Origin of the sequence: Aquabacterium sp. A7-Y (genome assembly GCF_026153205.1) — a bacterium.
In the GTDB taxonomy this organism is placed as follows: Bacteria; Pseudomonadota; Gammaproteobacteria; order Burkholderiales; family Burkholderiaceae_C; genus Caldimonas.
In genome coordinates this window covers 1-56,099 of record NZ_JAPFBW010000016.1, presented here as the reverse complement: position 1 = coordinate 56,099, position 56,099 = coordinate 1, and the positions used below count along the sequence as shown (strand labels likewise).

Genomic DNA, 56,099 nt, shown 5'->3' with positions numbered 1-56,099 from the left:
CTTGACCCGGCTGAGGAGCGAGAAGCCCCACGTCGCGACCGCATGCCATCGCCGCAAAGACGGATCCTCCTTTGTCGTGCGGGCGAGTGCCCATGCGATCGAGTTCGACGGCCACTCCGCGGTGATGATGCTGGCCCAGGACATCAGCTCCGAGGTGGCGCTGCGCGACGCGGTCGAGCGCAGCGAGGCACGCTTCCACCAGCTGCTCGACAGCCTCGACGAAGTGCTGTGGATGGCGGACCTGGACGGGCGATCGCTCTATCGCAGCAGGGCCCATGAGGTGGTCTATGGCCGGACTGTGGCGGAGTTCCAGGCCGATCGCGGGCTGTGGCTGCGCTGCGTGCATCCGCAGGACCGCGACCTCGCCGCTGCATCGATCTCGCAGCTGCACGCGCAGGGCCATGCGGAAAGCGAGTACCGCATCGTGCGCCCGGACGGCGCGGTGCGCTGGCTGCGCGACCGCAAGCGATTGATCTACGAGCAAGACCGGCCGGTCTTGATGGGCGGCATCTCCTATGACGTCACCGAACGCAGGGCTGCCCGTGCAGCGCTGAAGCAGATGAACGAAACGCTGGAGGCCCGGGTCCGGGAGCGCACCGCTGAGCTGGAGGTGGCCAACCGGGACCTGGAGGCGTTCAGCTTCTCCGCGGCGCACGACTTGAAGACGCCGCTGGCGGCCATCCGGGGCGTGAGCCAGCTTCTGGAGCTGCAGTGCGGGTACCTTCTGGACGAAAAGGGCAGGACGCTGCTGGGCTATCTCGACAGGAGCGCCCGGGACATGGAGGGCTTGATCGATGCGCTGCTGGGCCTTTGCAAGGTGAGCCGCACCGAGGTGCAGTGCCGGCTGCTGGATCTGTCATCGCTCGCCGTCGGCGTGCTTGCCGACATCAATGCGAAACACCCGCTGCAGCGCGCCCGCATCGAGGTGCAGCCGGACTTGCACGCCCGGGGCGATCCGGAGCTGGTGCGATCGCTGCTGATGAACTTGCTCGGTAACGCTGTCAAATACTCATCGCGGGTGGAGGCTCCGCTGATCGAGTTCGGCAAGATGACCGAGCCGCCTTTCGCGTTTTTTGTGCGCGACAACGGCGCCGGCTTTGAAGTCAAGGATCCGGAACGCTTGTTCACCCCCTTCCAGCGTTTCCATTCGGACCGCGAGTTTCAAGGCAGCGGCGTGGGTCTTGCCACCTGCCGACGCATCGTGCTGCGCCACGGCGGCGACATCTGGCTGACCTCGGCACCCGGCCGGGGAACCACGGTCTTCTTCTTCCTCGAGGCTTGCAAGCCGTCGGAGTAGCTCTGGGCCGGGCGAGGACCGGCGGCCCCGCTCCTCCCGGCGACGGTTGTCGTTCAGGCCAGGCAGGAGTGGCGAGCCGGCACGACGGCGCGCCGCAACTCGGCGTCGAGTCGTTCGATGCTCAGGGGTTTCGCCAGGAAGCCGTCCATTCCGGCGTCGACACATCGTTCGATCGCGCCGGCTTCCAGCTGAGCCGTCAAGGCGATGATGGAAAAGGGCGGCAGTTCCCCGAGGCTTTGCAGGCGGCGTATCCGCCTGGTCGTCTCCAGCCCGTCGAGACGGGGCATGTCCAGGTCCATGAGCACGACCTGGGGGGGGTGCTGCGAGCACCGCTCCAGGGCCTCCAGGCCATCGTCGGCCGTCGCGGCGGCATAGCCGAGCACGCCTGCCATCTCGCTGCCGAGGATGCGGTTCACCTCGTTGTCGTCGACGACGAGCAGCACCGGTCGGTCCTGCTCGAACAAGGGGGCCGGGACGGTCAGCCCCGAACGCGCGACGGCCCCGCAAGCCGCGGCGGCGGTTCGCGCATACAGCTCCGTTGGGCTGAGGGGAAACATCTGCACCTCGAAGGCGCCCAGCTGCGCCGCCGCTTGCAAGCCGGCGGATCCGGGCGGGACGGCCAGGGTTCGGACAGTCGAAGCAGGCAGCAGACAATCCAGTGCGAGCAGCGACTCCGATGGCACCTCGCCAGACTCGACCACCACGACCCAGGCCGGGCGCGTGGCGGTGGGATGCAGGCCGATCAGGCTTGCGGCGGCTTCAGCGCATGACGAGAAACGCGTGACGCCCCACCTCAGGCGTTGCAACTGCCTGACGAGGGACTGCGCCATGGCACCGTCCGGGCCGATCAACCAGCCGCAGGCGCCGGCTCCGTCGGGTGGCATCGCGACGGCGGTTCTGCAGCGACGCGACAGGCTGGCGTGGATCAGAACGCCCTCGTTCGGCAGGCAGGTGAGGACGACGCTGGCACCCGTGTTGGGGCAGATCCCGGAGGCAGAGCGCCGGCCGTCCGTCTGTGCGGCGCCTGACGGGATCTCTTGCAGATGCAGCCGTTCGAGCACCTCGGACACGGTGGGGGCGGCTGCCAGGGGCCCGCTGCCACCCGTTCCAATGCGGATGTCGCAGCACCCGGACGAAGTCAGCGCGACTTTGACGTTCAAGAAAACGAAGCCCGCCTTCAGCAGGTCAGCGACGCCGCACTGCAGGCGATGGATGCCGCACTGCATCTGCACCGCGTCGCCCTCCAGCCAGAGCAGCGGGCCCTGGTAGTCGAAGGAAAACGCCTGTCCTCGCGCGAGGACCGTCGACAGGATATGCCGGGCACCTGCGGTGACCACCTCGGGGAAGTCGAAGGACTGCATGAAACGCACCGCCTTGTACCGGGCCGGGAGGGCTTCAGTGTGCGGGCCTTCTGGGCTTACACCTCCACCGCAGCGATGCAAAAAAGTCTACTGCAAGGACGCCGACAGCGAGCGTTGCCCCGCCTTGCCAGGCGCACGCGGGCAGCAGGTTTGTGGAACCCTGCACGCCCGGACGGCGTGTGCACAAGTCGCCTGCGACACCGATCGGCTGCCGCTGGCGGTCACCGCCCCATCGCATGCCGCGGGGCGGTGACGAGACGGAGTTCGCAGCGCGTTATACCGCCGTCAAGCCGCCGTCGACGGCCAGCTGGTGCCCGGTCACGAAACTGGCCGCGTCAGAAGCAAGCCACAGCACCGCGGCGGCGATCTCGCCCGGTTCGCCGACGCGCCCCATCGGCTGCGCCCGCTCGATGGCCGGCGCGCGTTGCGGCGCCCGCTCCAGGGCGCGCTCCAGCATGGCGGTGCGGGTGATGCCGGGGCACACGCTGTTGATGCGGATACCGCGGCGTGCGTACTCGGCCGCGGCGCTGCGCGTCATGCCCACCACGGCATGCTTGCTGCCGGCATAGACGCTTTGCAGCGGCGCGCCGACCAGGCCGGCTACCGAGGCGATGTTGACGATGCTGCCGCCGCGCTCCTGCTTGAGCATCTGCTGCAGCTGGTGTTTCATGCAGAGCCAGGTGCCCTTGACGTTGACCCGCATGATGCGGTCGAACAGTGCTTCGTCGCCGTCGGCCAGCTTGGTGTGTTCCTCCTCGATGCCAGCGTTGTTGACGGCAATGTCCAGCCGGCCGTGCTCCGTCACGATGCGGCGCACCGCGGCTTCCACCGCGGCGGCATCGCCGACGTCGGCCTCCAGCGTCACGATGGACAGGCCTTCGGCCTGCAGGGCCTCGGCGCTGCTTTGCAGCGCCTGGCGTGAAAGGTCGACCGCCACCACGGTGGCGCCCGCCGCGGCCAGGGCGCGTGCGATCTCGCGGCCGATGCCGCCGCCGGCACCGGTGACCATGGCGACCCGGCCGGCAAGGGCAACAGAAGGCGTCTGCATGAAAGCTTCTCCTAACAAGGACAGGGCTGCCGGCCGGGAGCGGCTCGGAAAAGGTGCGACCCGCGGCGGCGGCCAAAGTGCCATCATGAAGTGGCTGGCCCGGCCTGGCAGTCACCCGCGTGACGTCACCACGCCACCGGCCAGCCGCTGCAGCACGGCGTTGTCATCGGGAGCCGGCCGGCTTGAAGGCGTTCAGCCCGGCTACCCGGATCGCCGTTCGGGCTTCGACGTCACAAGGTACATTGCGGCATGCTGAACGCATCCCCGGGCGGCGCCGGCCTTGCGCCGAAGCCGCCTTTCTTCGATCCCTTCCCCACGTACCTGACGCCATGAAGATCCTGGTGCTCGGCTCGGGAGCCGGCGGCGGCTACCCGCAATGGAATTGCAACTGCCAGATGTGTCGAGGACTGCGAACCGGCCGCTTGCGGGCCCGGGCGCGCACCCAGAGCTCCATCGCGGTCTCCGACGATGGCGAACACTGGGTGTTGATCAATGCCTCACCCGACCTCGGCCAGCAGCTGCGCGAGCAGCCGGCCCTGCATCCACGCCATGGGCAACGCCACACCCCGATCCGGGCGGTGGTCCTCATGGATGCCCAGGTCGACCATGTGACCGGGCTGCTGAGTCTGCGTGAGGGCCCGCCCATCGAACTGCACTGCACGCCTTGTGTGCTCGACGACCTGCGCGCCGGCCTGCCGCTGCTGCCGATGCTCGAGCACTACTGCGGCGTGCGGGTCCACGTGCTGCCGGTGTCCGGCGATACACATTCCGCGGACTTCACCCTGGAGGCGCTGCCCGGCCTGCGCTTCACTGCCCTTGCGATCCCCGGCAAGGCGCCGCCCTACTCGCCGCACCGCCACGCGCCGGCGACCGGCGACAACATCGCGCTGCGCGTCGTGGACACGCGCAGCGGCGCGGCCCTCTTCTACGCGCCCGGCCTGGCCGAAGTCGGCCCCGGCGAGCGGCGCTGGATGCAGGAGGCCGACTGCCTGATGGTGGACGGCACCTTCTGGCGCGAGGACGAGATGCCCGCGGCGGGCCTGGGCCGCAAACACGCCGCGGAGATGGGGCACTTGCCGCAGTCGCGCCACGCCGGGCGCCCCGGCATGGTGGACGCGCTCGCCGGACTGCCGGCCCGCCGCAAGATCCTTATCCACATCAACAACAGCAACCCCATCCTCGACGAAGACGGCCCCGAGCGTGCGCTGCTCACGCAGCAGGGCATCGAGGTGGCTTTCGACGGCATGGAGATCGAACTCTGAGGCTTTCTTGCGCCGGGCTTGCCCGTCGGGCAGGGCGCCGTCATCCAGGGCGCTTGCCCACGTCCTGCATATCCATCAGGTAGCTCCACGAACGGTTTGCTCATGTTTCCGTATTCCTTCCCGGAGAATGCAGGAACTTGCACATCACCAGACGGAGCGAGCGCGATGAGCATCCACATTGTTCGGCTCGGAACGCCCAGGGGCAGCAACGAGGGATTGCGCCTTGGCACGGTGCGCAGGCCGCCTCGAGGCGTTCCGAAGGCCGAGTACGCCAGCCGGGACTTCTTCGACGTCTGGCTGCCTACTCTCGCACCCAGCGCGGAGTTGATGGCACAGGCCAAGGCGGCCGGGGACGAGAAGGCGTGGAACCAGTTCAAACGCAAGTTCCGCGTGGAGATGGGCGCCCCGGACCCGGGCAAAGTCCTCGACCTGCTGGCCGCGCTGTCGCACCGGACGCAGCTGGCGCTCGGCTGCTACTGCGAGTCGGAAGCGCACTGCCACCGCTCGGTGCTTCGCGAACTGCTGCTGGAGCGAGGCGCCGCCGTGGTTTGATGCCCGACTGGCCGAGGCGACAGCCGGGGGGGGGCGTGCGGCGATGGGCGCTGCATGAGGGAGATCACAACTCCTCCAACGCAAGGACCTCGACCTTCAAGCGGTCGGGATCCTCGAAGAATACGGCGTCGTGGTCCTCGCCACCGGCGAACGGATACCGGTCCTGATGGGGGATGGGTATACGACACTGCGTCCACTTCCCCAGCAGAACGTCCACGTCCTGGCGCGTGATGGGCCATGGCGTGTGAGACCCTCAACCCGATCTGACGCTGGCCACCGCGCTGCCCGTCGCAATCAGCTGCTCGTTTTGATACAGCTCCCCGCTCAGATAGCAGGTCCTTCCGCGGCGCTGCACCACTCGGCCGATGCCCCGGATTGAGCCGACAGCGGCGGCTTGCATGTAGTTGACGGTCAAGCTCAGCGTCGGAGCGAACTCGCCTGCCTTCAAGGTAGCCGCCAAGGCCGGCCCCATCGTGTCGTCCAGCATCGCCGCCAGAAATCCCCCTTGAACACTGCCTGCCGGGTTGGTGAAGGCCCGTGTCGCCTCGAACTCCGTTTCGATATGGCCGTCCTCGGAAGAGACGCTCAGGATCTTGCCCTGCAAGGTTTTCACTGCTTCGGGGGGCGCGATCGCGCCTTCGTACACCTGCCAAAAGTATGCGGACCTATCCACCGTATTCCCTCCCCGAAAGATGTGACACGTGATTGTGCGGACTCTGCCGCTCTGAGGAGGCGGAGCCTCCGGAATCGATGACCAGCTTGCGCCGCGCACCGGCGCAAAGGGCAGAAGAACGCCATTCCAGCGTACAGGGCAGACATCCAATGGGCAAGCCCATCCGGGATGCTGAACCGGCAGCTTGCTGCTGGTTCCCGGATCCCTATGATCCCCACCGTTTGCCACTGATTGGAAAGACGCCATGACCGACCTGTCCCGCTTCCCCATCACCGAGAAATGGCCCGCGCAGCACCCGGACCGGATACAGCTCTATTCATTGCCGACGCCCAACGGCGTCAAGGTTTCCATCATGCTGGAAGAGACTGGCTTGCCCTACGAGCCGCACCTGGTCCGCTTCGATAGCAACGACCAGCTGTCGCCGGCCTTCCTGTCGCTCAATCCGAACAACAAGATCCCGGCCATCCTCGATCCTGCAGGTCCGGACGGCGAGCCGCTGGCCTTGTTCGAATCAGGCGCGATCCTGCTGTATCTCGCCGAGAAGGCGAAACAGTATTTGCCGCAGCAGTCTGCGCGCCGCTACGAGACGATCCAATGGCTGATGTTCCAGATGGGCGGCATCGGGCCGATGTTCGGTCAGCTGGGTTTTTTCAACAAGTTCGCCGGCAAGGACTATGAAGACAAGCGGCCCCGGGACCGCTATGTGGCCGAGTCGAAGCGCCTGCTCGCCGTGCTGGAGCAGCGGCTGACCGGCCGCGCCTGGATGATGGGCGACGAGTACACCATTGCCGACATGGCGATCTTTCCGTGGATCAACAACCTGATCGGGTTCTATGAAGCGGGCGAACTCGTCGGCATCGCCAGCTTCCCGAATGTCACCCGGGTACTCCAGGCCTTTCTGGCACGCCCGGCGGTGACGCGAGGACTGCGCATTCCCGCCCCGCCCAGCGCCAGCTGAGCTTTGCCTGCGCGACCGGTTCGCGCGGTAAAAGGGGCGTCGCTGCAAGCCTCTTGCGGCAGTGCCACGCAGTGCCGTGGCTGTCGCACCTACTGACATTTTTTACAGCCAATAGTTAGGGGTGCCACTCCTCGGTCGGCTTGCCTAGGATGTCGATCCAGAGGTGGCCGGGCCGCCATGTGCCCGGCGTCGCGGCGGCGGTCCGTCCGACGCGCCGCGACCGACGCCCGCTCTCCAGACCCGACCGCTGCCCCCGGCCTGCCGGGAGTCGGCAGCCTGTCCAGAACACCGGAACCATGACGACAAGAACCTTCCAGCTGATCACGCCGCTTGCCCCCGATGCCCTGCAATTCCACCGCATGAACGGCAGGGAAGAGGTGGCGCGTCTGAGCGAGTTCGAGATCGACGCGCTGAGCGAGCGGGAAGACCTCGACCCCGACCAGGTGCTCGGCAAGAAAATCGCGGTCAAGGTCGAGCTGCCGACGGGCGCGTACCGCTACTTCAGCGGCCATGCGACGCGCTTCTCTCAGGTCGGGGTGCACGGGCGCTTGAATCTCTACCGATTGACGATGAGGCCGTGGCTGTGGTTCCTGACCCGCACTGCCAATTGCCGCATCTTCCAGCAGAAGAAGGTGCCTGACATCCTCAAGCAGGTGTTCGACGCACATGCCGATGTGGCCAGCACCAGTTTCGAGCTGAGCGGCAGCTATCGGGCCTGGGACTACTGCGTGCAGTACCGCGAGAGCGACTTCGACTTCGTCAGCCGCCTGATGGAGCAGGAGGGCATCTACTACTACTTCCGCCACGAGGAGGGCCGGCACGTGATGGTGCTGACCGACTCGGTGAGTGCCCATGCACCCTATGCCGGGTTCGAGCAGATTCCCTATTTGCCCCACGACCGCTCGGCACGAGCCGAGACCGAGCACATCTCCGGCTGGAGCTTCGGTCGTGAGATCCAGCCGGTGCGCTACGTGCACGACAACTACGACCCGGAGAAGCCGCGCGTCGAGCTGGAGGGCGCGGCGGCGATTGCGCGACAGCACGCGCAGGCCCAGTACGAGGTCTACGACTACCCTGACAAGCACCTGACCGCCGCCGACGGCGAGCAGTACGCGCGTGTGCGTATCGAGGAACTGCAGTCGCGTTACGAGCGAGCCCAGGCCGAGAGCAACTCGCGCGGCCTGTGTGTCGGCTACCTGTTCAACCTCAGCGGGCAGCCGCGCGAGGACCAGAACCGCGAGTACCTGGTGCTCTCGGCCGACTACCAGCTCGACGGCGAAGACTACGAGTCGGCCGACGGCGAGGGCGCGCGCTTTGCCTGCCGCTTCACGGCGCTGCCCAGCAGCCAGCCTTTCCGTGCTGCGCGGCTGACCCCCAAGCCCATCGTGCAGGGGCCGCAGACGGCTGTGGTGGTGGGGCCGTCGGGCGAGGAGATCTACACCGACGAACAGGGACGCGTGAAAGTGCGCTTCCACTGGGACCGCTACAGCAGCGGCGACGAGAACAGCTCCTGCTGGATCCGCGTCTCGCACCCCTGGGCGGGCAAGGGCTGGGGCGCGGTCAGCATCCCGCGCATCGGGCAGGAGGTGGTGGTCGACTTCCTCGAAGGCGACCCGGACTGCCCCCTGATCACCGGCCGGGTCTACAACGCCGAGCTGATGCCGCCTTTCGCGGCTCCCGGCGTGGTCAGCGGGTTGAAGTCGCAGACCCACAAGGGCGCCGGCTTCAACGAGATCTCCATGGACGACACCGCCGGCCAGGAGAAGATGAACCTGCACGCTCAGTACGACCAGACCACCACGGTCCAGCACGACCAGACCAACACCATCAACAACAACCGCCGCACCACGGTGGTGGTCGACGACACGTTGGACGTCAACGCCAACCGCACGATGACCGTCGTCGGCAAGCTGGTCGAGACCGTGAACACCGGGCACGAGATGACGGTGACCTCGGGCGGCTACACGCAGACCATCACGGGCATCACGGCGCGCACCGTGCACGGCGACCTGACGAACACCGTCAATGGCAAGCGCGAGAACAAGGTCAACGGCCATTTCGTCGAGACCGTCACCTCCGGCGAGGAGAAGACCGTGCACTCGGGCAAGCTGCTCACCGTGACCGGCGGCGGCTACACCGAGAACGTCACGGGCCTGTTCAAGAGCACGGCCACCGGGGCGATGGAGCAGGGCGCCACCGAAACCATGAGCCTGCACGCGAACGGGGCCGGGACCTACACCTCGAACAGCTCGCTGACCTTCGGTGTCGGGCAGGCCTCGGCCATCGAGGTCACCGGTGGCAGCATCACCATCAGCTCGGGCGGCTCGACGATCAAGGTGGACGCCACGGGCGTGAAGGTCAACGGAATCAAGATCGATCTCAACTGCTGACCCGGAGCTGCCATGGCCCTGAACCCTGTGGAGCGGCGGCTCGTCGAGCTGCTGCAATGGTGGGAGGCTTTCCGTGAGCATCCCGACAAGCGGCTGTTGCTGTGGCAGGCGCCGGACAACGGCAAACGTCTGCTCGAATGTTTTTTTGAGGTGCAGCGCCATCCCGTCCCCTATGCCAGCGGCGACACCTTCATCGTCTTCGATGCCGCCTTCGAGCAGTCCGTCGGCTATTCCCGCGCGCTGAAGCAGGCGCTGGCCGGCCAGTACGCCGCGAGCCGCGAGGACTTCGAGCGAGAGGGGCAGACACCCGACTGGCACTTCGATCCGGAAAGCGACGCGGACAGTGCGACGAACTTCGTGCAGGCGCTGGGCTCGCTGGCGGCCCACCATCCGGCGTTGGGCCATGTGGTCGCGGTCCTGCTGCCCGTCAGCGTCGTGAACGACGACGCCTGGGCCACCTGGGTGCGCCGTGCGCTCGACAGCGGCTTGTCCGACCGCGTGCGCCTGGTGGTGCCGGACTTCCTCGAAGCGCCCCGGCTCGCAGGGCTGGCGGCGGCCGGACATCCGCAGGTGCTCGTGCAGGCTCCGCCGCTGGACGCCTGGTCCACAGCGCAGGAGACCTTCGCCCAGGAACCGGCGGTCGGCGCTCCCGGCGTGTTCCGCAACCTGCTGACGGCGCTGTTCGCGCTGGCGGAAAAGGGCACGGCCGACCAAGTGCTGGTCAAGGCGCGCGACGTGCTGGGCTTCGCCCACCAGCAGGGCTGGGCCGACCAGGAGGTGGCGGTGCGTCTGCTGACGGCCGGCGTGATGCTCAAGGACAAGCGCATCGACGAGGCGCTCAACCACTACCGCCACGCCCGCACCTCGGCGGAAGCGACCCAGGCCGCCAACCACCCGGCGGGCGGGCAGCTGGTGCTGCAGACCTGGTTCGGCGAAGCCGCCGCTCACCTGGCCGGTGGCGAGCCTCGTCAGGCAGCGCCCTGCTACGAGGAGGCCGCGAAGCTGGCCGCAGCCCTGCCGAATGCTCCCATGCTGATCGAGGCGCTGCGCATGGGCTCCTTCTGCCACGCCCGCGGCGGCGATCACGAGGCCGCGCTGGCGCTGGGGCGGCAGGCGCTCACGGTCGGCGAACGGCTCAAGCCCGAGACCCGGCCGATGACAACCTTGCCCTTGCTCGGCTTCGAACTGCTCAGGCTCGTCGAGCCCGAGCGCACGGCCGAGATCGAGACGCTCAAGCACGGCCTGGACCGGGAGCAGGCCCGGCTCTACGCCGACACCGAGCAGCGGGCCGCGGCGCTGGAGAAGGGCGATGACGCGGCCGCGCTGAAGCAGCTGGAGGCAGAGCACGCGCAAGGCAGCCGGCAGCTGACTCAACAGGCGCAAGAGCAGGTCGACCTCCTCGCGGCGGCAGGCAGTCCGGCCTTCCTGGAGGTGTTCGAGCAAGCGCGCAGCCTGTTGGGCCCTGACTGGCCGATCGCACTGCCCGGTGCCATCGCCAAGGCGCCGGCAGAGGGCGTCGCGGAAGCCGGGGGTGCAGCCGCATGATGCCGTCGTCCAAACACGGCGACCCGCAACTGGGCATCGACATTCATCTGTGTATCGTGCCGCCGTCGCCCTCGCCGGTGCCGTTGCCGACGCCGCACATGTCGGTCGTGTTCGACCCGTTCGACTACGTGCCGATCATCGGCGCGACGGTGTCGGTGTTCGGCATGAAGCGGGCGACCGCGGGCACCGGCGCCATCGTCGTGCACATTCCGCCCGGCTTCCCGTTCGCGCCGATGCTGCCCGACAAGGACGATGAGCTGTTCATGGGCAGCGCCAGCGTGTTGGCCGACGGGGACCCGTTGTCCTACCTGGCCTTGCCGGTGCTGGGCTGCCAGGTGGCCGGCATGCCGAGTCCGCCGCGGCCCAAGAAAAAGCGCATCCCGCTGCCCAACCTGCTGCCGACCACCTTCAACCTCGCGATCCCGACCACGGTGAGAGTGGGCGGACCGCCGACGATCTCGATGATGGGGATGGCGGCCAAAGGGGCCTTTGCGGGCTTGGGCAAGCTGGGGAAGTCGAAGTTCGCGAAAAACCTGGGCGACCGCTTCAAGCAGTTCCGGCAGAAGCTGTTCAAGAACATGGACCCCGGCTTTCTGAAGTGCAAGGTGCTCAGGGCGGAGCCGGTGAACATACTGACCGGGGAGGTGGTGGTCGAGCAGGTGGACTTCAGCTTGCAGGGACGGATTCCGATCCATTGGCTACGCACCTACAGTTCGAACCGGCAGCGCCGGGGCGCGTGCGGCTATGGCTGGGAGAGCCCGGCCGATGCCCGGTTGGAATTCGACCCAACGGAAGGCTGCGTGGTGTTCCATCACCCGATCGACGGGCCGGCGCTGTTCCCGCACCGTCCGGCGGCTCAAGGCAGCGAAGCCTCCGTGCTCGAGCTGATGGATGGCGCGTTGCTGACCGAAAGCGTCGATGAATATCGGGTTCGCAGCAAATCGAACCTGACCTACCATTTTCCCAAGCAACTTCTGAGAGCGGGCGAAAGCGGCACGGTGGAGTACCCTTTGGGCCGTACCACCGATTTGTGTGGAAACTGGCTTGAGTACGTCTGGGTCGACGGGCAACTGGATTGCATCAGGGAGTCGAGCGGGCGCCAGATCATGGTGGATCAACGCGATGGGTTGATCCGTCGACTCTGGCTGTCAGCCCCCGCCAGGGAGACATCGTACTCATTCGTCGAGTACGACTACGATGAAGAAAATCTAGCAGCGGCTCGCGACGCACTCGGAAATCCTTATCGCTTCGTTTATGAGCAGCACCATTTGGTCCGGCATACGAATCGCGCCGGTTTGTCGTTCTACTATGAGTACGAGACGGTCGACAACGGGCGCAGAGTCGTGCATGCCTGGGGCGATGGCCAGCTCTATGACTATCGCTTTGTTTATTGGCCTGAAATCCGGGAGACGCGGGTCACTGATTCGCTGGGGCATGTTTGCGTCGTTAAGTGTGACGAGCGAGGTTTGCCTGTCCTTGAAATCGATCCTTTAGGCCGGCGAACTATTTTTGAGTACGACGAGGTGGGGCGCACGGTGGCGGTGGTCAATCCCGCCAACCGCCGCACTGAGTACAGTTACGACGAACGGGGGAATCTTCACAAGTTGAGGCGACCCGACGGGGCGGTAATTTCCATCGAGTGTGATCGCAACAATAGACCTACACGGATCACGGATCCTATGGGCGCCGTATGGCTTCAGCACTGGGACGAACGAGGCCTGCTCTCCGAGCAGCGCAGTCCGCTCGGCGCAGTCACCCGCTTCCAGTATGGCGACACAGGCCTTCCGGTGGCCCGCATCCACGCCGAAGGGGCATCTACACGCTTCGCTTTTGACGTAAATGGGTACCTGATCACGGTGATCGACGCTGCGAACAACGTGACCCGGCTGAAGCGTGACGAATTAGGGAACGTGCTTGCCCGCACGGATGCTCTCGGTCGCACTACATGCTACGACTACGATGCCAAATCCCGTCTCGTCGAAGTCAGACTCCCTTTGGGTCATTCCGTGCGCTACGACTATGACGCCGAGGATCGGCTCATTCAGCACCAGGACGAAAACGGAGCATGCACGCGGTATGAATACGTCGGCTTGGGCCTGGTGAGCCGCAAGGTGCTCCCGAATGGCGGCTCGGTGGAGTATCTCTACGACACCGAGGAGCAGTTGGTCGGTCTCACCGATCAGCGCGGAGAGACATACCAGCTTGAGCGAGACGCTCTCGGGCGAGTGATCAACGAGATTGACTACTGGGGCCAACGTTGGTCGTATGAATTCGATGCCGCAGGTTGGCTGTGTCGAAGCACCGATCCCGCGGGACGTGTCATTTCGATCGAGAGCGACCTCCTTGGTCGTGTCCGTCGCAGAACGTTCACGTCTCAGGAGCCGGGTATCCCTGGGTTCTCTGAGACGTTTGATTTCGACGCGAACGGAAACTTGATCCGCTGTGGTAACCAACATGCAGAGGTGGTGCGCCGCTTCGATGCCGAAGGGCGCATGGTGGAAGAGTGGCAGGGTGAGTTCAAAGTCAGCAATGCCTTTGATGCTGCAGGCAACCGGCTTAGTCGGTTCAGCAGTACCGGCAACATGGTTCGTTATAGCTACGACGCGCTGGGTCGGCCGGCGACGGTGCGGATGAATGATGAGGCGCCGTTGACGATCGACCGGGACGCTTCGGGGCAAATCGTCAAGGAATCCTTTGGCGAGTCACTGGAGCGTCGCTACCGCCACGATCTGCATGGACGCCTAGTGGCAAACGGCGTGATGAGGGGGCAAGACCGGCTGTTCGCGACGCAGTACGAGTACGACGGCCTCGGCAATATCACGTGTCGCCAGGACACCTTGGATGGAGTGAGCACCTACCGCTACGATCCGCTGAGTCAGATCTACGAGCATGTGGATCCTCAAGACAAATTGAGGCGCTTCCTCTATGACCCTGCCGGTGCCCGACTGTCGACTCGTGTCACGACGCAGCCGATGTCACCAACTGCAGACTCGCAGCAAGGAGCGGGGGAATGGAAGCGCGAAGGCGAATGCGAGGGCAGCTACTATCAGTTCGATCGTGCCGGGAACTTGCGCTTGCGACGAGACGCAGACGGTGCTGCGCCGCAGCACGAGCTGGCGGGCTACAGTCGGTATGAATGGGATGCGAATCAGCGGCTTGTCCGTAGCGAGGTCAACGGTGTCGAGACCATTTACGCGTACGACCCGCTGGGTCGAAGGGTCTGGAAACAGACAGGCGATCAGCGGGTGCGTTTCTATTGGGACGGAGACACCCTGCTGGGTGAAGATCGCACCAGCCCGGGCAGAAACACGGGTGTCGTCGGGTCACAAGACACGAAAGAGTCGTCTCGCTCCGAGCTGAACAAAAAAGGGCCGGACCAATGGGCGGGGACGGAATACGTTCACTATCCTCGTTCGTTTGTTCCCCTGGCGATGGTGCGAGCTCAGGGCAGCTCCCGTCAGGTCTTTTACTACCATGTCGATCCAAACGGATGCCCGGTGAAGCTGATGACCAGCGGGGGCGATGTCGTCTGGGCAGCACGGTACGACGCCTGGGGTGGGGTGGACCGATTGATCGTCGGGGATGTTCCGAATCCCATTCGACTTCAGGGGCAGTATCACGATGACGAGACCGGTCTGCACTACAACAGGTATCGGTACTATGACTCCCACCTGGGCCAGTTCTGCTCTCGTGATCCGATCGGTCTCCTGGGCGGCAGCAACTTGTACAGGTACGGCCCTAATACGCTTGCGTGGGTCGATGTACTGGGATTGGCGGGATGCCGACCAGAGTATCTGGACTCGCTGTCGGACGATCACCGCAAGATCATGGAAGGCGTCCTGGACAGGGCTGCGGCTGGTTCGGTTCGCAAGAGGCATGGCCACTTCGAAAACTTGGACGATACGATCGACGTCATGACGAACCCCACAGAGGTGTTTGTCTCCATGGGCAACAGAGAACGTCTGATTTTTCATGACGGAGAGAATGTCGTATTCGTGGGAACAAAAGGAGCGGAAAAAGGGTGGGTTGTCACCGACTACGGGCCACGAGGCAGTGCTCAGCGGGCAGCGGTCGGTGCTGATCCGGGTACCCCCCGGGGAGGGGTGGTGGGGCGAGACGATATTCTTAACGGTACGATCCCCTCGGCGAGCGGAACACTTCCCCCTGCCCGATCGGTTTGGAAGGCTGAGCCATGACGCAGCAGATGAGCATCGCTACCTCAAATGGTTTGCTGACTCTGAAGATAGACACATCCCGGCAGTTGGAGTGCCCCATCTATTGGCCTTTCACGGAAGTACATGCTTCATCGGAAAGAGATGCTGACGATCTGCACCGGTACACCTCTCCAGGCTACGCGGGCAGCACGCATTTCCTCGGTGATGAGGGGTTCGTGTTTGACCCGGTGCAGCTGATCCTGTCCGGCGTTTTCCTTTACGTACCCGAGGATCGTTTCGACGGGCGCAACTCACTGGAGGCTTGGCTGCAGACGGAGGAAATCAAGGGTCTTCCGGTGCTGAGCGCGAACGGCAAGTTCTCTGTCGAGTCTCCCAGCGAGTACCAGTACTTGTCGTCAGGAGGAGAATATCTAATCTGTGTTTCGGCGAAGAGTGCCATTCCCGGGAATGGCCGAAGGGTGTCGATCCATCCGCGCCTGTCGCTTCTTTGTGAAGGTGAAAGCTATTGCGGGTTCCTACTTGAGCAACCGGTGCAAAGCCTCGTGAGATTCGACGGAAGCTTCACGCAAGGAGATGTCGCTGGAGATGTGCAGTTTCTCGTCGAGCCGCTCCGGGACTATCTCGCAGTAGCCGAAGAGCGAAACTGGCATTTGTTGGAGGCAGCGGATCCCGGGGTCCGTGAGACGCTGCGGTGCATCTTGCGCAAGCTCAGCCCCTACCCGGAGGATATCGAGCCAGTCTACGCCTTGCGTGAGCGGTGCAGGACGCTGCTACAGGACTATTTCGCGGAGTGATATTGGCCGAATCGTAGGAGCTCGGACTGCCGTCTCCGCTGCGCCGATCCGGAAAGGAAGCCCTCAATGTGTACAGTGACTCTCCCTCCATTTGTGGATGCTGTGCACAATGGACCGCAGCCACCACTGCAGTTGCCGCGGCGCCTCCGTTCAACCCGTTAGCAAGGAGACAGACATGGCCCACTATGTCGATGGATTTGTCGTGCCCGTACCGACCGCCAATCTCGATGCCTACCACCGCATGGCCGAGAAGGCCGGCAAGATCTGGATGGAACACGGCGCGCGGCAGTACATGGAATTCGTCGCCGACGACGTCAAGCCCGGCAAGGTCACCTCGTTTCCGCAGAGCGTGCAGCTCAAGGACGATGAAACCGTGGTGTTTTCCTGGATCGTCTACGACTCGCGCGAGCACCGGGACAGCGTCAATGCCAAGGTCATGGAAGACCCGCGCATGAAGGACATGATGGACCCCAAGAGCATGCCCTTCGACGGCATGCGCATGTTCTGGGGCGGTTTCAAGGGGCTTGTCGAGCTCTGAGGTACTCCACCGAACCGGGCACCGCGCGTCACGCCCGGGCCGATGCGGGGCGGGACCTGCCGTCGACCGGCCGGCCGCTGGGTGGCGGCGTGTCGGGCGCATTGCCGGCGCCGGTGGTGAACAGCGGCGAGGGGACGGCCTGCATCGTCTCGCTGATCAGCGTTTGCCATGCGGCGGCCTGCTGCTGAACGGCGCTCAACATGTCGCCCTGCAAGCCCGAGCCGATCTCGAACAGCTCGCGGGTGTAAGACGCCATGGCGGTGAGGGCCGAGCGGTTCGCCAGCTGCAGGTCGGGAAGGTTCGCGGCGGCCGTGGCGGGCGTCAGCGTGGAAAGCCGTTCGCCGCCTTCGGCCAGCGCGGTCTGCCAGGTGCGCAGATTGAGTTGCATGACCTTGGATGCCGCGTCCTGCGCGCTGGTTGCGATGTCGCGGGTGGCGGACAGCAGGGCACGCTGAGAATCGATCAAGCGTTGTGGGTCCGGCATGTAGAGTCCTCCAAAAGGTGCGTTGCCCGCCGGTCCGGCCTGTGCCGAGGCGCGGGCGACAAAGGCGGCGGGCATGAAGTAGGAAGCAGGGCGGTGAAGACCTGGCAAGCGGTGGACCCAGTCTGCGCTGGCTGCGCTCGCTGATGCTGCCAAGCGCGGGCGAGCCGCACCATCGGCGCGGCGCGGCAAAGCCGTGCGCCGCCCTGTAAGCCTTACCCCAAAAGCCACCCGCGCCGCGACATCAGCGCGGGCCTATCACTGCCGCAGGCCGGAGGCTCTCAGGCAGCAACGGCCGGGGGGCCCTTGAGCTCCACCACGTTGCCTTCGGGATCGCTCAGATAGATCGACGGTCCTTCACCTTCGGCGCCGTAGCGGGTAGCGACCGGGCCGACCGCCACCCCGAGGGCTTCGAGGTGATGGCGGATCGCCGCTTCATCGAAGGGGTCGACGCGAAAGCAGAAATGGTCGAGGTTGCGGCCCTCCGCGCCGGGCGCCGCCCCGCCGGCGCGGCCGAGCCGGCCATCGATGGGGACCAGGTCCAGCAAGGACCGGCCGGCGCGCAGCTGCACCAGGCCGATCTCGTCCTGGCGGCGTTCGACGCTGCACCCCAGGGCGTCGCAATAGAAGCGCAGCATGCGGTCCAGGTCGGTGACGCGGAGCACGAGGTGATCGATCTCTCGGAGGCGGATCATGGGGCTGGGCCATGTGGGCTGCCGCGAGCATGACGGGAAGGGTCTGCGGCTGCAAGCCCTGCCGCGGGACAGTCAAGGCGTAGAGTCCGGCGGCGCCTCGGGTGCCGCTGTTCAGCTGCGGCCCATGTGCACGCCCTGCGCCGAGCCCAGCTCGCCGCGCCCGCCCGAGCGGCCGCTGCCCTGGAGCTCGGGAACGTTGCCGGCTTCCTGGTGCACCGACAGGCGGGAGTCCACCCCCTGGACACCAGGCGTGGAGGAGACCGCTTCCAGCAAGCCATCGAGTTCGTGCGCCAGCACCTTGCCGCGCAGGCAGACCTGCCCGTCGCAGACCTCGACCTCGATCGACTTCGGATGGCTCACCGCGCGCCCCATATGGGCACGCACCCGCTCACACAGCTGCGCATCGTCGGGCGGCTGTGCCATGTCCTGCAGCCGGCCGTGTGCCCTCGCCGCGACGCCCTTGGCATGGTCGGCGGCCCACTTGCTCCGCGTTTGCGCGACGTCGCCGGCGCTGTGCGACGCGGCGACGAGCTTGTCGCGCACCAGTGCCCTGCGGCGGCGCCCCAGCTGCGGGTCCAGGAAGTACATCGCTGTCGCTCCGGCAGCGAGGCAGGCCAGGGTTGCCGTGAAGTGTCTCATCTGCATTTCCTTTCGGTCGGGAGCGGCGGGAAGCGCGGCCCCCGGGCCTCGGAACCGCTCCTCGTGGACTCCCTGCGACATGTCGCGTGTCCGCGCTGCGACGTGGGGCCCCGGATGGCGCCTGGGTTGGCCGCAGCGCGACCGCTTTCGATCCAGTCGGGGCGTGCAACACGCATGCCCGGCGGCGCCAGGGGCGGCGGCTGGGGCGATGCCCTCGGGCCGCTGCGGAGCGGGACCCCGAAGTCGGGCGCAACCGGTCGTGCCCGGGCCCCTGTTCGAAGGAACGCCGTTCACCACACCGCCAGGCAGGGCCTGGTGCGGCGCCCCGTCCAGGGGCTGGCGCTGGACACCTTGACAGGTTCCGCGGTGGGGGCGGGCCACTAAGCTGTCTGCTTCGTGTTCAGCGCGCGCGCCGGATGTCCCAGTCGACATGCCGGCTGCGGCCGTCGCCGCCGGCCTGCTGCTGACCGCGCTGGCCGACCTGCTGCAGATCGATCCGCAGCGCTCGCGCGACACGGCGCCTGCCTCCGCACCTCGGTGAGCCCGCCATGCAAAGTGCTGTCCGCGACCGTCCCCGCACGCCCCAGGCCTTGTTCACCCGGGTCGCGCCCTATTACGACCTGATGAACTCGGTACTCAGCTTCGGCCGCGACCGCCGCTGGCGCCGCGCCGCGGTGGGCGCGCTTGAACTCGGTCCCGGCGCGCGCGTGCTCGATGTCGCGACCGGCACCGGGGCGCTGGCGGCCGAGCTGGCCCGGGCCAACGTGGGCGTCTGTGTCTCGGCCTGCGATCTCAACGAAGGCATGCTCGCGAGGGCGGGGCGCCGGGTCAACCGTGCCGGTCTCTCGGTCGAGCTGCTGCGCTGCGACGCGACCGAACTGCCTTTCGACGACGACAGCTTCGACGCGGTCACCCTCGCCTTCGCGATCGACGACATCCTCGACCGCAGCCGCTGCGTGCAGGAGATGTACCGGGTGCTGCGTCCCGGCGGGCGGGTCGCGCTGCTGGAGCTGGGCCAGCCGGACAGCGGCTGGCTGCGCGACGCTTTTCAGCTCTACCTGCGCCTGTTCCACCTGGTGCGTCTGGGCTGGTCCGCCTACGGCCACCTGGAGCAGGAGATCCTGGGCTGGCGCAGCGCCCGCGCGGTGCAGTCGTTGCTGGCGCGGGGCCGTTTTGTCGCCTGCACCCACCACAGCCTCAGCCACGGCATCGCGCGGCTGTACCTGGCGCGCAAGCCGCCGCTGGCACTGCACTGAGGTCCGCCCGCGCGAGCGCCCCGCTGCCGAGGACCGCACCATGCCAACATCCCCAAGCGCCGCCCGCCTGCAGCGGCTGCCGCTGCAGCACCTGCTCGGCTGAGGCCTGCTCGCGGTCTCTCTGGTGGCGTGGTGCTTGCGGCCCTACCAGCCCGCTCAGGCCGGTGCTCAACCGGCGTAGCGGTTCGGCGCCACCCCGGTGGCGTCGGTCTCGACGCAGAAGAGCGCGCCGGCCAGCGGCTGGGCAGCCCGCTGGTCCTCGCTGAGGCCGAAGCGGGCGCTCGTGATGAACAGGGTGTTCATCGCAGGCCCGCCAAAGTTGACATTGGTGATGTGGCTGGTTGGCAGCTCGACGCGCAGCAACTCCTCGGCGCTGTCCGGGTCGTGGCAGGTGACGCAGCCGGCACCCCAGTGGGCCATCCACAGCCGGCCCTGCGCATCGGTGGTCATGCCATCGGGGTAGCCGTCGGCCTTGCCGAAACGGTGCCAGTGCCGTCGGTTCGCCAGGGTGCCGCTGGCCGGATCAAAGTCGAAGGCATAGGTGTCGCGGCGCGCGGTGTCGTTGAAGTAGAGCGTGCGTCCGTCGGCCGACCAGGTGGGCCCGTTGGTCACCGGGAATCGCAGGTCGAACACCAGGTTGCAGTGGCGCTGCGCGTCGAAGCGATAGAGCCGGCCAGTTGGAGCCTTGGCGTCGAAGTCCATCGTTGCGCCCCAGAAGCGGCCCTCGGCGTCGCACTTGCCGTCGTTGAAGCGGTTGCCGGCCGGCTCGTCGCCGGGCTCGTGCAGCAGCTCCAGCTGGCCGCCGTCGTCCGGGTCGAAGAAGGCGAAGCCGCGCCTCAGTGTGATCAGCAGGCCCGGCCCGTCGCGGCGCTCGGCGACCGCCGAGACGGTGTCGGGCAGCTCCCACTGCTCACGCAGTCCTGTCGAGGGCGTGTAGCGGAACAGCCGGTGTTCGAGGATGTCGACCCAGTAGAGTGCCTGGCGCGAAGGCGACCAGCAGGTGCCTTCACCCAGCATGGCGCCGGCAGGCCAGAGTGTCGTCACCGGGCCGAGCAGCCGCGGCGTGGCGGCGGAAACCATCGTCATGTCCGTCCTGTTCAGTGCGAGTCTGCAGACGGCTTCCGGGCACGTCCGGCTTGATCATATCGCCGTCCTTCACGGGGCCAGCGGACTGTCCCGAGCCGCCTCAGCCCACCTCCACCACCAGCCCCGGGTTGAAGCCGGGGTTGTCGGTGCGCTGGTGCTCGGGTTCCCAGTAGCCACGCGGATTGCAGATGATCCGGGTGTCGCCGACCCGGTAGTCGCTGTTGGTGTGGATGTGTCCGTGCACCCACAGCCGCGCGCCCCCGAAAAATTCGCCGGGCAGCTCCGAGGCGAAGGCCGGCGAGAGCGGATGGCCCTGGAAGGGGGCCGAGACGCTGCGCGGGCTGGGCGCATGGTGCGTGACGACCACCGTGGGCAGAGCAGGCGTTTCGGCGGCTTGCTCGAGCTGCTGCTGCAGCCAGGCGCGGCCCAGCTGGTGTTCCTGCAGCGCGTCCTCGGGGCGGAAGGGGTCGGGGCCGCCTTCGTCGCTGTCGTGCCCCTCCTGGATCAGGCGGAAGTCGTTCATGCGCTGGCCGGCCACCTCGGCGGCCTCGGGCCAGGGGGTGCCGAGGTGTTCGTGGAGGCGGAAGTCGGTCCACAGCGTCACGCCGAGAAAACGGATGCCGGCCACCTCGCAGACATCGCGGTCGAGCACGTGCACATTGCCTTCCTGCGCGATCTCGCGCATCAGCGCCAGCTGCAGGGCGCGCGGCTGACCGTAGTACTCGTGGTTGCCCGGCACGTAGATGACCGGCCGGCCCTGGAACACCGCCCTGCGCTGCGCCCAGCGCACCCCGCGTGCGCCCGGCGTCTGGATGTCGCCGGCCAGGATCACGACGTCATAGGCCAGCCCCGGCGGCGGCGTGAAGGGGCCGAATTCGAGGTGCAGGTCGGAATAGATCAGGATGCGGGCCACGACGTCCTCCAGGGTGCTCGTCCGCCCGGAAGCAGCGGGGGCTCACCTCGCTGCCGTGTGCTGCGGCTTGGGGCCACTATAAGGGAGCCGGCCCCCGGCGGCCGCTGCGCCGCCGGACGGGTGCAGCAGGCCGACGGCGTGGCCGCGGAGTGCTCGCCGTGTCGGCGCCGCTCCACGGCAAACCGCTCGCCGCGTTGTAGAGTCGCCTCCTGCGGGTCCGCCGCCCCCCTTTTGCGGGGGCAGGGCGGGCGCCGACTGGGGCTAACATCGGCGCCCAGGCAAAAAGCAAAAAGCCAACATCAACAGAGGGTAGTGATGACCATCAATCTCAAGAAGGGCGGAACCCTGAACCTGACCAAGTCCGAGCCGGCGCTGGCCCGCGTGCGCGTCGGCCTGGGCTGGGAGCTGCCGCAGACCACGCCGCCGCTGGACCTCGACGTGTCGGCCTTCGTGTGTCGCCTGAACGCGCAGCAGGAGCCCAAGCTGCTGAGCGAGCAGCACTTCGTCTTCTACAACAACAAGGCCACGCCCAACGGCTCGGTGCTGCACAGCGGCGACAACCGCACCGGCGCCGGCGACGGCGACGACGAGACCCTGGTGGTCGAGCTGCCCAAGCTCGAAGCCGAGGTGCGCGAGATCTCCTTCGTCGTGACCCTCCACGAAGCGGCCGAGCGCAACCAGCACTTCGGCATGCTCAAGGACGCCTACATCCGCATCTACAACGAGCAGACCGGCAAGGTGCTGTGCACCTACGACCTGGACGAAGCCTTCAGCCGCGAAACGGCGGTGCAGATGGGCTCGCTGGTGCGCAATGGCGAGGGCCAGTGGGAGTTCCGCGCCGTGGGCGCCGGCTACGCGCTGGACCTGGGCACCTTCGTCGGCGGCTACCTGAACTGAGCTTTTCGACAGCCGCGCTCCCCGAGGACCGCGACGCATGACACGTCCGCTGTTCGGCGGCGGGAAGCTGGCTCCTTCCCCGCCCGATGCCGCCGCCTCACCGGCAGCAGGCCCGGCGCCGGTGACGCCGGCCGCCCCCGTGCCGGCCCCCGCCGGGGTGCGCACCTTCCATGGCGAACCGCGGCGTGCGGTGGCGGCCCCGGAGGCCGCGCCGGCCGTGCGGACCTTCCACGGCATGCAGTCGCAAGCCCCCGCGACGCCCGCGGTGCGCACCTTTGAGGCCGAACAGCACCACCAGGCCGTGCCGCCAAGGGCGCTGTTCGCGCCCTCGATCAGCGCCGAGCTGCCCGCGGCCTTCCTGGACGCCCTGGCCCAGCTGCCCGGCGCGCCCACCGAGCTGCAGCACCAGCGCACCACCTTCCGCCTGCTGAAGGACCTGGACACGGCTCGCGACGAGGACATCCTGCAGTTTGGCGAAGGCCCGGCAGCGGCGGTGGACGGCCTGCTGAAGCAGGCCATGCGCATCATGACGGACCCCGATCTGCCGCGGGTGGGGGCGCTGCTGAAGCAGACGCTGGACGATCTGGCGAGCGTGCGCCCGCAAGCCCGCAGCGGCTGGCTGCAGCGCCTGACCCGGTCCCCGGTGACCTGGCTCGCCAGCCTGGACCAGACGCTGGAGGCGCGCCTGAAGGAGCTGGCCGCGATGGAGCAGGCCGTGCTGGACGACGCCGGCCGGCTGGTCGAGCTGATCGAGCGAAACGAGGACCAGCTGCGGTCGCTGGCCCAGCACCACTGGGCCTGCCGGCTCGCCGAGCACCTGCTGGCCGACCGGCCGCCCGCCACCCGGGAACGCCTGGCGCGTCGTGCGCAGCTGCTGTCCACGCTGTCGGCTTCGGCCGACATGACACGCCGCCAGCTGCAGATCGCCCGCGAACACCTGCTCACCGTGGCCGAGCGGGTGCAGACCCTGCGTTTCGCGACCCTGCCGCTGTGGCGCCAGCAATTCCTGGCGCCGCTGCAGTCGCACAAGGAGTTGGCGGTGGGCGACTCCAAGGCGCTCGACACCCACCAACAGCTGATGGACCAGCTGGGCCATCTCGTGACCCTCACCTCCCGGAAAGTCTATGACTAGCTTCAAGCCGAAATCCGCCCTGGCCCTCGATCCGGTCCCCGCGCCCGCCCCGGCACCCACCACCGCGGTCGCCCCGGCGGCCGCGCCTTACGCGCCGGCCCAGGCCTATGCCCCCGCCCCGGCTTTCCCCCTGCAGGCCGCCCCGGCCATGAGCCTGGACCAGCTGCTCAGCGAACAGCAGCTCGGACCGCAGGACGCGGCGCAGGTGAAAAGCCTGGCCGAGCGCCTCGACACCAGCAAGCCGATGACGGTGCACGACCTGGGCAGCGAGGCGGCCAACCATGCCTCCAAGTACGCCGACCGCATCCTGGCGCAGGTGAAAAACAAGGACCTGGGCGAGATCGGCAGCAAGCTGAGCACCATTGTGGTCACCGCGAAGTCCATCAACCTCGGCGCGCTCAGCACGCAGCGCAGCCGCATCCCGCTGATCGGCGGGCTGGTGGACCGTTTCAAGCTCGGCAAGGAAGCGCTGATTCAGCAGTTCCAGTCCACCGACAAGCAGCTGGAAAAGCTGGTCGGCGAAGTCGACATTTCGCAGCAGGGCCTGCGCCAGCGCGTGCAGGACCTGGACCAGGCCTTTGCCGCGACCCAGGAGGAGTTTCGCCGTCTGAGCGTCTCGGTGGCGGCCGGCAAGCTCAAGCTGGCCGAGCTGCAGGGCGAGCTGAACGCCCAGCCCGAGCCCGGCGACGTCGGCGCCGCGCAGCGCATCAACGACCTGCGCCAGTTCGCCGAGCGGCTGGAAAAGCGGGTCGCCGACCTGCTGGCGCTGCGCATGTCGGCGCTGCAGACCCTGCCGATGATCCGCATCATCCAGAGCAACAACCAGACCATCATCGAGAAGTTCCAGAACATCAAGGAACTCACCATTCCCGCCTGGCGGCGCCAGTTCATGCTGGCGCTGTCGCTCAATGAGCAGAGCCAGGCGGTGGCGCTGGCCAAGAACATCGACGATGCGACCAACGAGTTCCTGCGCCGCAACGCCGAGCTGCTGAAGCAGAACTCGGTCGAAACCGCCCGCGCCAACCAGCGCTCGGTGATCGACATCGAGACCCTGGAGCAGGTGCAGCAGACGCTGATCTCCACCGTCGAGGAGGTGCTGTCCATCCAGCGCGAGGGCCAGGCCCAGCGCCAGGACGCCGAGCGCCGCATCGGGGTGCTGCAGAACGAGTTGAAGGCCGCCATCGGCCGCCCGGCCTGAGGCCGGGCTCCCGACCACAATATCCATACAACGACACAGAGAGGGTCCCCCATGTCCATGATCAACCTCGTCAAGAAGACCGAGATCGTGCTCCAGAAGCGCGGCATCACGCCGGTGCCGTCGCAGGTGGCGCTGGCGGTCGATATCTCCGGCTCCATGAGGGACGAGTACCAGGCCGGCATCGTGCAGGCGGTCGTCGAGCGCTGCCTCGCGGTGGCGATGAAGTTCGACAGCGACCAGCTGCTTGACGTCTGGGTGTTCGACGACGGCCATGGCTACGTCGGCCAGGCGACGATGAACAGCATCGACGGTTTTGTCGCCCGCGAGATCGTGGCCAACGGCACGCTGAAGAAGTGGGGCGGTACCGCCTACGCGCCAGTGCTGCAGTCCATCCAGGCGCACTACTACGGCACCGAAGGCAAGAAGGCCAGCAAGCTGGGCCGCCTGTTTGGCGCGAAGGACAAGGCCGGTGAGGTCGCCAGGCAGGCAGTCGGCGAGCAGCCGCTGATGATCCTGTTGATCACCGATGGCGAAAACATGGACCGCGAGGCCTTCGAAGCGACCCTGCAGGCGCTGCGCAGCCGGCGCGCCTACGTGCAGTTCGTCGGCATCGGCAACTCGGACCTGAGCTATCTCGAAGCGGTTGCCGAGGCCGAGCCCAACGCCGGCTTCGTGCAACTGCGCCAGCTGCGCGGCATCGAGGACGAGACCCTGCTCGGGGCGCTGATCTCGCCCGAGTTCTCCAAGTGGATCGGCAAGCAGGGTTGAGGCGGGGCTGAGCGGCCGGCCCGGCCGCCCAGCCTGCGTGTCAGTCAGTGCCGGCGGCCACGGCTCGCCGCCGGTTGCACGGCGAGGGTCGTTTGACCAACCCGGTCGAGGCGGGCGCATACAATCGAATGTTTATCCATTCTCCCTGGAGACCGAGCCGTGTTTATCTCTGAAGCCTTCGCACAGGCCGCACCCGCCGCCGCATCGGGCGGTGCCCAGTCCGGCCTGCTCAGCATGCTGCCCCTGGTGCTGATGTTCGTGGTGCTTTACTTCATCATGATCCGGCCCCAGATGAAGCGCCAGAAGGAGCTCAAGGCGATGATCGAAGCCATTGCAAAGGGCGACGAGATCGTGACCGCCGGCGGCATGCTGGGCAAGGTCGCCAAGCTGGGCGAGACCTACCTGCACCTGGAGATTTCCAGCGGCGTCGAGATCCTGATCCAGCGCAGCGCCGTGGTCCAGGTCCTGCCCAAGGGCACGATCAAGTAAAAAGCCGGTCGCGCACCCTTCCCGCCGAGCGCCCGCTGCGCCCGGACCCAGCCTGAGGCAAGAGAGCTGTCATGAACCGCTATCCGTGGTGGAAATACGCGATCCTGGTGGTCGCCGTGCTGGTGGGGTTGATTTACACCCTGCCCAACTTGTTCGGCGAGGCGCCGGCCGTCCAGGTGTCCAGCGCCAAGGCCACCGTGAAGGTGGACGAGGCTCTGTCCGGCCGTGTCGAGCAGGCCCTGAAGCAAGCCGGCTTGCAGCCTGACTTCGTGCAGTTCGAGGGCAACTCGGTCAGGGCGCGTTTCGCCGACACCGACGCCCAGCTCAAGGCCCGCGACGTGATCGAGAAGGCGCTCAACGCCGATCCCCAGGACCCGACCTACATCGTCGCGCTGAACCTGGTGCCGCGCTCGCCGCAGTGGTTGAGCGCCCTTCACGCGATGCCGATGTACCTGGGCCTGGACCTGCGCGGCGGCGTGCACTTCCTGATGCAGGTCGACATGAAGGCGGCGCTGACCAAGCGGGCCGAGTCGCTGACCTCCGACATCCGCACCCTGCTGCGCGACAAGAACATCCGCCACGCCGGCATCGCCCGCGCCGGCGACAACGTCGAGGTGCGCTTCCGCGATACGCAGGCGATGGCAGCTGCCCTGCAGCTGCTCACGGACCAGGTGCCGGACATGAGCTGGGGGCAGCAGCCCGAGGGCAGCGACGCCAAGCTGGTCGGCACGCTCAAGATCGAGGCGGCGCGGCGCGTACAGGAGCAGGCGCTCAAGCAGAACATCACGACCTTGCACAACCGCATCAACGAGCTGGGGACCAGCGAGCCGGTGATCCAGCAGCAGGGCCTCGACCGGGTGGTGGTGCAGTTGCCCGGCGTGCAGGACACCGCGCGCGCCAAGGACATCATCGGCCGTACCGCCACCTTGGAAGTGCGACTGGTGGACGACAGCCCCGAGGCCGTGGGCGCCGCCGGCAGCGGGGCCGTGCCTTTCGGCACCGAGCGCTACACCGAGCGCGGCGGCGGCGCCATCATCGTCAAGCGCCAGGTCATCCTGACCGGCGAGAACCTGACCGACGCCCAGGCCGGCTTCGACGACCAGCAGCAGCCCGCGGTGCACCTGACCCTGGATGCCAAGGGCGCGCGCATCTTCCGCGACGTCACGCGCGACAACATCAACAAGCGCATGGCGATCCTGCTGTTCGAGAAGGGCAAGGGCGAGGTCGTGACCGCACCGGTGATCCGCAGCGAGATCGGCGGCGGCCGGGTGCAGATTTCCGGCGCCATGACGACCCAGGAAGCCAACGACACCGCGCTGCTGCTGCGCGCCGGCTCGCTGGCCGCGCCGATGGAGATCATCGAGGAGCGCACCATCGGTCCGGCCCTGGGCGCCGACAACATCGCCAAGGGGTTCAACAGCGTGCTCTACGGCTTCATCGCGATCGCCGTCTTCATGTGCCTCTACTACCGGCTGTTCGGCGTGTTCTCGACCGTCGCGCTGGCGGTCAATGTGCTGCTGCTGGTGGCGGTGCTGTCGATGCTGCAGGCCACCTTGAGCCTGCCCGGCATTGCGGCCATTGCCCTGACCCTGGGCATGGCGATCGACGCCAACGTGCTGATCAACGAGCGGGTGCGCGAGGAGCTGCGCAACGGCAGCTCGCCGCAGACCGCCATCCACGTCGGCTACGAGCGTGCCTGGGCGACCATCCTGGACTCCAACGTCACCACCCTGATAGCCGGTGTCGCGCTGCTGGCCTTCGGCTCCGGCCCGGTGCGCGGCTTCGCGGTGGTGCACTGCCTCGGCATCCTGACCTCGATGTTCTCGGCCGTGCTGTTCTCGCGCGGGCTGGTGAACCTGTGGTACGGCCGCCAGAAGAAGCTCAAGTCGGTCTCCATCGGCCAGGTCTGGAAGCCCGGCGCCGAAAGCGCCGACGCGGTCTGAGCCGGTCACGGGCGAAAAGCGAAGCAACGGTGCGCAGCGACAGCAGGCGGGACGGTCCGCCCTGTCGCCGCCTTCAACAGTAGGGACTCCCGTCCATGGAATTTTTCCGGATCAAGCGCGACATCCCCTTCATGCGGCACGCGCTGGTGTTCAACATCATCTCCGTCGTGACCTTCCTCCTGGCGGTGTTTTTTCTGGTCACGCGCGGCCTGCACCTGTCGATCGAGTTCACCGGCGGCACCGTGATGGAGGTGCAATACAGCCAGCCGGCCGACCTTGGCAAGGTGCGCAGCACCGTCGAGGCACAGAACTTCGGCGAAGTGCTGGTGCAGAACTTCGGCACCTCGCGCGACGTGCTGATCCGCCTGCCGCTGCGCGGCGAAGTCAAGCAGGCCGAGGTGGTGGGCCGCGTGTTCGGCGCGCTGTGCCAGGCCGAGGGCGGCAAGGTCGAGCGGCGCCAGGAAATCAGCCCCAAGGGCGAGGCGGTCGGGCGCGAGGTCTGCGCCACCGCGTCGGCCGAGCCGCTGAAGCTGCAGCGCAGCGAGTTCGTCGGGCCGCAGGTCGGTTCCGAGCTGGCTCGCGACGGCGCGCTGGCGCTGCTGGTGACGATTGCCGGCATCATGATCTACCTGGCAATGCGCTTCGAGTGGAAGTTCTCGGTGGCCGCCATCATTGCCAACCTGCACGACGTGATCATCATCCTCGGCTTCTTCGCCTTCTTCCAGTGGGAGTTCTCGCTCTCGGTGCTGGCGGCGGTGCTGGCGGTGCTGGGCTACTCGGTCAATGAGTCGGTGGTGATCTTCGACCGGATCCGTGAGGCCTTCCGGAAGTACCGCAAGATGACGCCGTCCGAGGTGATCGACCACGCCATCACCAGCACGATGAGCCGGACCATCATCACCCACGGCTCGACGCAGATGATGGTGCTGGCGATGCTGATCTTCGGTGGCCCGACCCTGCACTACTTTGCGATCGCGCTGACCATCGGCATCTGCTTCGGCATCTATTCCTCCGTGTTCGTCGCGGCTGCCATCGCGATGTGGCTGGGCGTCAAGCGGGAAGACCTGATCAAGGCGACGCGTCAGGAAAACGATCCGGACGATCCCAACGCTGGTGCCGTGGTGTAGAGTTGATGCACTTTTCCGCATAGGACGCAGGCGACCCCTCCACCATGGCGATTCCCGCCGATCCGAAGGCGCTCGCAGCCCAGGCCCGCAGGACCTTTCTGAACGTGCTGCTGTACGGCGCGCCCAACGCTCTGTCGGCGGTGGAAGAAGGGGCGAAGGCGCTCGCCTCCCAGGCTGCGCCGCCCGACGTGTTGCTGCGCCGCCGCGATGCCTGGGCCGACATCCAGCGGCAGCGCGCCGCCTGGCAGCGGCTGCTGATCGAAGGCCTGCAGCGCCGCGCCGCCAGCGTCCATGAACCCACCCCCAGCCAACCCGGAGGCCTCAGCCTGCGCGGCGCCGAGCTGTCGCTGGTGGACGACGACACCATAGAACACGAGATCCTGACCTCGCGCCTGGCCCTGGCCGCGATGGACCAGGCCTCCTCCGAATTCACCGATCTGCGCTCGCGGCTCGGCGCTCTGGAGCGGCGCACCGACTTGGCTTCGGCCGACGTGCTGCGGCCCCACGTTGTCTCGCGCGAGCTCGTTGACGCCTGGCGCGGCGCCGGACTCGGCATCGCCGCCTGGCGCCTGTTGCAACCAGTGCTGCACGATGAACTGGGCCACCTGATGGTGCTGGCTTACCACGAGACCAACAAGTGGTTGATCGCACACGGCGTGCTGCCCGAGATCGACCTGCGGCCGCTGATCCGGCGCACTCGAGCGGCCATGCCGCACAGCGCGCCGGTGCCGTATGGCAGCACGGCGCCGGCATCGCCGTCGCCTGCCGTCGCCGGCCTTGCGGGTGGCGCGGCGGTCCAGCCCGGGACGATGTCGCGGCCGGGGCCGCTGCGCCAGAGCGCGGTCGGCGAGGAGACCCGCATGATGACGCGCGCCTCCAACCTGATGCGCGCCACCGAGCAGGCCCAGGCGGTGCTCGGCCGGCTCAACCGGCTGGTGGGCCAGCAGGTGCCGGACTTCGACGTCACCACCACCTTCCAGGCCTCGCCCAAGCTGGCCGCCGCGATCGCCGAGGCCGAGCGCGACGTCGCGCAGCGCCTGCGCAGCACCCGACCGGATTCGCTGCAGGCCAGCGCCCCGGCCCTGCTCGACGATTTGAACGAGCGCAAGCAGGCGCTCAAGCGCGCGACCGACTCGCCGGTGGAGCGCGCCACGATCGAGATCGTGGCCCTGCTGTTCCAGGCCATCCTGACCGAGGAGCGCCTGCCGCCCTCGGTGCGCGTGTGGTTCGCGCGGCTGCAGATGCCGGTGCTGCGGGTGGCGGTCGGCGAGCCCGATTTTTTTGCCACCACCGACCACCCGGCGCGCAAGTTGATCGACCGCATGGGGGCCTGTGTGATGGGCTTCGATGCCGCGACCGTGGGCGTGATGGGTGATGCCCTCGAGAAGGAGATCAAGCGGGTCGTCCAGGTGGTCGAGGCCTATCCTGACACTGGCCGGCGTGTGTTCCAGACCGTGCTGGTGGAGTTCGAGAAGTTCCTGGACCACTACTTCCGCAACGAGAACGAGGTCTCCCGCAAGGGGGTGTCGCTGGCCCAGCAGGTCGAGCAGCGCGAGATCCTGGCGATCCAGTACACCATCGAGCTGCGCAAGATGCTCAACGAAGTCCCGGTGCAGGACGGGGTGCGCGACTTCCTGTTCCAGATCTGGGCCGACGTGCTGGCGATGACCGCGGTAAAGAGCGGCGCGCAGAGCGACACGACCAAGGCGATGAAACGCGCCGCCGCCGACCTGATCTGGTCGGCCAGCGCCAAGGTGTCGCGCGAGGAGCGCGCCGAGGTGATCCGGCGTCTGCCGCCGCTGCTGAAGACCCTGCGTGACGGCATGGCCAACGCGGGCGTGTCCACCGCCAAGCAGGACGAGCACATCCAGGCGCTCAACAACTCGCTGGCGGCGGCCTTCACCGCCAAGACGGCCGCCATCCCGACCGAGCGGCTCGACGAGCTGATGCTGCGGCTGGAGACGCTGGAAGAGCTGCTGCCCGACACCGAGGTGGAGATCGACGAGGCCATGGTGCTAGACCTCTCGGGCCACGAGACCACCGGGCTCGAGGTGGTGGCCGAGGGCGGCTCCATGCCCAGCCCGGCCATGGTGGCCTGGGCGCGCAGCATCCAGGTCGGCAGCTGGTTCAAGCTCGACTACCGGGGGCGCAACGAGGCGGTGCAGCTGGCCTGGCAGGGCTTGCGCAAGCAGCTGAGCCTGTTCGCCTCGCCCAACGGCCGTTGCGTGTTGTTCCAGCAACACCGGCTGGCTGCCTTCCTGCAGGCCGGCCTGTTGGTGCCGGCCGAGGAAGAGGCGCTGACGGTGCGTGCCACGCGCGACGCGCTGGCCAAGCTGGACGCCGACCCGAGCCGGCTGCTCAGCTGAGAGCCACGGGGGCGGGCCGGCAAGCCGGCCCGCCGCGAAGCGTGGGTCAGTGGATCAGGCGGTCGGCGACATCGACGAACAATTCATCGAGGATCAGGGCGTCGGGCTCCTCGCCCAGGCTCCAGAACACCATCAGCACGATGATCTTCAGGTCTTCGAGCGACATCGGGCTGCCGCTGCTGACCATGGCGCGGTCGATCACGATCTCGCGCATCGGGGCGGGCAGGACCCCGGCGCTTTCCAGGAAGCTGATGAAACCCATGCATTCCTCGCCGAGCTGGTCCTGCTCGGCCGGCGTGAACACACGCATGCTGTGGGGGCCCTGGGTGCCGGGATGGCTCTGGGCCGAATGGGTCAGGCCGTCCAGCCAGGTCAGGGCTTCCTGGATCTCGTCGCTCTCGAAGCCCACCGCCGAGAGTTTGCGCGTGAGCTGTGCATGGTCGGGGCAAGCGTCAGGCCGCCAGTAGTTTTCGTAGAGATAGACGAGCACATCGAACATGCGCCTGACTATACCCGAGCCGCTGCCGGCGGCAGGACGCTAAAAAGAGGGGGAGCCCCCGCGCGCGGGTATTGCCCCGGCGCCGTTCAGGCCTGGGCGATACGCTGGAAGCGCTGGCCGGGCAGGCGCGCGACGCGGCCGTCGAGCTCGAGTTCGAGCAGGCGCGCGTTCAACTCGGCGGCCGTACAGCCGGTGCGGTCGGCGAGGGCGTCCAGGGTCAGGGGATCCCAGCCCAGCGCGTCGAGGATGCGGTCGGCCTCGGTCCCGCCAAGGGCTGCGGGCGGCTCGTCGCGCCCCGGACCGGGACGATCGTGATGCTGCTCGGGACCAGGCGTGGACATGCGCAGTTCCTCCAGGATGTCGTCCCCGCCTTCGACCAGCTTGGCGCCCTGGCGGATCAGCAGGTGGCAGCCGCGCGATTGCGGCGAATGGATGGAGCCGGGAATCGCGAACACCTCGCGTCCTTGCTCGGCTGCCAGACGCGCCGTGATCAGCGAGCCCGAGCGCGGTGCGGCTTCAACGACCAGCACGCCGCGTGCGAGGCCCGAGATCAGCCGGTTGCGGCGCGGGAAGTTGGGCGCCAGCGGCGGCGTGCCGAGCAGGTACTCGCTCAGCAGCAGGCCTTGCTCGGCGATGCGGTGCGCCAGCGCGCGGTGTCGCGCCGGGTAGACCCGGTCCAGCCCGGTGCCGACCACCGCGATGGTGCTGCCCGGGCCTTGCAGGCCCCCTTCGTGGGCGGCGCCGTCGATGCCCAGGGCCAGACCCGACACCACCGTGAGCCCTGCACGGCTGAGGTGGGCGGCGAAAGCACGGGCGTTGTCGACACCTTGGCAGGTGGGATTGCGGCTGCCGACCACGGCAATGCTGTCCGCCCGCAAGAGCTCCAGCCGGCCTTGGGCATGCAGCAGCAGCGGCGGATCGTCGGTGCTGAGCAGCAGTTCGGGGTAGCGCGGGTCACCGAGGCAGAGCAGGTGGTGCTCGTCGTGGTCCTGCAGCCATTGCCACGTGGTCTCGACGAGGGTGTCGAGCCGCGCGGGCGGGGTGACGAGGGCCTGTGCCTGGGGCCGGTCGAGCGCCTCGCGCCAAGCGGCGACGGGGGCCTCGAACACGGCTTCCGGCGAGCCGGCCAGGGCGAGCAGGCGGCGCGCGGTCTGGCCGCCGACGCCCGGTGTTGCGATCAGCCGCAGCCAGGCGGCCAGTTCGCGGCGTTCGATCACCGGGTCAGGGCCTGTCGGCCCTCAGGGCTGGGTGAAGCGATCCCCTACCTGCACGGGGTCCTGCACGTTCAAAACCAGCGCGTACGACATGCGGTCGAACACGCGGAACACGAACAGCAGGCCGTGGCGCTCATCCGGCAGCTTGATGTCGACCTTCTTGCCGTCGGTGGTGGCGTCGACGGCCTTGCGGCCGTAGCGCCACAGCGCCAGCACGTGGCCGCGCTCCAGGCCGTCCTTGCCGCCCTTGTTGAGCGTGACGATCTGATTCTGGCCGGCGCTCAGCGCGTCGCCGTAGATCGAGGCGATCAGGCCTTCGATGTCCTGCTGCGGAGCACGCGGCACATAGCTGATGAAGTCGCGTGGCGGCACCGGCGACAGACGGTCGCCCACGCCAGCTTCCTGGCGCGTCGACTCGACGCGGAAGGTCGCGGGCACCGGCTCACCGTTTTTGCCCGTCTCGGCGGCGCGCGTGTACGACGCCGTGCCGACATAGGGCGCCTCGTAACCCAGCACTTCCTTGGTCACCGGGTCGACCAGCGGCTTGGCATTGCGGAACAGGCGCCAGTCGCGCGTCTGGCCCACCTCGCCGCGCACGTAGGCGAGGTCGCCGCGGGTCAGCAGCACCCGGCCTTCCTGGGTAGCGACGATGCGCGGCGCGCTTTCCAGCTCATTGCTGTTGAAGATCACGGCCTCGTTGAGGAAGGGCTCGATCAGGTGCAGCGGGATGGAGGCGATGGCGCCGTTGTCGAGCGACTCGCTGCGCACCCGCGGCGAGACCTTGAGGGTGCTGCCGGGCTGGCCGACCGGCTTGCCCAGGCGCAGGCGGGCGCGGCCGTCCTTGGTTTCCAGGAAGAGGATCTGGCCCGGATAGATCAGGTGCGGGTTGCGGATCTGGTCCAGGTTCATGCCCCACAGCTCCGGCCAGCGCCAGGGGCGCTTCAGGAACAGCGAGGAGATGTCCCAGAGCGTGTCGCCGCGTTTGACGGTGTAGGAGTCCGGTGCATTCGGCGCCAGCTCGGACAGCGGCACGCCGGCCTCGGCCACCTGCTGGGCGGTGGCGCGCTGCTGCTGGGTCACGGGATAATTGACGGCCCACGCCGCGGCACTGCCCGCCACCAGCGCGATGCCGACGGCGGTGCGCCAGCCACGAAGGCGCAAAGCTGCTGTCGGACTGGCTTGCAGCAACGGGGTTCGAGTCATGCAGGGTCTCCGCGGCCTTCATGGCCTGAAAGGAGGCGGCCATGACGCTATATGGTTAATGAATTCTTTGTTCGCCGCGCAGCAAGCAGTTCGGCGAAAATCCTCACATAGTTTCACAGATTCTGCCCATAAACCCTTGATGCCGCAACGAATTTTGTTGAAGGTTGCCGTGCGCCCGGCACTGTTTCACGGTTGCGGCGGGAACATCCCCTTGAATTGCCGGCGACCCGCTTCCCGATCATGGCCAAACTGAACATCCTCCGTTACCCCGACCCCCGCCTGCACACGGTGGCCAAACCCGTCGCCGTCGTTGACGAGCGCATCCAGCGCCTGGCCGACGACATGCTGGAAACCATGTACGACGCCAATGGCATCGGCCTCGCGGCCACGCAGGTCGACGTGCATGAGCGCCTCATCGTCATCGACACCTCCGACGAGCGCAACGAGCCGCGCGTGCTGATCAACCCCGAGCTGGTCGCGCGCAGCGAGGAGATGCTGGTCTGGGAGGAGGGCTGCCTGTCGGTGCCCGCCTTCTACGACAAGGTCGACCGGCATGCACGCGTCACTGTCAAGGCGCTCGACCGCGAGGGCCGGCCCTACCAGTTCGATGCCGAACAGTTGCTGGCCGTCTGCGTGCAGCACGAGATGGACCATCTGATGGGCAAGGTGTTCGTCGAGTACCTGTCGCCGCTCAAGCGCGACCGCATCCGCACCAAGCTGGTCAAGCGCGGCCGCGAGGAAGAGCGCCGCTGAACGGCAACCGGGCCCGGGCTGCCCGTCCCTCCCCACTCCGCGGGCCGCTTCGGCGGCCCGTTTTTCCGGTTCACCCATGAAGCTTGTATTTGCCGGTACGCCGGAGTTCGCACAGGCTGCCCTGGCGGGCCTGCACCGGGCCGGGTTCGAGATCCCGCTGGTGCTGAGCCAGCCCGACCGTCCCGCCGGCCGGGGCATGAAGCTGCAGCCGAGCCCGGTCAAGCAGTACGCGCTGGCTCACGACATGGATGTCGCCCAGCCACGCAGCCTGCGCCTGGATGGCAAGTACCCCGAAGAGGCGCAGGCGGCGCGCGAACGCCTTGAGGCGGTGCGTCCGGACGTCATGGTCGTCGCCGCCTACGGGCTGATTCTGCCGGCCTGGGTGCTGGCGCTGCCGCGGCTCGGCTGCCTGAACATCCATGCCTCGCTGCTGCCGCGCTGGCGCGGCGCAGCGCCCATCCACCGGGCCATCGAGGCCGGCGACGCCGAGACCGGCATCACCATCATGCAGATGGACGAAGGGCTGGACACCGGCGACATGCTGCTGCTGGAGCGCCTGCCTGTCGAGGCGACCGACACCACCGCCAGCCTGCACGACCGGCTCGCGAGCCTGGGCAGCCGGCTGATCGTCGAAGCGCTGGAGCTGGCCGCCTGCGGCGGGCTGCAAGGCACGCCCCAGCCGGCTGAGGGCGTCAGCTACGCGCACAAGATCGACAAGGCCGAAGCCGAGATCGACTGGCAGCTGCCGGCCGAGGTGCTGGAGCGGCGCGTTCGCGCCTTCGATCCCTTCCCCGGCGCGCTGGCGACCCTGGACGGGGTGCCGATCAAGTGCTGGCGGGCCGAGCTGGCGCCGGGGGCGGGCTTGCCCGGCACCGTGCTGGCGGTCGATCCCGCCGGCCCGGTGGTCGCCTGCGGTGAGGGCGCACTTCGCCTGACGCAGTTGCAAAAGCCGGGCGGGCGCCGGCTGCCCGCGGCGGAATTCCTTCCGGGTCATACCGTGAAGCCGGGCATGGTTTTTGAGCCGAAGCGCGGTTGAATTACAACCGCGCTGCCCGCATCTGGCGGGCAGGTGCCGGACAGGCGCCAGGATGAAGGACTCGACCATGTTCAACTTGCTGAAGACCGCGGTCCTGATGGCCGCCATTACCGCGCTTTTCATGGCGATCGGCGCAGTGCTGGGCGGGCGCCAGGGCATGGCGATCGCGCTGCTGATCGCCTTGGGGATGAACTTCTTCAGTTACTGGTTCAGCGACCAGCTGGTGCTGAAGATGTACAACGCCCGCGAGGTCGACGAGACCACTGCGCCGCAGTTCTACCGCATGGTGCGTGAGCTGGCGCAGCGGGCCCAGCTGCCGATGCCACGCGTCTACATCATCGAAGAGAACGCGCCCAACGCCTTCGCGACCGGTCGCAACCCCAGCCACGCCGCGGTCGCGGCGACCACCGGCATCATGCAGGTGCTGACCGAGCGCGAGCTGCGCGGAGTGATGGCGCACGAGCTGGCGCACGTCAAACACCGTGACATCCTGATCAGCACCATCAGCGCGACGATGGCCGGCGCGATTTCGATGCTGGCGAACTTCGCGGTCTTTTTCGGTGGCCGCGACGAGGAAGGCCGGCCGGTCAACCCGATCGCCGGGGTGCTCGTGATGCTGCTCGCGCCGCTGGCTGCAAGTCTGATCCAGATGGCCATCAGCCGGGCCCGCGAGTTCGAGGCCGACCGCGGCGGCGCCGAGATCTCGGGCGATCCGCAGGCCCTGGCGTCCGCGCTCGACAAGATCCACCGCTACGCCCATGGCATTCCGCTGCACGCGACCGAGCGCCACCCCGAGACGGCGCAGATGATGATCGTGAACCCGCTGTCCGGCGGCGGCCTGCGCGGCCTGTTCAGCACCCACCCGAGCACCGAGGAGCGGGTGCAGCGCCTGTTGGCGATGGCCCGCGGCGGCATGGGCCGCTGAGGTCTCCTTTCCGGGCGGTGCAGGGCCCGGCCAGACGCCGGGCCTTTTTGTCCCGACGTTGCGCTCAAGCGGGCTTGTTTTCTGCCGAAGACCTGGAAGCCATCCTTCCCGAGGTGCCATGCGCGCTGTCTTCAACTCCGTCCTCGCCATGATGCTCACCGCCCCCCTGGTCGGCTGCGACATGCTGGGCATCGAGACGGGCGCGGCCGCCAGCGCGCGCAAGGAGGCCGAGGGCCGCGCGCTCGGCGGTGCGTGCCGCCACGCGGGCCGCGCCATCGAGGACTGTTACGCGCTCAATCCCAAGGCCGACAAGGCGGCGATCTTCGCCGGCTGGCGGGAGATGAACGACTACATGCGCGAAAACCAGATCGCCGAGGTGAAGCCCGTGGTGGCCCCTTCCTTGCCGCCGGGCAAGCCGGCGGCCGCCTCCGAGCCCGAGGCGGAAGAGGACCAGGAAGAAGAGGAGATCATCGAGGAGAAGGAAGCGCCGGCGAAGAAGGGGGCGGCCGCTTCGCGCTGACGGGTTGAGCGGCCCTCTACACTGCGCGGATGGCCTCCACCATCTCCGCCGCAGCGCGCGCCTACGCCGACCACTGCCTCGAACTGCTGCAGGGCCTCGGCCCCTGCGCCGCGCGCCGCATGTTCGGCGGCTGGGGTATCCATCTCGACGGGGTGACCTTCGGGCTCATCGTGGCCGACCGCCTCTATCTGAAGGCCGATGCCCAGACCGAAGCCCGCTGGCGGGAAGCGGGCGGTGAACCCTTTGTCTATCAAAGCCAGGGCAAGGCGATCCGGGTGCTCTACTACACGCCGCCCGACGCGACCCTGGAGTCGCCCCTGCTGATGCTGCCGTGGGCGCGGCTGGCGCTCGAAGCCGCGCTGCGCGCCCGGGCGACCCGCTCGACCCGGGCTGCGAAGCCCGCCTCCGGCGGCAGCGCCGGAGTCAGTGGGAAGCGTTCGTCCGGGTCCGCTCGGAAGCGTTCCACCACTCGCTGAGCGCCCTCAACATCGGACCGGGGCTGCGCAGCTGCGGCCGCGGGGCCCGGAATTGGGGCGCCGTCAGCGCCATCTCGAAACGCGCGCTGGGCCAGCCCTCGACCACCACCGCCTCGCCGGCCTGCAGCAGCAGCTCCTCGCCCTCGTCCAGCACCAGATCTTCGGCGAAGTGGTTCGGCTGCCCGTCCCCGGTGGCCCACAGCCGGCCGGAGAACACCTTCAACACCGCCGGTTCGCTGGCTCGGAGCGTGATTGACCGCCCCGGCTCAATTGACCATACTGCCCGAGCGGATTGTTGCCGATCGGGCATGAGTGTGCTGGGGATGCTGCGGTCCATGATACGGCTCCTTCTGCTGCGAGCGAGTGCGTCGATAGATGTAATCCTAGGGTTCACCCGGAGACTCGTCCAATGAGATCGTTGCCTTTTATTGATGACCCTGACGCATGAATACGTTTCGCCAGCGGCCTTTGGCCGTCGGGACATTGCGGGCCTTCGAGGCGGTTGCCCGGCACCTCAATTTCCGGCAGGCGGCAGAAGAGCTGCACCTCACCCAGTCGGCCGTGAGCCGGCAGATCCAGTCGCTCGAGCAGGACGTGGGCGCGCCCCTGTTCGTCCGCGGCACCCGGCACGTTGAGCTCAGCAATGCCGGCGCGGCGCTGCTGCGCGCCGTGGCGCCGCTGCTGCACAAGCTGGATGCCACCGTGCGGCAGATCCGCCGGGCGCGCGCCCGACGCACCATCACCGTGTCGACCTTTGCCTCCTTCGCCTCGCTTTGGCTGATCCCCCGGCTGGAGGCCTTCCAGCGTGAGCGGCCGGACTTGGACATCCGGGTCAGCGCGTGCGACCAGCTCGTCGAGGTCGACGGGGTCGAGGTGGACCTGGCCCTGCGCTATTGCCCGCCGCAGCGGGTCGCTGCGGGCGCGCGTCGTCTTTTCGGCGAGGTGCTGACGCCGGTGGCCAGCCCCTGGCTGCTGGAACGCGCTGGCTCCGGGCAAGGGCCCGCGCTGCACTGCGCCGAGGATCTCTCCCGTCACACCCTGCTGGAGGAGGACGACGGCCACCCCAGCAGCGGCCTGTTGAGCTGGCGCCATTGGCTGGCGGAGCGGGCCCTGGGCGAACTGGTCCCGCAGCGCTGGGTCTATTTCAACTACACCTTCCAGCAGGTGCAGGCCGCGCTGACCGGGCAGGGCGTGGCACTGGCGCGCCTGCCGCTGGTGGCGACGGCGCTCGGCTCGGGGGAACTGGTCGAGCCCTTCGGGCGCGAGGGCCGCGCCCAGGGGCGCCACGTCTATTGGCTGGTCGCTTCGGACGCCGCGCTGGAACGGCCGGAGGTGGCCCAGTTCTGCGACTGGATCGAGCGCCAGGCAGCGCTGACACGCGAAGCCGTCGGTGAGCCGCCGCCCGTCGGGCTCAGCCGGCTGGACTGAGCACCCCTTGCTCGGTCACGATCAGCATCAGGGGCAGGTCGTGCGGCTCCGGCGTAAAGCGCACCTCGCTGCCAGCCCACGCCACGCCGACCGCCGTAACATGCGGATGGCGGGCCAGCCACCGGTCGAAGTAGCCGCCGCCGTAGCCGAGCCGGAAGCCCTCGGGGTGGTAGCCGACGCAGGGGACCAGCACGACGTCCGGCACCACCGGTGGGCCGGTGACGCTCGGGATGCCGCACTCGTCCGGCTCGGTGGCGGCGCCCGCCGACCAGCGCCGGTACTCCATTTCACGGGGTTCGCGGCGCGCCCAAGGCAATGCCAGGGGCAGGGCGGCGAGTGTTTTGTCGGCCTGCAATGCAACTGCTGCGTTAAATTCGGATCGTATTGGCCAGTACACCCCGAGCAACTGCGGCTCGAGCATCAGCAGCACCTCCTGCAGGTGCTGCCCCAGCCTTTCCTGCAGCGCCTGCCATTGTCCGGCGCCGGCCAGGCCGGCCGCCCAGCGCTCGCGTTCGCCCAGCAAATGGCGGCGCAGGCTTGCACGGTCTTTGATCAGTTCCGCGGGGACCGAGCTATCCATATCTCGAACAAAAGATGAAGAAGGCAAACAGTTTCAATTCAGTATATCGACGCACCCTGGCCGCCAGCGTGGCTGCCGCGGGCCTGATGATCGCCGCGCTGCCCACCGGTGCCGGGGCCCAGGGCGACCCGGTGCTGGAGGCGCGCGACGCGCTGCGCCGCCGCGATGCCGGCCGGCTCGCGGTCACCAAGGCTGCCGCCGCCGCGCAGCAGCACCCCCTGGCCATGTGGCCCGACTATTGGGAGCTGATGAACCGCCTGCCCCAGGCGACGCCGGAAGAGGTCTCGGCCTTTGCCGCCCGCTGGCCGGGCACCTACGTGGAGGACCGGCTGCGCAACGACTGGCTGCTGGAGCTGGGGCGCCGCAACGACTGGTCGACCTTCCTGATCGAGCTCCCCAAGTTCCGCATGCAGGACGACCGCGAGGTCGCCTGCTATGCCGTGCTGGCGCAGCGCGAGAGCATCGAGGACCTGCGCGCCAAGGCGCGCGCGGCCTGGTTGGCGCAGCGCGAGGCCGACGCCGGCTGTTCCCAGATGGCGCTGACCCTGCACCAGGCCGGCGTGCTGAACAACGGCGACGTCTGGCGTAAGGCCAGGCTCAGCGCCGAAGCCGGCCGTCGCAACGCGGCGCGCCAGGCCATCGTGCTGATCGGCACCGAACCGGCCGGGCGTTTCGACGAGCTGTACGACAACGCCGCCCGTTACCTGGCCCGCAAGGCCAGCTCGCGCAACCGCACCGAGGCCGAGCTCGCGACCCTGGCCATCGTGCGCATCGCCGCTGCCGACCCCGAGGCGGCCGCGGCCCAGCTCGAAGGCAGCTGGGCCGAGCGCCTGCCCCAGGACCTGGCGGCCTTCGCCTGGGCCGCCATCGGTCGGCAGGCCGGCATCCGCTTGTCGCCGCGTGCCAGCGAGTTCTACCAGCGCGCCTCTTCGGGTGCGCGTGAACGCGAATGGTCCGAGGACATGCTGGGCTGGAAGGCACGCGCCGCACTGCGTGCCGGCCGCTGGCAGCAGGTCAGCCAGGCCATCAATGCGATGGGCGAGACCGAGCAGGCGGACCCGACCTGGGTCTATTGGAAGGCACGCGCCCTGCAGGCCCTGGCGCGCGACTCCCAGGACGGCGAGAAGCTGCGTTCTGAAGCCAGCGAGCTGCTGGCGTCCATCGCCGGGCAGCACCACTTCTACGGCGCGCTCGCGACCGAAGACCTGGGCCGGCCCCTGATGCTGCCCGCCCGACCCGCGCCGCTGACCGAAGAGGAGCGCGAGGCGGCACGCCGCAATCCCGGCTTGGCGCGCGCCTTGCAGCTCATCGGCATGGGCCTGCGCGGCGAGGGCGTGCGCGAGTGGAACTGGACCCTGGGCTTCGGCGGCGCCGGCCGCTCGCGCATGAACGACCGCGAGCTGCTGGCGGCGGCGCAATTGGCCTGCGAGCGCGAGATCTGGGACCGCTGCATCAATACCAGCGACCGCACCCAGGCGGAGTTCCACATCGAGCAGCGTTTCCCCATGCCGTTTCGCCAGGAGGTGGTGGCGCGGGCCCGCGAGATCGGCCTCGATCCCGCCTATGTGTACGGCCTGATGCGCCAGGAATCGCGCTTCGTGATGGACGCGCGCTCGCACGTCGGTGCCTCGGGCCTGATGCAGCTGATGCCGGCCACGGCGCGCTGGACCGCGCGGCGCATTGGACTGGCCTACAGCCCCGACATGATCACCGACCGCAACACCAACATCGCCCTGGGGACCAGCTACCTGAAGCTGGTGCTCGACGACCTTGGCGGCTCGCAGGCCATGGGCGCGGCCGCCTACAACGCGGGGCCCAACCGGCCACGCCGCTGGCGCGAGGGTGGGGTGCTGGAGACCCCGATCTGGGTCGAGACCATCCCTTTCACCGAGACGCGCGACTACGTGAAGAAAGTGTTGTCGAACGCCACCTATTACGGCGCCCAGATCACCGGCCGCATGCCTTCGCTGAAGGCCCGGCTGGGCGCTACCGTCGGCCCGCGCGACCCCAACGCGCCGGCCCCGCAGACCGACCTGCCCTGACGCGGAGGGCCGGCCGGCACCACTCTCTCACCCCCCCGGAGGTGCACATGAGCAAGATCGTTGTGCTGGGCGGGTCCGGTTTCATCGGGACCCATGTGTGCGAGAAGATCGTCGAGGACCGCCAGCCGGGCAGCGTGAGCATCCTCGTGCCGACACGGCGCCTGGGTCATGCCCGCCACCTGCTGCCGCTGCCTGGCCTCGACACCGAGCAGGCCGACGTCTTCGACGCGCCACAGCTGGAACGGCTGCTGGCCGGCGCCGACGTGGTGGTCAACCTGGTCGGCATCCTGCAGGGCCGCCCGGCCGACTTCCAGCGTGTGCATGTCGGCTTGCCCGAGCGGCTGGTGCGTGCCTGCCGCCAGACCGGCGTGCGCCGGGTGGTGCACATCAGCGCGCTCGGCGCGGCGGCCGACGCGCCTTCGCACTACCTGCGCTCCAAGGCTGCGGGCGAGACTGCCTTGCGTACCGAGCCGGGCTTGCAGCTCACCGTGCTGCGTCCCTCGGTGGTATTCGGCGAGGGCGACCGCTTTCTCACCGTGTTCGCCGGACTGCAGCGCCGGTTTCCGGTGCTGCCGCTGGCCGCCGCCGGGGCCCGCTTCCAGCCGGTGTGGGTGGAAGACCTGGCTCGCGCGGTCGTCTGCTGCATCGACGAGCCCTGGCGTGCGGGCCAGGTCTACGAGTGCGTCGGCCCACGCAGCTACACCTTGGCCGAGCTGGTGCGGCTGGCCGGGCAATGGACCGGCCACGAGCGGCGCATCCTGCCGCTGCCGGCGGCGCTGGGCCGGCTGCAGGCCCTGCTGCTCGAGGCGCTGCCCGGCGAGCCGCTGATGAGCCGCGACAATCTCGCTTCGATGCAGGTCGACAACATCGCGAGCGGTCGCCTGCCCGCCCTGGAGGCGCTGGGCATCGTGCCGGCTGCGCTGGAGGCCGTGGCGCCGCGCTATCTGGCCGATCCTGGGCTGGGGCGTCGGGTCTATGTGCTGCGAGCGACCGCGCGCCGTGGTTGAAGCGGTTTTCGGCGTGGTACGCCCTGATCGGCGCGCCCCCGGCGGCCGAGAACCATGAGGCCGCGCTAGCATCGGGCACTCTCCACGTCCTCAGGGAAGGTCTCCATGCAACTGTACATCGGCAACAAGAACTATTCGTCCTGGTCTCTGCGTCCCTGGCTGCTGATGACCCACTTCGGCATCCCTTTCGAGGAGGTGAAGCTCCGCCTCAGTTTCGAGGCGGGCTCGCCCTTCAAGACGGCGCTCGCGAAGATCACGCCCACCGGCAAGGTGCCGGTGCTCGTCGACGACGACGGCTTCGCGGTCTGGGACACGCTGGCGATCTGCGAATACCTGGCCGAGAAATTCCCCGAGCGTGGCCTCTGGCCCGCCGAGCGGCAGGTGCGGGCACGGGCGCGCAGCGTCTGCGCCGAGATGCACGCCGGCTTCGGCGCTTTGCGCCAGCACTTCCCGATGAACATCGAGGCGCAACTGCCCCAGATCGGCGCCGAGGTGCTCGCGACGAAGCCGGAGGTCGCGCGTGACCTCGGCCGCATCGTGCAGATGTGGAGCGAGCTGCTCCAGACCCACGGTGGCCCCTTCCTGTTCGGCCGCTTCTCGATCGCCGATGCCTACTTCGCCCCGGTGTGCAGCCGCTTCCGCAGCTACGCCGCGCCCTTGCCGGCTCCGCTTCAGGCCTATGTCGAGGCCGTCTTCGAACTGCCGGCGATGCAATCCTGGGTGCAGCAGGCCCTGGCCGAGCAGGACTTCCTCGACTTCGACGAACCCTACCGCAGCGCCCGCGGCTGAACGCCGCTCAAAAAGGAAGCGGGCCGCGGCCCGCTTCTTACTCACTGCGCCTCTGGGTTCAGCGCTGGCGGCGGCGACGCGACATGTAGCCGACCACACCGAGGCCGGCGACCATCAGCGCATAGGTCTCGGGCTCGGGCACCGGGTTGGCGATCACCGACAGGCTGTAGGACCCCTTCAGGCCCTCGTTCCACGGCGACATGCCGTTGCCGATCGCCGCGCCCTTGAGCACGATCGAGAACGAGGCGGGCACCGAGAAGCTGTCGCCGAAGGTGTAGTGAATGGGCGTGGTTTCGCCCGCCTGGAAGAGCACCGATCCGTCGTCGCCGATGATCGAGAAGGCGGCGCTGTCGTCCCAGTCGATGTCGACATGGTTCGCCAGCTTCACCTCGATCAGGCTGAAGGACACCTGGCCGCCGGCCTCGCCCGCGGTGAATTCGTAGGTGTCGGTGAAGGGGTTGTTGGTGAATTTCTTGGCGTCGAAGTCGTACGGTCCGGTGGACAGATCGACAGCGGCAAAAGCTTGCGTCGCGAGGCCGAGGCCCAGCGCAGCGGCCAGAAGAAGTTTTTTCATCGTGGTACTTCCAGAGAGGTGAGAGTTTTTTGGGAGAGACCTCGCAGGGGCCGCCAGCCCGAAGGGCCGCCCGAACCCCTGCGTCTGGGGTTGTACCGAAAGCCGGAATGGGCAGATACACCATGCGTCCGGGGGGTCAGTGGGAACACCGACTGCTCCAGCGCAGGCCGTGACACGGGCTCCGGCGACGCCCTGTTCAGGCTTGAAAGGAGTGCCCGCCGAAGTGGGGGCTCCCTATGTATCTCAGTTGTTAACCATCTCTTGAAGCTGCTCACAAAAAAAGCGGGCCGTGGCCCGCTTGAGTCTTGTGCAAAGGCGCGACAAGTCAGTCCGAGCGGCGCCGCCGCGACAGGGAATACCCCACGATGCCCAAGCCGGCCAGCATCAGTGCATAGCTTTCGGGCTCCGGCACCGGGCTGGCAAGCACGGACAAGCTGTAGGAGCCCTTGAGACCGGGACTCCACAGGCCGGTGCCTTCGCCGATGGCGGCACCCTTGAGCACGATGGAGAACGAGGTAGGCACGTCCAGCGCGTCCTCGAGCACGTACTGAATGGGCACGCTTTCACCGACCCTGTACAGCACCGTTCCATCGTCGGCGATCACCGAAAACGCCGCGGTGTCGTCCCAGTCGATGTCGACATGGTCTTCCAGTTTCAACTCCGCGAGACTGAACGCAAGCCGACCTCCATCGGGGCCCGCGTTGAAGTCGAAGGTGTCGGTGAAGTGCGTGGTGCTGAAGATCTTGGCGTCGAAGTCATAGGCTCCGTTGAACAGGTCGACGCCGGCAAATGCCGTCGGCGCCATGCCCAAGCCGAAACCCAGCGTGGCAGCAAGAAGCAGTTTTTTCATCTGTATGAACTCCCGTCAAGGGGTGGAAGAGGACCGAGAAGGCCGCGCACGACACCGCTGCGACATCCGGTATCGCTACGCACCTGTCCTTTTACTCAGGGTGGTGTGGGCAGGCGGCCCAGGGCCCCGCCGCTGTCAGAGGTATGTCGTTTGCTATTGTTCGCATTTCGTTTACATCCGGCACGGCCCGACGCCGTCAGCGCGGCCGATACACTCGCGGCATGAAGGTCTACATGGTCGGTGGTGCGGTGCGCGACCGCTTGCTCGGTCTGCCGGTGCAGGATCGCGACTGGGTGGTGGTGGGCGCGACCCCCGAGGCCATGCTGGCGGCCGGCTACACGCCCGTCGGCAAGGACTTCCCGGTGTTCCTGCATCCGCAGACCCACGAGGAGTACGCCCTGGCGCGCACCGAGCGCAAAACCGCCCGGGGTTACCACGGTTTCGCCTTCCGCACCGACCCCGACGTGACGCTGGAGCAGGACCTGCTGCGGCGCGACCTGACCATCAACGCCATGGCTCAGACCGAGGAGGGCGAGCTGGTTGACCCCTACGGCGGCCTGCGCGACCTGCAGGCGCGCGAGCTGCGCCACGTCTCCGAGGCCTTCACCGAAGACCCGGTGCGCATCCTGCGGCTGGCCCGCTTCGCCGCGCGTTTTGTCGATTTCAACGTGGCCGCCGAAACCCTGGTGCTGATGCGGCGCATGGTCGAGGACGGCGAGGTTGACGCCCTGGTGCCCGAGCGGGTCTGGCAGGAGCTGTCCCGCGGGCTGATGGAGGCGCGCCCGTCGCGCATGTTCGAGGTGCTGCGCAGCTGCGGTGCGCTGCAGCGCGTCCTGCCCGAGGTCGACCGGCTCTGGGGCGTGCCCCAGCGTGTCGACCTCCACCCGGAGGTGGACACTGGCATGCACCTGATGATGGTGCTCGACACGAGCGCGCGCTTACAAACAAACCTGCCGGTGCGATTTGCGTGCCTTGCGCACGATTTGGGAAAAGGCACGACGCCTGCGGAGATGCTGCCGCGCCACCTCGGGCACGAAGCTCGCAGCGTCGAGCTGCTGCGCGAGCTTTGCCAGCGCCTGCGCGTGCCGAACGAATGCCGCGAGCTGGCCGAGGTGGTGGCGCGCGAGCACGGCAATATCCACCGCAGCGAGGAGTCCGGCCCGGCCGCGCTGGTGCGGTTGTTGGAACGCTGCGACGCGCTGCGCAAGCCCCAGCGTTTCGCCGATGCGCTGCTGGCGTGCGAGTGCGACGCGCGCGGCCGCCTCGGCCTGGAGCAGCAGGCCTATCCGCAACGCGAGCGCTTGCTCGCGGCGCTGGAGGCAGCCCGCTCGGTCTCCACGGCTGAGCTCGCCGAGGCTGCATTGGCCCGCGGCCTGCAGGGGCCCCAGATCGCCGAGGTCATCCACCAGGCCCGCGTCGAGGCAGTCGCCGCTGTCCACCCCCAATAAGTAGGGGGGGCGCAGGCGAACGACCGCTTGTTACACTGCGCCGCCTTCTGGCGGCCATGGGGGCCGCGGTGGCGTGCAGGCGCGAGGGCGCCGAGGAGAACCAAGATGAACAAGCCAGTGGCCGTGGGCCTGGGGGTGGTTGCGCTTGCCGCGGCCGCGTATGTCGGCGGCACCGCCTATGTCGGCCAGCGCCTGCAGACCGAGCTGGAAGCCCAGCCGGCCAAGCTGCAGCAGCAATTGCCCTTCATCAAGATCGCGGGGCAAAGCTACGACAAGGGTCTGTTCTCCTCCACCCGCACCGTGACCCTGCAGTTCGGCTGCGAACCCGCTGCCGCGGACGGCCAGGCGAACGAAGGCGAGGCCGCCCGCAAGCCGTTGCTGCTGACCGTGCGCGACCACATCAGCCACGGCCCGCTGGCCGGCGGCAAGCTCGGCGCCGCGGTGATCGACACCGAGCTGGAGCTGCCGCCCGAGACGCGCGAGGCGCTGGCCAAGCTGTTCGGCGAGCAAAAGCCTTTCGCTGCGCGCACGGTGGTCGGCTTCGGCGGTGAGTACACCAGCGACGTCAGCAGCCCGGCCCTGCAGGTCACCGGCCAGCAAGGCGAGCAGCTGTCCTGGAAGGGTGTCACGGGCACCGTGCGCAGCGACGCCGCCGGGACTTTCATGAACTATCAATTCAGCGCTCCGGGCATCGAGGTCAACGACCCGGGCAAGGGCGGCAAGCTGGTCGTCAGCGGACTGCGTTTCCAGGGTGAAGGCCGCCCGGTGAGCGCCGGCAGCTTCCTGATGGTGGGCAAGGACGAAGGCGAGATCGCCAGCATCGAGTTCTCGGGCCAGCCGCCCGTGCAACAGGCCGCCGCCGCCGGCGAGCCCCTCAAGTTCAGCCTTGCGAACCTGAAGTTCAACTCCGACACCTCGGTGGAGCAGGAGCTGCTGAACAGCAAGCTGAGCCTGACCGGCACCGGCATGATCGGCAGCACCAAGCTCGACAAGCTGGAGCTGGAGGGCTCGCTCAAGCGCCTGCACGCGCCCAGCTACCAGCGCATGATGGCCAAGATGATGAAGGCCTCCTTCTCCTGCGAGGCCAAGGCCGACGAGGCCGATCCTCAGGCCATGCTGGCGGCGATGCAGGAAGATTTGATCGCGCTGCTGCCGCACAACCCCGAGTACGCGCTGGACAAGCTGGCCGTGGAGTACGGCGGCAAGCGCGGCGAGCTGTCCTACTCGGTGGGCGTGCAGGGCGTCAGCGAGGCCGATTTGAAGACGCCACCGATGGCGCTGATGATGACCAAGGGCCAGGTCAAGGCCGACATCAAGCTGCCGGTGAGCTGGATCGAGCAGATCGCCGGCAAGGCACCGGTGCAGGGTGCTGCGGCCCAGCCCGAGATGGTGGGCATGATGCTGGACCAGTTCGCGGCCCAGGGCTACATCGTGCGCGACGGCGACTTCGTTGGCGCCAGCCTGCGCTTCGAGAAAGGGGCGCTGAGCCTCAACGGCAAGCCGCTGCCGGTGGGCCTGCCCCCCGCGGCTGCGGCGCAGTAAGCCACCCGCCGCTCAGGTCACAACACCCGTCCGCCGAGGCCCGGCCGCCGCATCAGCGGCGGCCGGGCCTTTTGCTATCGCGCTGCCTGCGCGTGTCACACCTGGTTTTGCCTGCATTCGGTGAAGCTTCGTAACCCCGGCAAGCCGGCAGCCCCCTGTGCACGGCCCCATGGCTCGCGGTGTAGCAGATACTGAAGTAACGCCTGAGCATCATTCATCCGTCGCCTGCATGTGACGCTCGCAACCCCCGAGCCCACGGCCCCACCCCTCACGGAGCGACGATGACAACGACAGAGACTGCCCGGCCACGTCGGTTGTTCGCTGTTTTCATCACGGCCCTGCTGGCCGCCTGCGGCGGTGGCGGAGACGCTGACGGAAGCACTGGGGTGCAGCCCGAAGACGGCACCAACACCGACGGCAACACCAACACTGGCACTGGCACGAACGCTGGCCGCTGGGTGAAGATCGCCGACGAATACGGGGCCTTCACTGTGTCCGGGACACAGGTGGTGCGCTATGGCCTGGCGCCGCGCTGGGTGCAGAAGACCGTGCGCGGCAGCGGCCAGTGCACCAATGCCTTTTTCGGCAGCGACCCGGCGAAGGGTGCCGAGAAAATCTGCGAACGGCTGGCGGCCAACACCCCGCCGCCGTCATCCCCGCCGCCGCAGCCTCCCTCGGCCGGCGTGAGGTACGGCGACCTGCGCGCCGCGAGCCTGGGGCCGAACGCCAGCCTCAACGGGGCCGTGCCCTTCCCGGCCGACAACGCCTGGAACCAGGACGTGTCGTCCGCGCCGCGCGACCCCCGCTCCGACGCCCTGATCGCCAGCATCGGCCTGTCCACGGGCTTGCACAACGACTTCGGTTCCGGCACCTACCAGGGCGCGCCGATCGGCATCCCTTACGTGGTCGTGTCCGGCAGCCAGCCGCGCGTGCCCATCACCTTGGGCGACTATGCCGACGAGAGCGACCCGGGCCCTTACCCGGTACCGCGCAACGCGCCGGTCGAAGGCGGCCCCTCCAGCAGCGGCGACCGCCATGTGCTGGTGATCGACCGCGACAACAACCGCCTCTATGAGATGGGCAACGCCTACCCCAACAACGATGGCAGCTGGCGCGCCAGCGGCGGCTCGATCTTCCACCTGAGCGGCAACCTCGTGCGCCCCACCGGCCAGCCGGGCTGGACCAGCGCCGACGCGGCTGGGCTGCCGATCTTCCCGGGTCTGGTGCGCTACGACGAGGCCTCGCGCGGCCCGGGCGGCATCCGCCATGCGCTGCGCTTCACGGTGCAGCGAACCCGGCGCGCCTACGTGCCCCCGGCCACGCACTGGGCCTCGTCCGACACCAGCCCCGACCTGCCGCCCATGGGCATGCGCGTGCGGCTCAAGGCCAGCTATGCGATCCCGCCCGGCTTCAGCCCCGAGACCAAGGCCATCCTCACCGCCTTGAAGACCTACGGCATGTTCGTTGCCGACAACGGCAGCAACTGGTTCCTGAGCGGCGCGCCCGACCCACGCTGGAACAACGAACGGCTGAAGTCCGAGCTGAGGCAGGTGAAGGGCGGCCACTTCGAGGTGGTGCGCATGGACGGGCTGGTTGCGGATTGAGCCATTCGCACCTCGGCAGAGAAACCCGGCCCGGTATCGAAGCGGCGAAACCGGACCGGGCGGAATGCCGATTCGACTGGAAGGCTGCTTTCGGTTCGACGAGCCATCCGGAAGCCGCCTGCCGAGCGATTCGGGTCGAGTTGCCCTTTCGGGTGTGCGTGTCTTCTCACCCTCATTCGGTAAGTCGTCTGTCAGAATTTGCCTGCTATTCACCGGTTGATTCCTGATACCGAAATAGTATTGCGTTTAATGCAATTCGAAAGGCGCGGCGCTCCCCCTACATTCCCTTCCAGCACTTCATGTTGGAAAGGGAATCATGGCTGCAGACGTCGTACTCGTTTCTCGTTTTCCGCTCGCCCAAGGCGCCGCGGAAATCCTTCGCACGGGGCTGAAGGACGAGCCCCATCTCCGTTATCTGTTTGATTTCGAGCAGCAGGAACTGCTGCAACTGCGCGCCTATGACAGCGTGACCGCCTTCGCGGCGGATGCCGCTCAGCTGGCTGCCGAGCTGCAGCGGTTCGCGCCCCACATGGTGGCCGATGTCAGGCGGGAGCTGCTGACCTACGTCGAGGCGCCCAAGCCCTGCGGTTCACCGCTGCCGCAGACCGACTACCTGCAGCTGCGCCATGTGGAGGTGCCGCCGCCGCGCATACCGGCCTACCGCAGCTGGCGCGAGGAAACCATCTTCCAGGTCGTCCGCGAGAGCGCGCCGGTGGAGGTGTTCCTGGCCTACCACTCGCTGGTCAGCGGCCAGCCGGGCGTGATGTTCATTTCCGGATTCTCCGGCGCCCCCCAGGAATACCGCGCGGTTTTCGAGAGCGAGCGTTATCGCGAAATCGTGCGCCAGGCGGGTGATGGATATATCACCGGCGGCGCCGATGGTCTTTATACCCGTTTTTATGCCCGTCCCGGCTTGCGCGGTGCGTAAGGCGGAAAACCATCCCGACGGAAACACTGCCCGGCTCCGGAGGCCGGGCGATTCACAACACATTCATACAGGACTTTTTATCATGAAGAGCCGCTGCTTTTTTGTGGTCGGTGACAAGTTCCATGAATTCGCGGAGGGCAAGGACGTCCTCACACTCCATCAGCTGAAGGCGCTGACGTGCTTGCCCGGCCATCTGCTGGACACGCACAACGTGCTCATCCTCGGCCAGGGCGTGCAGGAGGACGAGGTGCGTTGCATCCTGCGCCACTACGAAAACAGCGCGGACAGCAGTGCCCGCTTCGAGATCGCCGACCTGAGGCGCGTGCTCGACCGCGCGCCGTCGGGCGTCAGCCACAAGCGCGTGCCGCACAACACGCTGATCGGCACGCCACGGCGCAAGAGCGGCGACGAGTTCGAGATCCCCTTCAACATCGACGAGCGTTGCGAGCTGATGGGCGACCACCAGACCGGCCAGCACGTGCAGGGGATGATCCTGGTCGAAGCCTTCCGCCAGTCCTTCCTGGCCGTGACGGAGACCTTCTTCCCCTTCGGTGACGAGAAGACCTACTTCGTCATCAATGTGATGAACACGGAGTTCCACAACTTCCTGTTCCCGCTGCCGGCGCACATCGAGTACCGCATCCTGGAGGCCGACAGCAACGGCCGCCGCGCCCGCTACAGGACGGCCATGGCGGCGATGCAGAACGGGGTGCAATGCGCGACCGCCGAGGTCTCCTTCACGGTCTACCCGGCGCGCACCATTGCGCAGAAGGAGGCCGAGCTGGCGCGCATGGTCACGCAGACCATGCTGGTCTCGCGCCAGCAGGCACTTGCCGCGCCGGTCCCGCGGGCACTGGCTGACGCCGAGAGCGTGGCATGACCCGGGCGGCCGCCACCTTCACGCTCAGCGTCACCACGCAGGGGCCGCTCTATCCGCCCAGCGAGATCGTGAACGAGGAGGGCGACTTCGTGGTGGTCGGCCGCATCCCGCGGGCCGACGGCACGCTGCCCTGGGCCGGCGCCATCGTCTCGGCCCGCACGGCAGCGCCGCCCTTCGGGCAGCCGGGTGTGCACGAGGTGCTGCGCTGGATCGATCTCGACGCTCCCGGTGAGCTGTCCGGCATGGTGCTGCACACGCTGCCGCTGCCGCTGCCCTGCAACAACTACCCGATGCTGTTTGCCCCCGAACAGCGGCCCCAGGCGCATCGGGAGCAGCGCGCCAGTTTCCCGCTGCACCGCGCGCCGGTGCCCGACCTGCGCGACGAGGACGGCCGGCGCGAGCTGGCGCCCGTCACGCTGGGCCGCTGGCTGCAGGCGCGCGGCGAGTTGCAGGTCAGTGTGGCGCCCGACGCGCGCTCGGCCTTGTTCGAGTTCAGCTTCGAGCACCTGGTGCCGGACAGCCTCTACACGGTGATGAGCCTGCGCCAGCGGGACCTCGATCCGGAGGGGCCGACGCGGCCCGGCCCGCTCGGCGTTCCCAACGTGTTCGTCACCGATGCCCAGGGCCGGGCCCGCTACTGGGCCCGGCTGCCGGACCCCTTTCCCGACCCGGCCCGGCCCGGGGCCAACCGGATCATCAACGTCGTCGTGCTGTTCATGAGTTCGCAGATGAGCCACGGCGGCGCGATCGGCTGGTACGGCCTGGGAGGCGACATCCACGCCCATCTCAAGCTCAAGGCCCCGGCCTTCCTGGACCTGCGCACGCAGGGCTGAACCCTCCCCGGGCGCGCAACGCCCGCCACCCACAGACATCAACAAGGAAGTTCGACATGCCAGTCGTTCAGATCACCACCTGGCCCCTGAAGGACGAGGGCGCCGCACGCGCCCTGGTCGAGGGCGTGACGCGTGTGGTCCACGAGTCCGTCGGCGCACCGCTGGACAAGATCTCGGTCTACATCACCGAAGTGCCGCCCACGCGCTGGGCCGATGCCGGCGTGCTCGGTTCCGACCCGGAGTTCCGCGCGAAGAGCCGGCGCCTCGCCTATGGGGACACGCCTTGAAGGCCCTGCCGTCCCGCGCGGGCGACGCCGGGCTGCGCGCAGGGCAGAAGCGGTATGCCTTCTTCGACGTCGACGACACGCTCATCTCCATCAAGAGCATGTTCGACTTTTTCCCCTGCTGGTGCGCTGAACGCGGCACGCCCGAGCTGCTGCGCGACTTCGAGGCCGCCTTTGCCCAAGCGCGCGCGGAAGGCCAGCCGCGCGAGGCGCTCAACCGGCTGTACTACCGCTTCTTCCGCGGCGCGCTCCTGGGCGACCTCATCACGGCCGGTCAGGACTGGTTCCGCCGCCGCTTCGTCCAGCACCCTCCGCCCTACATCGAGCGGACCGTCGCCCGCCTGAAGGGGCACCGGGACCAGGGCGTCGCGCCGGTGTTCGTCTCCGGTTCGATGCGCCCCTTGCTCCACCCCCTGGCGGACCAGCTCGGCGTGGAGCACTGCCTGTGCACCCGGCTGGTGTTGGACGGGCAGGGGCGGCTGACCGGCGAGATCGCATCGCCGCAGACCATAGGCCGGGGCAAGGCCGATGCCCTGCGCGCCTTTCTCCAGGCGCAACAGGCCCGCGCCGGCGACTGCTACGCCTATGGCGACGACATCTCCGACCTGGCAATGCTGGAAGCCGTCGGCATGCCCGTCGCGGTCGGCCCGGCGGCCGACCTCGCGCTGCTGGCCTGGCAGCGCGGCTGGGAGCACCTGCCGCTGTAAGCCGGCCGTTTCCCACTCCATCCCTTTCTGCTGAGGTAAACATGACCCCAAGCTCCTCCACGTCCCCGGGCGCCCTGGACCTGCCCGCATGGCGCGTCTGGCTCGCGATCGTCTTCCTGGGCATCGGCGCCTTCACCATCGTCACCACCGAGCTCGCGCCCATCGGGCTGCTGTCGCCGATGGCGGCCGACCTCGGCCGCAGCGAAGCGAGCATCGGCCTCACCGTCACGCTGTACGCCTGGATCGGGGCCGCCAGCGCGCTGTTGTCCGCCCTGGCCCTCGGCCGCCTGCCTCGCAAGCCGCTGCTGATCGGCCTCATGCTGGGTCTGGCCGTCTCCAACGGCGCCGCCATGCTGTCCGACAGCTTCGGCATGCTGCTGGCAGCGCGGGTTTTCGGGGCCGTCTCGCACGGGCTGTTCTGGTCCGTCATCGGCGCCTCGGCGGCCCAGATCGCGCCGGCCCACCATGCCGGCCTGGCCACCTCCATCGTGTTCGGCGGCGTGTCCGCGGCCAGCGTGCTGGGCGTGCCGCTGGCCACGCTGATCGGCCAGGCCCAAGGCTGGCGCACGGCCTTCGGGGCCGTGGGCCTGCTGAGCCTGCTGGCCGCCTTCGTGATGGTGCCGGTGCTGCCGCGCCTGCGTGCCGAGGCCCAGGTGGGCCGCGCCGCGCTGGCCGGGGTGCTGCGCCGGGCCGACCTGTGGGGCATCTACGTCGCCACCGCGCTGGCCGTCACCGGGCACTTCGCCGCCTTCACCTTCGTCGAGCCCTTCCTCAGCGAAGCGCCCGGCATGCAGGCCTCGCTGGTGGCTGCGCTGCTGTTCGGCTTCGGCGCCGCCGGCCTGCTCGGCAACGTGCTGACGGGCGCCTTCATCGACCGCTACCTGCGGCCCTTCCTGGTGCTGGCGCTGCTGACGATGAGCCTGGCCCTGATGGCCCTGGGCCAATGGGCCCCGCGCCTGGGCCTGCCCGGCATCACCACGGCGCTGGTGGTCTGGGGCGCTGCCATCGCGGCCATCTTCGTCGGCTTCCAGACCTGGATCCTGCGCTCCGCCGGTGCGGCCGCCATGCCGGCCTCGGCGGTCTACGTGGCCATCTTCAATGCCGCCATCGGCCTGGGCGCCATGGCCGGCGCCTGGGTGCTGAACCACAGCGGCCTGTCCGCGGTGATGACGGCGGCCGGCTTCGGCAGCGCGCTGTCCATCCTCGTCGTGGCCGGCCTCGGGCGGCCGGCGCCCGCCGCACAAGCGGCTTGAAGGCGCACCGGGCAGCGTGGCGCTGCCCGGCAGGGGGCGGTCGGCGATACCGTCCCTGTATTACCGTTTCTGAGCTTCCGATCGCCGGGGGCCGCATGCACCATCGGCCCGATGCGGCATCGCCACCCGGCACAGCCGCCCTATTGAGGAGATCAAGATGAAGCAGCCAGCCCCACCGGCTTCCACGTCCCGCCTGCCCGTGCGCCTGTTGGGCGAGCACCTGCCGGTGTCCGCCATCGGCTTCGGCGCCATGGGCATGAGCGAGTTCTACGGCCCTTCCGACGATGTGGCGTCGCAGGCCCTGCTGCACGAGGTGATGGACCGCGGCGTGACGCTGATCGACACCGCCGACATCTACGGTCGCGGCCACAACGAGCAACTGATCGGCGGCGTCCTGCGCTCGCGCCGTGCCGAGCTCGCGTCGGGACAGCTGAAGATCGCGACCAAGTGCGGCATCGACCGGCCCGCCGACGCGTCTTATGCCCGGCGCATCAACAACTCGCCCGACTACATCCGCCGATGTTGCGAAGCCTCGCTGCAGCGGCTCGGGCTGGAGCGCATCGACCTCTACTACCTGCACCGCGTCGACCCCGCCGCGCCGATCGAGGAGGCGATGGGCTGCCTGGCCGACCTGGTGAAGCAGGGCAAGATCGCGCACGTCGGGCTGTGTGAGGTGTCGGCCGAGACGCTGAGGCGGGCGCATGCCGTGCATCCCGTGGCGGCGCTGCAGACCGAGTATTCGCTGTGGAGCCGCGAGGTCGAGCAGGACATCCTGCCGGCCACCCGCGAACTGGGCATCGGCTTCGTGGCTTACTCCCCGCTTGGCCGCGGTTTCCTGACCGGCCGGCTGACCAGCACCGCCGAGCTGGCCGAAGGCGATTTCCGACGCAGCAACCCGCGCTTCGAGCAGGACAACCTTGCCCACAACCTGCGTCTGCTGGACAGCGTGCGCGCCGTCGCGGCTCACCATGGAGCCACGTCCGGCCAGGTGGCGCTGGCCTGGCTGCTGGCGCAGGACGAACGTATCGTGCCGATTCCCGGTACCCGACGCTCGGCCTACCTCGAGGAGAACCTCGGCGCGCTGAGCGTGAGCTTGAACGAGGAGGACCTGCGGCAGCTCGACCAGGCCCTGCCCGCCGCC

The 56,099-nt window shown here is 67.9% G+C and carries 53 protein-coding genes (1 of these 53 running past the window's edge); 37 read left to right on the top strand and 16 right to left on the bottom strand.

All coding sequences use genetic code 11. The annotated features are described in order from the left end of the window. Positions 1-1,297: the 3' portion of a sensor histidine kinase gene (locus OOT46_RS16000; protein ID WP_265404620.1), read on the top strand. It extends 305 nt beyond the left edge of the window; the window shows 1,297 of its 1,602 coding nt (coding positions 306-1,602); the start codon falls outside the window, past its left edge; the stop codon is at positions 1,295-1,297. Positions 1,298-1,350: 53 nt separating this feature from the next. Here OOT46_RS16000 and OOT46_RS15995 read toward each other — a convergent pair whose 3' ends face one another. Both OOT46_RS15995 and OOT46_RS15990 read right to left on the bottom strand, forming a co-directional pair. Next, a complete protein-coding gene (locus OOT46_RS15995) occupies positions 1,351-2,658 on the bottom strand; it encodes a response regulator (protein WP_265404619.1) in 1,308 nt (435 codons plus the stop codon). Positions 2,659-2,932: 274 nt separating this feature from the next. Continuing rightward, positions 2,933-3,706 (bottom strand): glucose 1-dehydrogenase, encoded by a 774-nt coding sequence (locus tag OOT46_RS15990; RefSeq protein ID WP_265404618.1) that lies wholly within the window; start codon positions 3,704-3,706, stop codon positions 2,933-2,935. A 329-nt stretch (positions 3,707-4,035) separates the two neighbouring features. On the opposite strand from OOT46_RS15990, the gene pqqB reads away from it, so the two are divergent. Both pqqB and OOT46_RS15980 read left to right on the top strand, forming a co-directional pair. Further along, entirely contained in the window at positions 4,036-4,968 is a 933-nt protein-coding gene (pqqB, locus tag OOT46_RS15985; protein WP_265404617.1) for a pyrroloquinoline quinone biosynthesis protein PqqB, read from the top strand. A gap of 165 nt (positions 4,969-5,133) precedes the next feature. Beyond that, on the top strand, positions 5,134-5,520 hold the full coding sequence (locus OOT46_RS15980) for a DUF488 domain-containing protein (RefSeq protein ID WP_265404616.1): 387 nt from the start codon (positions 5,134-5,136) through the stop codon (positions 5,518-5,520). A 64-nt stretch (positions 5,521-5,584) separates the two neighbouring features. On the opposite strand, the gene OOT46_RS15975 is transcribed toward OOT46_RS15980, so the two are convergent. Together OOT46_RS15975 and OOT46_RS15970 are read right to left on the bottom strand one after the other, a co-directional pair. Continuing rightward, positions 5,585-5,737, bottom strand: a complete 153-nt coding sequence (locus OOT46_RS15975; RefSeq protein WP_265404615.1) for a hypothetical protein — start codon at positions 5,735-5,737, stop codon at positions 5,585-5,587. A 36-nt stretch (positions 5,738-5,773) separates the two neighbouring features. After that, complete coding sequence (locus OOT46_RS15970) at positions 5,774-6,166, bottom strand: PaaI family thioesterase (RefSeq protein ID WP_265404614.1); 393 nt, start codon at positions 6,164-6,166, stop codon at positions 5,774-5,776. Between the two features lie 271 nt (positions 6,167-6,437). Between OOT46_RS15970 and OOT46_RS15965 the strand changes: the two genes are divergently transcribed. The 6 genes from OOT46_RS15965 to OOT46_RS15940 all read left to right on the top strand — a co-directional run bounded on the left by OOT46_RS15965 (position 6,438) and on the right by OOT46_RS15940 (position 16,593). Continuing rightward, positions 6,438-7,151 carry a glutathione S-transferase N-terminal domain-containing protein gene (locus OOT46_RS15965; protein ID WP_265404613.1) on the top strand — a complete coding sequence of 238 codons (714 nt, stop codon included), beginning with the start codon at positions 6,438-6,440 and terminating at the stop codon, positions 7,149-7,151. A 296-nt stretch (positions 7,152-7,447) separates the two neighbouring features. Further along, the gene (locus OOT46_RS15960) at positions 7,448-9,541 is read left to right on the top strand and encodes a type VI secretion system Vgr family protein (protein ID WP_265404612.1); all 2,094 of its coding nucleotides are present in this window, start codon (positions 7,448-7,450) and stop codon (positions 9,539-9,541) included. A 12-nt stretch (positions 9,542-9,553) separates the two neighbouring features. Then, complete coding sequence (locus OOT46_RS15955) at positions 9,554-11,086, top strand: hypothetical protein (RefSeq protein ID WP_265404611.1); 1,533 nt, start codon at positions 9,554-9,556, stop codon at positions 11,084-11,086. After that, the gene (locus OOT46_RS15950; RefSeq protein ID WP_265404610.1) at positions 11,083-15,282 is read left to right on the top strand and encodes an RHS repeat-associated core domain-containing protein; all 4,200 of its coding nucleotides are present in this window, start codon (positions 11,083-11,085) and stop codon (positions 15,280-15,282) included. The genes OOT46_RS15955 and OOT46_RS15950 overlap by 4 nt, the downstream gene beginning before the upstream one ends. Then, positions 15,279-16,055: a hypothetical protein gene (locus OOT46_RS15945; RefSeq protein ID WP_265404609.1), complete on the top strand. Its 777-nt coding sequence runs from the start codon at positions 15,279-15,281 to the stop codon at positions 16,053-16,055. Before OOT46_RS15950 ends, OOT46_RS15945 begins: the two co-directional genes overlap by 4 nt. A 175-nt stretch (positions 16,056-16,230) precedes the next feature. Further along, positions 16,231-16,593 carry a DUF1428 domain-containing protein gene (locus tag OOT46_RS15940; protein ID WP_265404608.1) on the top strand — a complete coding sequence of 121 codons (363 nt, stop codon included), beginning with the start codon at positions 16,231-16,233 and terminating at the stop codon, positions 16,591-16,593. A 28-nt stretch (positions 16,594-16,621) separates the two neighbouring features. Here OOT46_RS15940 and OOT46_RS15935 read toward each other — a convergent pair whose 3' ends face one another. From OOT46_RS15935 to OOT46_RS15925, 3 genes are all read right to left on the bottom strand, one after another. Next, entirely contained in the window at positions 16,622-17,152 is a 531-nt protein-coding gene (locus tag OOT46_RS15935; protein ID WP_265404607.1) for a phasin family protein, read from the bottom strand. A 203-nt stretch (positions 17,153-17,355) separates the two neighbouring features. Then, positions 17,356-17,769, bottom strand: coding sequence for a VOC family protein (locus OOT46_RS15930; protein WP_265404606.1), 414 nt, complete (start codon positions 17,767-17,769; stop codon positions 17,356-17,358). 111 nt (positions 17,770-17,880) lie between these two features. Then, complete coding sequence (locus OOT46_RS15925) at positions 17,881-18,408, bottom strand: BON domain-containing protein (protein WP_265404605.1); 528 nt, start codon at positions 18,406-18,408, stop codon at positions 17,881-17,883. A 548-nt stretch (positions 18,409-18,956) separates the two neighbouring features. Here OOT46_RS15925 and OOT46_RS15920 point away from each other — a divergent pair. Further along, positions 18,957-19,664 carry a ubiquinone/menaquinone biosynthesis methyltransferase gene (locus OOT46_RS15920; RefSeq protein WP_265404604.1) on the top strand — a complete coding sequence of 236 codons (708 nt, stop codon included), beginning with the start codon at positions 18,957-18,959 and terminating at the stop codon, positions 19,662-19,664. A gap of 168 nt (positions 19,665-19,832) precedes the next feature. Here the strand turns inward: OOT46_RS15920 and OOT46_RS15915 are convergent, their stop codons facing one another. Beyond that, positions 19,833-20,750 carry an SMP-30/gluconolactonase/LRE family protein gene (locus OOT46_RS15915; RefSeq protein WP_265404603.1) on the bottom strand — a complete coding sequence of 306 codons (918 nt, stop codon included), beginning with the start codon at positions 20,748-20,750 and terminating at the stop codon, positions 19,833-19,835. Between the two features lie 100 nt (positions 20,751-20,850). Then, on the bottom strand, positions 20,851-21,663 hold the full coding sequence (locus OOT46_RS15910) for a metallophosphoesterase (RefSeq protein WP_265404602.1): 813 nt from the start codon (positions 21,661-21,663) through the stop codon (positions 20,851-20,853). Positions 21,664-21,978: 315 nt separating this feature from the next. On the opposite strand from OOT46_RS15910, the gene OOT46_RS15905 reads away from it, so the two are divergent. From OOT46_RS15905 to OOT46_RS15870, 8 genes are all read left to right on the top strand, one after another. Continuing rightward, positions 21,979-22,560, top strand: a complete 582-nt coding sequence (locus OOT46_RS15905; RefSeq protein WP_265404601.1) for a TerD family protein — start codon at positions 21,979-21,981, stop codon at positions 22,558-22,560. A 37-nt stretch (positions 22,561-22,597) separates the two neighbouring features. After that, positions 22,598-23,692: a hypothetical protein gene (locus OOT46_RS15900; protein ID WP_265404600.1), complete on the top strand. Its 1,095-nt coding sequence runs from the start codon at positions 22,598-22,600 to the stop codon at positions 23,690-23,692. Then, the gene (locus tag OOT46_RS15895; protein ID WP_265404599.1) at positions 23,685-24,890 is read left to right on the top strand and encodes a toxic anion resistance protein; all 1,206 of its coding nucleotides are present in this window, start codon (positions 23,685-23,687) and stop codon (positions 24,888-24,890) included. The genes OOT46_RS15900 and OOT46_RS15895 overlap by 8 nt, the downstream gene beginning before the upstream one ends. Positions 24,891-24,941: 51 nt before the next feature. Beyond that, positions 24,942-25,658 carry a VWA domain-containing protein gene (locus OOT46_RS15890; protein WP_265404598.1) on the top strand — a complete coding sequence of 239 codons (717 nt, stop codon included), beginning with the start codon at positions 24,942-24,944 and terminating at the stop codon, positions 25,656-25,658. A gap of 159 nt (positions 25,659-25,817) precedes the next feature. Beyond that, the gene (gene yajC, locus OOT46_RS15885) at positions 25,818-26,147 is read left to right on the top strand and encodes a preprotein translocase subunit YajC (RefSeq protein ID WP_265404597.1); all 330 of its coding nucleotides are present in this window, start codon (positions 25,818-25,820) and stop codon (positions 26,145-26,147) included. A 71-nt stretch (positions 26,148-26,218) separates the two neighbouring features. Further along, positions 26,219-28,090, top strand: coding sequence for a protein translocase subunit SecD (gene secD, locus OOT46_RS15880; protein WP_265404596.1), 1,872 nt, complete (start codon positions 26,219-26,221; stop codon positions 28,088-28,090). Between the two features lie 95 nt (positions 28,091-28,185). Continuing rightward, positions 28,186-29,217, top strand: a complete 1,032-nt coding sequence (secF, locus tag OOT46_RS15875; RefSeq protein WP_265404595.1) for a protein translocase subunit SecF — start codon at positions 28,186-28,188, stop codon at positions 29,215-29,217. Between the two features lie 44 nt (positions 29,218-29,261). Next, complete coding sequence (locus tag OOT46_RS15870) at positions 29,262-31,583, top strand: DUF1631 family protein (RefSeq protein WP_265404594.1); 2,322 nt, start codon at positions 29,262-29,264, stop codon at positions 31,581-31,583. A 46-nt stretch (positions 31,584-31,629) separates the two neighbouring features. Here the strand turns inward: OOT46_RS15870 and OOT46_RS15865 are convergent, their stop codons facing one another. The 3 genes from OOT46_RS15865 to OOT46_RS15855 all read right to left on the bottom strand — a co-directional run bounded on the left by OOT46_RS15865 (position 31,630) and on the right by OOT46_RS15855 (position 34,499). After that, positions 31,630-32,082 carry a DUF494 family protein gene (locus tag OOT46_RS15865; RefSeq protein WP_265404593.1) on the bottom strand — a complete coding sequence of 151 codons (453 nt, stop codon included), beginning with the start codon at positions 32,080-32,082 and terminating at the stop codon, positions 31,630-31,632. Between the two features lie 86 nt (positions 32,083-32,168). Beyond that, a complete protein-coding gene (dprA, locus tag OOT46_RS15860) occupies positions 32,169-33,296 on the bottom strand; it encodes a DNA-processing protein DprA (protein WP_265404665.1) in 1,128 nt (375 codons plus the stop codon). Positions 33,297-33,320: 24 nt separating this feature from the next. Then, positions 33,321-34,499: a LysM peptidoglycan-binding domain-containing protein gene (locus tag OOT46_RS15855; protein ID WP_265404592.1), complete on the bottom strand. Its 1,179-nt coding sequence runs from the start codon at positions 34,497-34,499 to the stop codon at positions 33,321-33,323. A gap of 240 nt (positions 34,500-34,739) precedes the next feature. Here OOT46_RS15855 and def point away from each other — a divergent pair, with 240 nt between their 5' ends. From def to OOT46_RS15830, 5 genes are all read left to right on the top strand, one after another. Beyond that, on the top strand, positions 34,740-35,252 hold the full coding sequence (gene def, locus OOT46_RS15850) for a peptide deformylase (protein ID WP_265404591.1): 513 nt from the start codon (positions 34,740-34,742) through the stop codon (positions 35,250-35,252). Between the two features lie 76 nt (positions 35,253-35,328). Further along, positions 35,329-36,288, top strand: coding sequence for a methionyl-tRNA formyltransferase (fmt, locus tag OOT46_RS15845; RefSeq protein WP_265404590.1), 960 nt, complete (start codon positions 35,329-35,331; stop codon positions 36,286-36,288). Positions 36,289-36,355: 67 nt separating this feature from the next. After that, entirely contained in the window at positions 36,356-37,213 is an 858-nt protein-coding gene (gene htpX, locus OOT46_RS15840; RefSeq protein ID WP_265404589.1) for a zinc metalloprotease HtpX, read from the top strand. A gap of 118 nt (positions 37,214-37,331) precedes the next feature. Continuing rightward, entirely contained in the window at positions 37,332-37,733 is a 402-nt protein-coding gene (locus OOT46_RS15835; protein WP_322114260.1) for a hypothetical protein, read from the top strand. 29 nt (positions 37,734-37,762) lie between these two features. Further along, complete coding sequence (locus OOT46_RS15830) at positions 37,763-38,209, top strand: TfoX/Sxy family protein (RefSeq protein WP_265404588.1); 447 nt, start codon at positions 37,763-37,765, stop codon at positions 38,207-38,209. On the opposite strand, the gene OOT46_RS15825 is transcribed toward OOT46_RS15830, so the two are convergent. Continuing rightward, a complete protein-coding gene (locus OOT46_RS15825) occupies positions 38,157-38,519 on the bottom strand; it encodes a DUF2917 domain-containing protein (RefSeq protein WP_265404663.1) in 363 nt (120 codons plus the stop codon). The genes OOT46_RS15830 and OOT46_RS15825 overlap by 53 nt on opposite strands. Positions 38,520-38,653: 134 nt before the next feature. Between OOT46_RS15825 and OOT46_RS15820 the strand changes: the two genes are divergently transcribed. After that, positions 38,654-39,637 (top strand): LysR family transcriptional regulator, encoded by a 984-nt coding sequence (locus tag OOT46_RS15820; protein ID WP_265404587.1) that lies wholly within the window; start codon positions 38,654-38,656, stop codon positions 39,635-39,637. On the opposite strand, the gene OOT46_RS15815 is transcribed toward OOT46_RS15820, so the two are convergent. Beyond that, complete coding sequence (locus OOT46_RS15815) at positions 39,621-40,217, bottom strand: 5-formyltetrahydrofolate cyclo-ligase (protein ID WP_265404586.1); 597 nt, start codon at positions 40,215-40,217, stop codon at positions 39,621-39,623. The two genes, OOT46_RS15820 and OOT46_RS15815, sit on opposite strands and share 17 nt — an antisense overlap. Before the next feature lie 14 nt (positions 40,218-40,231). Here OOT46_RS15815 and OOT46_RS15810 point away from each other — a divergent pair, with 14 nt between their 5' ends. The 3 genes from OOT46_RS15810 to OOT46_RS15800 all read left to right on the top strand — a co-directional run bounded on the left by OOT46_RS15810 (position 40,232) and on the right by OOT46_RS15800 (position 44,055). Next, the gene (locus OOT46_RS15810; RefSeq protein ID WP_265404585.1) at positions 40,232-42,259 is read left to right on the top strand and encodes a lytic transglycosylase domain-containing protein; all 2,028 of its coding nucleotides are present in this window, start codon (positions 40,232-40,234) and stop codon (positions 42,257-42,259) included. A 47-nt stretch (positions 42,260-42,306) separates the two neighbouring features. Further along, entirely contained in the window at positions 42,307-43,266 is a 960-nt protein-coding gene (locus OOT46_RS15805; RefSeq protein WP_265404584.1) for a complex I NDUFA9 subunit family protein, read from the top strand. A 105-nt stretch (positions 43,267-43,371) separates the two neighbouring features. Next, a complete protein-coding gene (locus OOT46_RS15800; protein ID WP_265404583.1) occupies positions 43,372-44,055 on the top strand; it encodes a glutathione S-transferase family protein in 684 nt (227 codons plus the stop codon). 58 nt (positions 44,056-44,113) lie between these two features. Here OOT46_RS15800 and OOT46_RS15795 read toward each other — a convergent pair whose 3' ends face one another. Both OOT46_RS15795 and OOT46_RS15790 read right to left on the bottom strand, forming a co-directional pair. Beyond that, complete coding sequence (locus OOT46_RS15795) at positions 44,114-44,629, bottom strand: FxDxF family PEP-CTERM protein (protein ID WP_265404582.1); 516 nt, start codon at positions 44,627-44,629, stop codon at positions 44,114-44,116. 325 nt (positions 44,630-44,954) lie between these two features. Continuing rightward, on the bottom strand, positions 44,955-45,479 hold the full coding sequence (locus tag OOT46_RS15790; RefSeq protein ID WP_265404581.1) for an FxDxF family PEP-CTERM protein: 525 nt from the start codon (positions 45,477-45,479) through the stop codon (positions 44,955-44,957). Between the two features lie 221 nt (positions 45,480-45,700). On the opposite strand from OOT46_RS15790, the gene OOT46_RS15785 reads away from it, so the two are divergent. The 10 genes from OOT46_RS15785 to OOT46_RS15740 form a co-directional block, all read left to right on the top strand. Beyond that, a complete protein-coding gene (locus tag OOT46_RS15785; RefSeq protein WP_265404580.1) occupies positions 45,701-46,927 on the top strand; it encodes a multifunctional CCA addition/repair protein in 1,227 nt (408 codons plus the stop codon). Between the two features lie 105 nt (positions 46,928-47,032). After that, the gene (locus tag OOT46_RS15780; protein WP_265404579.1) at positions 47,033-48,469 is read left to right on the top strand and encodes a YdgA family protein; all 1,437 of its coding nucleotides are present in this window, start codon (positions 47,033-47,035) and stop codon (positions 48,467-48,469) included. A gap of 281 nt (positions 48,470-48,750) precedes the next feature. Then, the gene (locus OOT46_RS15775) at positions 48,751-50,073 is read left to right on the top strand and encodes a hypothetical protein (protein WP_265404578.1); all 1,323 of its coding nucleotides are present in this window, start codon (positions 48,751-48,753) and stop codon (positions 50,071-50,073) included. A gap of 316 nt (positions 50,074-50,389) precedes the next feature. Continuing rightward, entirely contained in the window at positions 50,390-51,001 is a 612-nt protein-coding gene (locus OOT46_RS15770; RefSeq protein ID WP_265404577.1) for a hypothetical protein, read from the top strand. An 82-nt stretch (positions 51,002-51,083) separates the two neighbouring features. Continuing rightward, positions 51,084-51,881: an AfsA-related hotdog domain-containing protein gene (locus OOT46_RS15765; protein ID WP_265404576.1), complete on the top strand. Its 798-nt coding sequence runs from the start codon at positions 51,084-51,086 to the stop codon at positions 51,879-51,881. Then, positions 51,878-52,714, top strand: coding sequence for a hypothetical protein (locus OOT46_RS15760; protein ID WP_265404575.1), 837 nt, complete (start codon positions 51,878-51,880; stop codon positions 52,712-52,714). Before OOT46_RS15765 ends, OOT46_RS15760 begins: the two co-directional genes overlap by 4 nt. Positions 52,715-52,770: 56 nt before the next feature. Beyond that, the gene (locus OOT46_RS15755) at positions 52,771-53,001 is read left to right on the top strand and encodes a tautomerase family protein (protein WP_265404574.1); all 231 of its coding nucleotides are present in this window, start codon (positions 52,771-52,773) and stop codon (positions 52,999-53,001) included. Continuing rightward, positions 52,998-53,705 carry an HAD family hydrolase gene (locus OOT46_RS15750; RefSeq protein ID WP_265404573.1) on the top strand — a complete coding sequence of 236 codons (708 nt, stop codon included), beginning with the start codon at positions 52,998-53,000 and terminating at the stop codon, positions 53,703-53,705. Before OOT46_RS15755 ends, OOT46_RS15750 begins: the two co-directional genes overlap by 4 nt. A gap of 41 nt (positions 53,706-53,746) precedes the next feature. Beyond that, entirely contained in the window at positions 53,747-54,958 is a 1,212-nt protein-coding gene (locus tag OOT46_RS15745) for an MFS transporter (RefSeq protein ID WP_265404572.1), read from the top strand. Between the two features lie 157 nt (positions 54,959-55,115). Then, on the top strand, positions 55,116-56,099 hold a 984-nt coding region (locus tag OOT46_RS15740), incomplete at its 3' end, for an aldo/keto reductase (RefSeq protein WP_265404571.1).

Bases quoted from the DNA above. Each gene is read 5' to 3' on its own strand.
- OOT46_RS15995 (WP_265404619.1), bottom strand. From the start codon at position 2,658: ATGCAGTCCTTCGACTTCCCCGAGGTGGTCACCGCAGGTGCCCGGCAT.
- OOT46_RS15990 (WP_265404618.1), bottom strand. From the start codon at position 3,706: ATGCAGACGCCTTCTGTTGCCCTTGCCGGCCGGGTCGCCATGGTCACC.
- pqqB (WP_265404617.1), top strand. From the start codon at position 4,036: ATGAAGATCCTGGTGCTCGGCTCGGGAGCCGGCGGCGGCTACCCGCAA.
- OOT46_RS15980 (WP_265404616.1), top strand. From the start codon at position 5,134: ATGAGCATCCACATTGTTCGGCTCGGAACGCCCAGGGGCAGCAACGAG.
- OOT46_RS15965 (WP_265404613.1), top strand. From the start codon at position 6,438: ATGACCGACCTGTCCCGCTTCCCCATCACCGAGAAATGGCCCGCGCAG.
- OOT46_RS15960 (WP_265404612.1), top strand. From the start codon at position 7,448: ATGACGACAAGAACCTTCCAGCTGATCACGCCGCTTGCCCCCGATGCC.
- OOT46_RS15955 (WP_265404611.1), top strand. From the start codon at position 9,554: ATGGCCCTGAACCCTGTGGAGCGGCGGCTCGTCGAGCTGCTGCAATGG.
- OOT46_RS15950 (WP_265404610.1), top strand. From the start codon at position 11,083: ATGATGCCGTCGTCCAAACACGGCGACCCGCAACTGGGCATCGACATT.
- OOT46_RS15945 (WP_265404609.1), top strand. From the start codon at position 15,279: ATGACGCAGCAGATGAGCATCGCTACCTCAAATGGTTTGCTGACTCTG.
- OOT46_RS15940 (WP_265404608.1), top strand. From the start codon at position 16,231: ATGGCCCACTATGTCGATGGATTTGTCGTGCCCGTACCGACCGCCAAT.
- OOT46_RS15935 (WP_265404607.1), bottom strand. From the start codon at position 17,152: ATGCCCGCCGCCTTTGTCGCCCGCGCCTCGGCACAGGCCGGACCGGCG.
- OOT46_RS15930 (WP_265404606.1), bottom strand. From the start codon at position 17,769: ATGATCCGCCTCCGAGAGATCGATCACCTCGTGCTCCGCGTCACCGAC.
- OOT46_RS15925 (WP_265404605.1), bottom strand. From the start codon at position 18,408: ATGAGACACTTCACGGCAACCCTGGCCTGCCTCGCTGCCGGAGCGACA.
- OOT46_RS15920 (WP_265404604.1), top strand. From the start codon at position 18,957: ATGCAAAGTGCTGTCCGCGACCGTCCCCGCACGCCCCAGGCCTTGTTC.
- OOT46_RS15915 (WP_265404603.1), bottom strand. From the start codon at position 20,750: ATGACGATGGTTTCCGCCGCCACGCCGCGGCTGCTCGGCCCGGTGACG.
- OOT46_RS15905 (WP_265404601.1), top strand. From the start codon at position 21,979: ATGACCATCAATCTCAAGAAGGGCGGAACCCTGAACCTGACCAAGTCC.
- OOT46_RS15900 (WP_265404600.1), top strand. From the start codon at position 22,598: ATGACACGTCCGCTGTTCGGCGGCGGGAAGCTGGCTCCTTCCCCGCCC.
- OOT46_RS15895 (WP_265404599.1), top strand. From the start codon at position 23,685: ATGACTAGCTTCAAGCCGAAATCCGCCCTGGCCCTCGATCCGGTCCCC.
- OOT46_RS15890 (WP_265404598.1), top strand. From the start codon at position 24,942: ATGTCCATGATCAACCTCGTCAAGAAGACCGAGATCGTGCTCCAGAAG.
- secD (WP_265404596.1), top strand. From the start codon at position 26,219: ATGAACCGCTATCCGTGGTGGAAATACGCGATCCTGGTGGTCGCCGTG.
- secF (WP_265404595.1), top strand. From the start codon at position 28,186: ATGGAATTTTTCCGGATCAAGCGCGACATCCCCTTCATGCGGCACGCG.
- OOT46_RS15870 (WP_265404594.1), top strand. From the start codon at position 29,262: ATGGCGATTCCCGCCGATCCGAAGGCGCTCGCAGCCCAGGCCCGCAGG.
- OOT46_RS15865 (WP_265404593.1), bottom strand. From the start codon at position 32,082: ATGTTCGATGTGCTCGTCTATCTCTACGAAAACTACTGGCGGCCTGAC.
- OOT46_RS15855 (WP_265404592.1), bottom strand. From the start codon at position 34,499: ATGACTCGAACCCCGTTGCTGCAAGCCAGTCCGACAGCAGCTTTGCGC.
- def (WP_265404591.1), top strand. From the start codon at position 34,740: ATGGCCAAACTGAACATCCTCCGTTACCCCGACCCCCGCCTGCACACG.
- fmt (WP_265404590.1), top strand. From the start codon at position 35,329: ATGAAGCTTGTATTTGCCGGTACGCCGGAGTTCGCACAGGCTGCCCTG.
- htpX (WP_265404589.1), top strand. From the start codon at position 36,356: ATGTTCAACTTGCTGAAGACCGCGGTCCTGATGGCCGCCATTACCGCG.
- OOT46_RS15835 (WP_322114260.1), top strand. From the start codon at position 37,332: ATGCGCGCTGTCTTCAACTCCGTCCTCGCCATGATGCTCACCGCCCCC.
- OOT46_RS15830 (WP_265404588.1), top strand. From the start codon at position 37,763: ATGGCCTCCACCATCTCCGCCGCAGCGCGCGCCTACGCCGACCACTGC.
- OOT46_RS15825 (WP_265404663.1), bottom strand. From the start codon at position 38,519: ATGCCCGATCGGCAACAATCCGCTCGGGCAGTATGGTCAATTGAGCCG.
- OOT46_RS15820 (WP_265404587.1), top strand. From the start codon at position 38,654: ATGAATACGTTTCGCCAGCGGCCTTTGGCCGTCGGGACATTGCGGGCC.
- OOT46_RS15815 (WP_265404586.1), bottom strand. From the start codon at position 40,217: ATGGATAGCTCGGTCCCCGCGGAACTGATCAAAGACCGTGCAAGCCTG.
- OOT46_RS15810 (WP_265404585.1), top strand. From the start codon at position 40,232: ATGAAGAAGGCAAACAGTTTCAATTCAGTATATCGACGCACCCTGGCC.
- OOT46_RS15805 (WP_265404584.1), top strand. From the start codon at position 42,307: ATGAGCAAGATCGTTGTGCTGGGCGGGTCCGGTTTCATCGGGACCCAT.
- OOT46_RS15800 (WP_265404583.1), top strand. From the start codon at position 43,372: ATGCAACTGTACATCGGCAACAAGAACTATTCGTCCTGGTCTCTGCGT.
- OOT46_RS15795 (WP_265404582.1), bottom strand. From the start codon at position 44,629: ATGAAAAAACTTCTTCTGGCCGCTGCGCTGGGCCTCGGCCTCGCGACG.
- OOT46_RS15790 (WP_265404581.1), bottom strand. From the start codon at position 45,479: ATGAAAAAACTGCTTCTTGCTGCCACGCTGGGTTTCGGCTTGGGCATG.
- OOT46_RS15785 (WP_265404580.1), top strand. From the start codon at position 45,701: ATGAAGGTCTACATGGTCGGTGGTGCGGTGCGCGACCGCTTGCTCGGT.
- OOT46_RS15780 (WP_265404579.1), top strand. From the start codon at position 47,033: ATGAACAAGCCAGTGGCCGTGGGCCTGGGGGTGGTTGCGCTTGCCGCG.
- OOT46_RS15775 (WP_265404578.1), top strand. From the start codon at position 48,751: ATGACAACGACAGAGACTGCCCGGCCACGTCGGTTGTTCGCTGTTTTC.
- OOT46_RS15770 (WP_265404577.1), top strand. From the start codon at position 50,390: ATGGCTGCAGACGTCGTACTCGTTTCTCGTTTTCCGCTCGCCCAAGGC.
- OOT46_RS15765 (WP_265404576.1), top strand. From the start codon at position 51,084: ATGAAGAGCCGCTGCTTTTTTGTGGTCGGTGACAAGTTCCATGAATTC.
- OOT46_RS15760 (WP_265404575.1), top strand. From the start codon at position 51,878: ATGACCCGGGCGGCCGCCACCTTCACGCTCAGCGTCACCACGCAGGGG.
- OOT46_RS15755 (WP_265404574.1), top strand. From the start codon at position 52,771: ATGCCAGTCGTTCAGATCACCACCTGGCCCCTGAAGGACGAGGGCGCC.
- OOT46_RS15745 (WP_265404572.1), top strand. From the start codon at position 53,747: ATGACCCCAAGCTCCTCCACGTCCCCGGGCGCCCTGGACCTGCCCGCA.